A 56,854-nucleotide genomic window follows, 5' to 3' on the forward strand; every position below is an offset into this window, starting at 1 on the left:
GGTGACGAAATCGGCGAACGACGCGTCGGTAACGCTCGCCGAATATCTCGCCGGTTCGGAAAGCGACTTTGCGGAGATGATGACGCGCACCGCGCACAAGCTGGGTATGACGAAGACCACCTACCGGAATGCCAACGGTCTTCCGAACAGTGGGCAGCGCACTACGGCGCGCGATCAGGCCAAGCTCGGCATCGCGCTGCGAGAGCACTTCCCGCAATATTACAAGTACTTCTCGACCCGGTCCTACAACTTCCGGGGCCGTCGCCTCGGAAATCACAACCGCGTCCTCGGCCGCATGGACGGTGTCGACGGTATCAAGACCGGCTACATCAACGCCTCGGGCTTCAACCTCGTCACCTCGATCAAGCGGGACGGCAAGAGCCTCGTCGCGGTCGTCATGGGCGGGCGCTCGGGCCGCTCGCGTGACAACCACATGGTCGACCTCCTCCAGCGGACCCTGCCCAAAGCAAGCCGCCGAGACGAAGGTGCACTGATCGCGGCCCGGCCGAACACTGAAGCAGGCCGCTACGCTGTCGCGGTGGGTGGGCTGCCGACGACCGGCCCGATGCCCGACATGCGCCCGGTCCGTGTTCTCTCGGCCGACGAGCGGATCGCGCTTGCCTACGAAACCTCCGTCGGCGAGATGGGCGCCCTGCCCCAGCCGACCACCCGTCCCGTCCGGGGTCGTCAGGCGCTCGCCAATGCACTTATCGGCGAGAGCCGTACGCAGAACCTCATGATCCCGGCAGCCAGTGCAGCCAACGCCCTCGCAGCTCCGATCCCAAGCAACCGGAATATCGACCCGACCTATACCGGCTCGATCGGTTCGCGAGCGGCGGCAAGCAGCGTTGCTACGTCCTCGGCCTGGGTGGTTCAGATCGCGGCTTCTCCAGACGTCGCGACGGCGAACAAGCTTCTCGGCGACGCCAAGCGCAAGGTCGGCTCGCCGCTTGCGTCGGCTCAGCCGTTCACCGAGCCGGTCAGCAAGGGCACGCAGACACTGCACCGCGCTCGGTTCGCCGGCTTCGATACCAAGGATGCTGCGTGGGATGCCTGCGCCGCGCTGAAACGAGCGGATTTCGCCTGCTACGCAGTCGCCCGCTGAGGATCAGCACCGAACCAAGCGAAAGCGTCGGACCGACGGCCCCGCGCTTTCATTCCCAACCGCCCCGGTTCCTGTTTTCGGAAGGGATTACTTTCATGTCGCTCGAACAAACCAGTGCCGTCGCCGGCCATTCCCGCACCGGCAATATCCAGCCGATCAACGAGCTTCGGGACATGCGGTCGCTACGCTCCCGCCTCAATCCGAAGGAACTCGTCGATCTTCTGCTGTCCCATGGCGCTCGTGCATGGCGTGCGTCGCAGCCGGTCTCGCGCTCTCGCCTCAAGGTCGCGGGCATCCACGGACGCGCCGCAGTACGCATCTCGTTCGGCCGACCGGTCTGACATCCATTCAATCGGGAGCGCATTTCAGCTTCTGACCGAAACAGTGACGGGCGCCTCCGATGGGCGCCCGTTTCCACTTTCAGCGTCCGGGCGCATCAGAGCGCCCGCCACTCAAAGAATGCCGAGATCGTTGAGTTCGTCCCGCATTTCGGATGGGAGGCCGTCGTCTTCGGAGCCGAAGGCAATATCCGGGGGCGCTTCCTCACTCTTCAGGTAGCGCCAGCCCTGGAACGGGCGTTTGGGATGCCGCTCGGTCCTGACCAGCACGGGATCGAGGATGAAACGGCATCGGCTTATTCCGGCATCGTCCGTGAAGGGTTCGATGTCGAGCAACAGCTGCCGCGCCAGGATCTGGCCCTTGATCACCCAATAGACCGAGCCTCCATCCAGAAGCTCGCTCTTGCGCTTGGGAACCATGCGCGTCTGGTGCCAGGTATGGTCCGTCCCGGCGCTCTGCATGCGCCGCGCGACGAAGTCTTCGAGACTTTCGACCGATTCCGACCCGACGCTCAGTTTCAGAAGATTGAGCGTCATTGAAAAACCCACAGCCTTTCGGTGCGGGTTCCTAGCTTCGGATGATGAGAAGTCTTGTCTCTTCCTTCGGAGCGGCTCGAGGCTTTGGCAGCCGTGACTGGCGCGCTCCCGGTCTTTCGTTCAGCCAGCGGCAACAGCCACGGCGACAGGCTCACCGCCTGCGAAGAGAAAACCGAATGCAAGAATCGCTGAGAACAGGGCAACCGTCCATACGGTCACACCCCAGCGCGAGGCACTAACGCGATCGTCCATGAGTCTAGAAACCCTAGAAATGTGAAACCCCTGACCAGCGCGCGGCGCTTCCCCTCGCCTGTCTGGTGGACCGTTAATTAGACGTTAATCCGAAGTGCTGCAAGAGCTCCGAATTTGCGAGTCATGAGAATCTAGATGCGCGACCTTACTTGATTCTTGCGTCACAGGGCTTTTGAAAATTAACCATATTTTCCAAATGGTTATCGCTAGGATCTTTTTGCATATCGGCTATGCGACAAGCGAAATCCCATATCGCTCGATAGACGTTTTCTCCTAGCCGTCACCTTCCTGCATCGTTATGCAGGAAGCCATGTTTATCGACTGGACCGATATCGCCGCACTCGCCATCTATCTCGCGATCTGGATGGGCTACAATCGGCTGACGGACAGCACTGCGAAGACCGGCGGAAGCCTCTCCTCGCTGATGAACAATGAGCGCGCGCGCTGGATGCGCACCGCGCTCTCGCGCGATCTGAGGATGATCGACACGGCGGTCCTCGCTTCCCTGCAGCAGGGTACGGGTTTCTTCGCCTCGACCTGCATCTTCGCGATCGGCGGCTGTTTCGCGCTCCTCGGATCAGCGGAGGTGATCGCCGAAATCTCCGCCGACATCTCCATCGCCGGCACCGCGAACCGCGTTCTGGTGGAGATCAAGCTCCTCGGGCTCGTCGTGATCTTCGCCTACGGTTTCTTCAAGTTCGCCTGGTCGTATCGGCTCTTCAATTACTGCGCGATTCTGATCGGTGCGCTGCCGATGCGTGCAGACGCCGATACCGATTCGGACAGCGCCCAGAAGGCTCTGGAACGCGCCGTCTCCCTGAACGTCGTTGCAGGCCACAACTTCAATGCGGGGCTGCGCGCCATCTTTTTCGCCCTTGCCTATCTCGGCTGGTTCCTCGGTCCTTATATCCTCATCGCATCGACGATCTTCGTGGTCGCCATCATCGCCAACCGGCAATTTCGTTCGCCGGCGGTGAAGGCCCTGCGCGCCTCATATGAACAGGAGCCTCCGAAATGATCGAGGCAGAAAATGCGCAACGCCCGGCGATTGCTCGCACCATTGCCGAGCTCTGCCAGGAACGCGGGCCCGACAAGACCGCCTGCCCATCGGAGGTCGCACGCGCGCTTGCCGGTTCGAACGAAAAGGAATGGCGCAAGCTCATGCCCGCCATCCGACAGGAAGCGATCAGGCTCGCCGGGGACGGACTGATCGTCATCAAGCGGAAGGGCAAACCGGTCGATCCGCATAACTTCAAGGGAATCTATCGGCTCGGAATCGTCACGAGCGACCGGGATAAGAGTGTTTAGGAAGGACGCTCGTACGGCGTCCGCGTCTCCTCCGGTCCCGGAACCAGTCTGTCGATCCGCCCGGCGATCCAATAGGCGGCTAGCCCGAGATATTCGCGGATCGCGAAATGGACCTTTTCGAGATTGCGGGTCGTCGCGGTGGAAGGGCGCCAGACATCTGCGCCCGCAGGCGTCCGGTAGTCGACTGGATAGGGCACGACATCGAAGCCCACCGTTCTGAAACAACCCATCGCGCGCGGCATGTGATAGGCCGAAGTGATGAGCAGCCAGGTCTCGCCGGGCTGCGGATCGGCGAGAGCCTTGGCGTAGATCGCGTTTTCGAACGTATCGCGCGCCTTGGCATCGAGCTTGAGCCGGTTAGGGTCGAGGCCTAGCCCGAGATAGAACTGTTCGGCGGACTGGGTCTCCGGGATATCGTCTCGAAAAGCCGCTGCAACTCCGCCAGAGAATAGAATCTCGGCGTCTGGATAAGTCCGCGCCAGCGCCATCGAGGCAGTCGCCCGGTCGGCCGCCTCATTGAGCTCGATCACGCCGCGCGTGCGGGCGACGCGGGTATCGAAGCCGCCGCCGAGGACGATGATGCCGTCCACTTCAGCCGGCATCGGCATGGGGCGCTCGAAGCGGTTCTCTAGATAGGCCGTCATCGCAAGGCCCAACGGCGAAATGCTGACGATCGCGAGCGAGAGCGCCGCCAGAACGAAGAACGCTTTTCCGGCCTTTCGAAAACCGAACAGGAAAGAAATCCAGCCGACGAGCACCACGAGAATGATCGCGACCAGCGGCTGGAGGAGAAACCAGCCGATCTTGGCAAGATAAAAAAACATCTATTCCTATTGGTCTTCCGACCCGCCTCCCGGTTCGCGCCGGAATTTTCGCAGAAGTTCGAGATCGGCGTCAGAAACACCGAGTTCGACGGGCGTTCGCATGATGATCTCGCGGTGGGGGAACGGGATATTGATGCCCGCCTCCTTGAAGGCGTCCCATAGCGCGATCAAGACCTCACCCTTCACGTTGACGAGACCCGCCGGCGCATCCTTGATCCAAAAACGGATGATGAAGTCGATCGAGGACGAGCCGAACGCCGTCATCCAGCACACGACGCCGCGATGGGCGACGACGCGGTCGACACTCAGCGTGGCTTCCTTGGCGATCTCGATCACTTGGTGAGGGTCGGAATTGTAGGACACGCCGAACTCCACATCGACGCGCACCAGATCGTTCGAGAACGACCAGTTGATCACCTTGTTGGTGATGAAGTCCTCGTTCGGAATCAGATATTCCTTGCCATCGCGGGTGACGACGGAAACGAAACGCGCCCTCAACTCCCTGATCCAGCCGAACGTATTGTCGAGCGAGATCGTGTCACCCGGTTTGATCGAGCGATCGAGCAGGATGATGATGCCGGAGATGAAGTTCGAGACGACCTTCTGAAGACCGAAGCCGAGGCCGACACCGATGGCACCCGAAAACACGGTCAGCGCCGTCAGATCGACGCCGACGGCGGCGAGCGAGATCGCCAGCGAAAGCAGGATCAGCCCTATCTTCAGGAACTTGCCGATCAGCACGCGCAGGGTCGGGGTCAGTTCCTCCGACTTCTGGACCCTGCCGTCCAGATAGCGGCCGACGAGGCTCGCGACCCACAACGTGATGGCGAGAACCATGATCGTCTTGATGAAGACCAAGGCCGAAATCCGGCTTTCACCGACGAAGATCGCAGCCGAGTCGAGAACCAGCGCGAGCGGTTGTAACAACCCGAGAATCGAAAGCGCGGCCATTCCCCAGGCGATCCAGGTAATCGATCGCGACAGGAGGCGGTTGCGCACCAGCCGCGAGGCGACCGAGATGACAAGCAGCGCCAGCGCGAGATTGAAGACGATGGTGACGATCTGGCTGCGCGGCCCGCCCGCGCTGATATCGAGCAGCGTCGTCAGGAAGAGGAAGAGCACGAAGAAGACGAGGCGCATGCGTCGCCGGATTGCGACGACGATCCTGAGGACGCCGGGCGCGCCCTTGATCTTACGCGCCTGATCCTCGATCGGCTTGCGTGTCGCGCGGTCCGCCAGGAATGCAAGCACGTAGCAGACGAGAACCGCCGCGACCTGCGCCAGCTGCGAGGGCTGGTAGAAGAAGTCGAGCGCGTTCCGGCCCTCGTCGAGGACGTCCTGCCAGAGCTGCGCAAGCCGCTCCATTTCCATCAATCGCGATCCCAGACCGGCGCGAAGGACGGATCGATCAGGCGCCCTTCTGGCGACTGGAGGGACGAGATCGCATCGATCTCCTCAGCTGTCAGGTCGATGTCGAAGACATCCAAGTTTTCCGCGAGGCGATCGGGATTCGATGTCCGCGGGATCGCGCCGACCCTATCCTGGCTCATGTGCCAGGCGAGCACAATCTGCGCCGGCGACTTGCCATGCGCCTCGGCCGCCTGCCTGATCGGCGCCTTGTCGAGAAGATCACCACCTTGGCCAATCGGCGAATAGGCGATCATCGCCGCCGCGTTGTCCCGACAGGCCGACAGAACGCTGTTCTGGCTCAGCATCGGGTGATACTCGACCTGATTGCAGACGAGCGGATTGGTCGACATCGCGGCAGCTTCGCGAAACAACGCGTTCGGAAAATTCGCGACCCCGATGAATTTCGTCAGCCCTTCCGAGATTGTCTCGTTCAGCGCGTCGATGCTCTCCTCCAGCGCGACATCCGGATTGGGCCAATGGATGAGCAGGAGATCGACCGGCCCGATGCCGAGATCATCGGTGCTTTTTCTCGCCGATTCGAGCAGCTTTTCGCGGGTAATGTCCGTCCACCAGACCTTTGTCGTCACGAAAAGCTTCTCGCGCTCGATGCCGCTGCGGCGAATTCCCTCGCCGACATCCTTTTCGTTATCGTACATCTTCGCATCGTCGATGTGCCGATAGCCGGTCTCGATCGCCTTCGCGACGATGTTGATGCACTCCTCGCCTTTCAACGTGTAGGTGCCGAGCCCGAGCCCAGGGATGGACGCGCCGTGGGCTTCGATGATCTTCATGAAAAACTCTCATATTCAATTGCTGTTTGGCCGGGGCTTCCGGCCTCCTCGCAAAGAAGATAGGCAAAGGCCGGATCGGTCCAGAACGAGAAGCGTACGCAATGGCGGACCTGAAACGAAATGATACGGGTTCGACCGGCGAATCTGCCGCCAAGGCGCCGGCCGAACGCGGACGTATCGACACGATCGACGTCGCGCGAGCGATCGCGCTCATCGCCATGGCGGTTTATCATTTCGCCTGGGATCTCGACAATTTCGGCTATGTCACGCGCGGCATGGCGACAAGCGGCGGCTGGATCATCTTCGCCCGCTGCATCGCGTCGAGCTTTCTTTTTCTCGTCGGTTTCAGCCTGATCCTCGCCCATGCCAAAGGCATTCGCTGGCGGCCATTTCTCATAAGGCTTGCACAGATCGTCGCGAGCGCCCTGGCGATCACCGTGGTGACGATATTCGTTACGCCCGACAGCTTCGTCTTCTTCGGCATCCTGCATCACATCGCGGTGGCTTCGCTCCTAGGACTCTTCTTCATCCGGGTGCCCTGGCCGGTGACGCTCCTCCTTGGTGTTTGCGTGATCGCGCTTCCCTTGTTTTTCAGAAGCGAATTTTTCGATCCAGCCTATCTCGTCTGGATTGGTCTCAACGCGACACCACCCTTCTCGAACGACTTCGTTCCGATCTTCCCGTTTTTCGGCGTCGTTCTTCTGGGCATGGCCGCAGGCCGCCTCACCGCCGACTACCAGCTTCTTCGGTTCGTGCGTCGGATGGATCCATGGCTTGGGCCGCTCCGCCAGACCGCGGTTCTGGGTCGGCACTCCCTTGCCTTCTACCTCCTCCATCAGCCAATCCTGTTCGGCCTCGTCTTCCTCGCGACACTCGTCATACCGCCCGATCCGAACCTCTCTTTCGCCCGTGATTGCCGACAGACCTGTCTGGCCACACAGAGCGAGGCGTTCTGTGCCCGCTATTGCAGCTGCACACGGGATGCTCTCGTCGCGGACAATCTCTTGGAGCGGATGATGGGCGGGCAACTCGACGAAACGCAGCGCCAGAGCGTCGGCCGGATTGCCGAGCGCTGCTCGTTCGAATCCTTCATGGGCGACGAGCAAGCAAATTAGCGGTCAGACAAGCGCTCAATCAGGCGATGCCGTGCCGCGGCTCTCCGAGATGTCCAAGAGCCGACCCATACAGGCGGTTTCGGCAGAATCGATATCGCTCAGGAGATCGTCGATGTCGCGACGTTTTTGTTCGAGTTCGGCACGCCGTTCCCGAAGTTTGGCGATGATCGACTGCAACTGACCGGCTTCGCCTGGCGGCGCCTTATACATATCGACGATTTCGCGCAGCTCGGCGATGGAGAAGCCAAGCCGCTTCCCGCGGAGAATATTCCGCAGCAGCGTCCGGTCTGAATGTCGAAAGAGCCGCGTTCGTCCACGCCGCACCGGATGAATGAGCCCTTCATCCTCATAGAAGCGGATCGTCCGCGTGGAAACGCCGAACTCCTGCGTGAGATCGGTGATCGAGAAGAACTCGTCCATGGTGGTATCGTGCGCCTTTTCCACGCAAAAGCTTGGTCTTAGACTTACGTAAAAGTCAAACTGGCGTTTTAGTAGAAAGGCGATAAATCAGCTAACTAAACCGAGAATTTCACCCGTAGTTATCCGAGCCCGAACCACCAGGCCGCGAGGCCGAGAAAGGCAAAGAAACCAACGACATCCGTCACCGTCGTCACGAACGTGCCGGAGGCGAGCGCCGGGTCGGCCCCAAGATTATCGAGGACGAGCGGAATCAGGATGCCGGCGAGAGCAGCCGCGATCATGTTGATCACCATCGCAATCGCGATCACCTGACCGAGCCCCACATTCTGGAACCAGACTGCGGCAACCGCTCCGATCAACATAGCGAAAAGTACGCCGTTCAGCAGGCCGATGATGCTTTCGCGCCGGATGATACGACCGGCATTTCTGAGGTCGATATCACGCGAGGCGAGCGCCCGCACAGCAACCGTCATCGTCTGGGTGCCCGCATTGCCGCCCATGGAGGCAACAATCGGCATCAGCACGGCTAGTGCTACCATCTGCTGGATCGTGGCGTCGAACAGGCCGATGACCAGCGATGCGAGAATTGCCGTCGCAAGGTTCACCAAAAGCCAGGTGAAGCGCGAGCGCACGGCCGTCAGCACGGTGTCGGAAATCTCTTCGTCGCCGACACCACCAAGGCGCTTGATGTCCTCTTCGGCCTCCGCCTGAACGATGTCGATCACGTCGTCGATCGTCAGCACACCGACAAGCCGCTCCCCCTCGTCGACCACCGCCGCCGAGAGAAGGTCGTATTGCTCAATAATCTGCGCGGCCTCTTCCTGGTCCATCTCGGCCGGGATCGCGTGCCGCGTGTCGTGCATGATGTCTTCGATTTTCTCCGGGCGCTTCGCCCGCAGAATGCGGTCCAGTTCCACCGCACCGATTAGCTTCAGCATCGGATCGACGACAAAGATCTGCGCGAACGATGTCGGCAGATCGTCATCCTCACGCATGTAATCGATTGTCTGACCGACGGACCAGTAAGGAGGAACCGCGACATATTCGGTCTGCATCCGCCGACCGGCCGATTCTTCCGGATATTCGAGGGAGCGCCTCAGCCGCATCCGCTCTCGGAACGGCAATGCCGCGAGGATCTCTTTGCGATCCTCTTCCTCGATATCCTCGAGGATATAGACCGCATCGTCCGAATCGAGCTCGCCGAGGGCCGCCGCGATTTGCGGGTTCGGCATAGCCTCGACGATCGAAAGGCGGATCGCCTCATCGACCTCGGTCAGTGCCGCATAATCGAAATCCTCGCCGAGCAGGCTCACCAGACCCTGGCGCGGTTCCGCATCGAGTGTTTCGAGAATGTCGCCAAGTTCGGATTCGTGCAGTGGCTCGACGAGCGACTTTAAGGTCGCGGCATCTCCGGCCTCGACAAGCGCCTCGATCCGCTGGAGAAAGGTGCCCTCGACGAAACCGTCTTCGTCATAGATGCCGAGATCGCGCGCCTGTTCGGACCTGCGCCGGGTTTCCAGAGTTTCAGCCATGGTCCCCCTCCCTCTCCGGCCGCGCGGCCACCGCTCGACGACAGTGCAGGCTCTAGATGGATTCGTGCCTCAGGAAAAGGTTGCCTATTCCGTTGGAACGCCGCATGATCGGGTTCGCATCACGCGATCACCCCTCACCCGAGACATGCGTCACCGTGCTCGGATTTCACGTCAAAATTTTCTAGAAAAGAAAATGGTGCGGTCGAGAAGACTCGAACTTCCACGGGTTGCCCCACAGCGACCTCAACGCTGCGCGTCTACCAATTCCGCCACGACCGCACGCCGTGTCCGAAGCGCTGGCCTGCTTCGGTGAGCGGGCATGTAACAAGACTTCCTTCCGCCCGCAAGAGCAATCCGCACAGCTTTCGTCGTGAATTTCGCGGGACCATCAAATCACCTGCAGAATGGATCACGGCGCCCCCTGTCGCGCCATGTCGAGAAGGCCTATCTTGCCGGCATGACCGCGATCTCGCCAGTCCAGGCGCCAATACCGACACCCCGCCTCGCGACCTCAGCCGAAGCCTTTCCAGCGGCAGCAGGCGCGCCCCCTGTCCGCTGGACGATCATCGACGACCTCACCGATTATCCGAATGCGCTTGCGATGATGGAAAAGCGCGTCGCGGAGATTGATGCCGGCACGGCGCCGGAAACGGTCTTCCTGCTCGAGCATCCGCCGCTCTACACGGCGGGCACGAAGGCCAAAGCCGCCGACCTCGTCGATGCGACACGCTTTCCCGTTTTCGACGCGGGCCGAGGCGGTGAGTACACCTATCACGGGCCGGGCCAGCGCATCGCCTATGTTTGTCTCGATCTGAAACGGCGGCGGCAGGACATCCGCGCCTTTGTGGCAGCGCTCGAAGCCTGGATCATCGCCACGCTTGCCGAATTCCATATCAAGGGAGAACGCCGGGAGGATCGGGTCGGAGTCTGGGTCGAGCGGCCCGAGCGTCCGCCACTGCCGGATGGTTCACCGGGCGAAGACAAGATCGCCGCCATCGGTATTAGGGTGCGCAAATGGGTGACGTTCCACGGAATATCGCTCAACGTCGATCCGGATTTGACCCACTTTTCCGGCATCGTGCCCTGCGGAGTTCGCGACCATGGCGTGACGAGCCTTGCCGATCTCGGCCATCTCGTTTCCATGCCAGAAGTCGATACGCTGCTCCGCCGCCATTTCGAGGCAATCTTCGGACTGACGGAAGACACAGACTAAACCGGCTTAGAGGCTTTGTTCAGGCCGTCGCCCGGACTTCGAACGCGCCGGAGAACCGCTCTTCAATTTCGCTTGCTTCGACATTCTCGACTTTCGCAACCGTTGGGCCGGTGTGCACCTCAGTGCGAAAGGTCTCGACCTTCTCCTGGTGCCCGGAAACCATGATCTCGACAGTTCCGTCACGTCGGTTACGGCACCATCCCGAGAGCCCGTGGGCAGATGCCGTCCTCTCGGTCCAGTCGCGAAACCCGACACCTTGCACGCGCCCGTGCACGACCATTCGATATCCGACATCCGCCATGATGGCCCCTCCCGAAGCTCGCAGGAAGTCGAGAACCTAACATCGGTTCCGATCGTGTCTATGGGCAGACCGGCTCGCAGCACCGCGCGAGCGCAACCAAACATTAAGAATATTTATGGCTTTGCAGATCGCGCCCCAGCGAAATCTGCTGTAGCATGATAGCACATGCCAACGAAGGGATTTCGTTGTGATCGGCACGAGGGGTTCATCATGCGAAATGAAGAATTTCCGACTTTCCGTATTCTGCCTTCCGACTCAGAGCACAAGGCTCTCGATTGCGATGTTGCACGGCTGATTTCGCGTCTTCGCGAGGAGAATAAAGCGCTTCGCGAGTTGAACTGCGCCCTCCATCACGACATGGGCGTATCGTCCCGCTATCCTCAATCAGCGATGACTGCAGAGGGCTGAGCGTACAGTTACCGCTGACATTCAAAGCGCGCGGCCTTGCTCCTGGCGTTTTGCGGCCACAAAGCCTCCATCGTCAGGAACCTGCCTGTACGGCCCTTTTCACTTGCTGATAAGTTCACCCCGCACTGCGATATCGAAGATCGGATCGAGACGATATCGTGGATCCAATTTGTCCGCACGGGAAGCCAAGCCGTGCGCGGTCTTCTCCCACGCATGGGGATTGTTGAAGAGCTGAAACAGGCCCCGATAGGCTGCACGGGATACGCAGAGCCAGTAGATGGGCACGACTGGCAGCCATTGGAGGCAGACGCGCCGCTCCTCCGCACGAGCACCGCGAAGCGTCAGCGCGACGAAGCTGAGGAATCCGCCGCAGAAGATCGTCAGATCGAGAAGCAGGAGCGCCGATGCCGTCGTCTCCGCCCAACCGGTAGACCACTGCAGCCAGAGCGTGAACCCGATCAGGACGAAAGCAAGTGGCAGGAGCAGCGCGGCTGTAATCATGCCATGGAAGAGCAGCTGAAAGACGATGAAGCTCTTGAAGCCGAGATCGCGGATGAGGCGCGACGGATCACGCATATGCACGGCGTAGGTCTGAATCCATCCCTTCAGCCAACGCGTTCGCTGGCCCACCCAGACCGACAGGACTTCCGGCGCATCCTCCTGCGTCGGCAGTGAGATCGTCTCGATTTCATAACCGGCGCGCTTCATTCGCATTCCGAGATCGGCGTCTTCGGTTACATTATGAGAATCCCAGCCACCGACAGCCTTCAGGCAGGAAACCTTGAAATGATTGCTTGTGCCGCCCAGCGGGATCGGCAGTCGGTAGTGAGAGAGAAAAGGCAGAAAGGCCCGAAAGAGCCCGGCATATTCCATGGCGAAGATGCCCGTCAGCCAGTTCTTGCCGGCATTGCGGATGACTAGCGGAGCCTGAAGACAGGCGAGATTGTCGGGCCCGCTCCTGTAACGATCGAACGCTTCGCGCAATTGCTCCGGATGAGGGGTATCTTCCGCGTCGTAAAGGACGAGAAATTCGCCTTTCACGATGGGCAAAACGTGGTTGAGCGCCTTCGGTTTCGTCCGCGGATTTCCCGGCGGTACGAGGATCACCTGAAACTGCGGCTTGTCTTTGGTGTGCTGCTGGCAGAGCGCCACGGTTTCGAGATCGTCTTCCTCGCAAACCAGAAAGATTTCGATGCGCGATTTGGGCCAGTTCAAAGCTTCGAGCCCGGCGACAAGACTGGAGACGACCTCCCGTTCATTGTGAAGGGCGACGAGGACGGAGTAAACGGGCCTGTTTCGATCGTCGCCCGTCTGTCCGGATGGGAAAGGCTGACCGTGGCGCCCGACGGCAGCCCAAAACCTAAGGCTAATCCATGCGGTAAAACAAAGCGCCGCCGATACATGCAAAAACAGCATGACATTCCAGAAAGAGACCGTCAGCCACCAGGCCAGTGTCGCAAGTCCGAGGCTCATCGCCGCGCCTTGCCATCCGCTCACAACCGCCCTTGCAGATTGCTCGGGCATCTTTGCCGAAAGGCTTAACGTGGCGCCGCCAAAACGCTCCTTCTGGGTGCTCGCGAGTTCCTTATCCCGGAGCGCAGACAATGTCGTCACACGACACCATCTGGCCAGAACGGGGTTTTCCCTCAGCTTATGACTCAGGTTAGGAAGTTGCTCGATCGTCGGAAACACGAAAAGCTTCGGCTCGAGTGCGGCATTGCAGGTTCGCAGCGCTCCCGCAAAGGGCGTTTCCATTTCACCGTCGATCTCAATGATCTCGTCACGGTCGGCAGGGCTCTCAAACCTCAGCCCGAGTTCCATTGCCACGGCCGCTGCATAATCGACTTCGCCGATGACGCCTTCAAAGATCAGCTCTCGCGCGACGTCTGTTCCGTTTCTTTGCGAGGCGTTCCACGCTTCACGAATGGCACTGGCCGAAATGCCCAAGCGCCGAAATACGGCGCTGGCAACCGGCTCTGCCGGCGGCGGCACTTGGAGGTCGTCAAGTATCCGGCGGGACGCTTCCCGTCCCTGCTGCGCATCCCGTGGTCGTCGTCGTCGCCTATCATCCAAGTGCGGAAGAACGACCGGCTTTTCTGTTGCAGCATGAGACTCGACAACGCTTACGGAATGTACCACCGATGCCCCCACAACACCGCGACCGCAATGAGAGAACGCCGCAAACGATCGCTTGAGTTGAAGTGTGCACGGAATCAGAATGCTGAAGAATAGATTAAAACGAGAATTTATCTCGTATACGTTGCGTTTGCCGTATATTTTTCTTGTTTTTGGTGCGCTCATCTTATGGCCGAGCAGCATGCCGCGCGCCCAGGATGTCGAACTGCCGAGTTTCATCGATCAGCGCCAGCGCCTGACACGCCCCGAACTGCCCGATCTGTCCCGCCTCCGGTTCCTCACTGCTACGGATTATCCGCCTTTCAATTTCCTCGATGCCCGCGGCCGCCTCGTCGGCTTCAACGTCGATCTCACGCGGGCGATCTGCGTCGAACTCGATATCCTTCCGGTCTGCCAGATCGAAGCGCTGCCCTTTGGTGATCTTGAGGAAGCGCTGGCGGCCGGTCGCGGCGAGGCAGTCATCGCAGGGCTCGCGATCAATCCCGGAAGCCGCAACCGCTTTGCGTTCTCGCAATCCTATCTCCGGTTTCCAGCACGCTTCGTCACGCGCAAGAGCGATCCCATCGCCGTCCCGATATCCAGCAACCTCCAAGGCAAGGTAATCGGCATATCCGCAGGCAGTGCCCATGAAGCAATGTTCCGCGCTTTCTTTCCGCAAGCGGAGGCGCGAGGCTTCGATGATCGAAGCGAAGCTCTAGAGGCGGTCAAATCGGGAGAGATCGCCGGATATTTCGGCGACGGTATCAGCCTGTCCTTCTGGCTGGAAAGCGAGCGGGCTGACGGCTGCTGCGCGTTCTCGGACGGACCGTTCCTGTCGAACCAGTATCTCGGCGAAGGCCTTTCGGTCGCGGTCCGGGCTCAGGATTCCGAGCTTGCAGACGCAATCGACTATGCGCTCGTGCAGATCGTGGAAGACGGGACGTTCTCAGAGCTTCTGCTGCGTTATTTTCCCGTCAATCCGTGGTGACGATATGGATGGCGGTCGTCGGCAAGGTCAGTTGAGCCGGCGGAAACGAACGCGGGCCGAATGCTCGATAGCCCCTGACGTCAGGCGATCCATGTCGAAGGCATCGCGCAGGATTTCCAGAAGCCGAAGCTCGGCCTGTGTCGCTCGGACATCCGCCGAAATCACTTCCACCGCGAGCGCATATGCCGTTTCGTAGAGCCGCGTCGGCAGCTTCGAGATCAGGTTTTCGACGATGGCGTCGATCCCGTCGTCGGCGGACAGCATTTTGGCGTTCTGGTCCGCTATTGACGGAAGCCGCTCGCGGTCGAAGCCTTCGAAGACGGGCAGAAAGGAAATCAGTTCGTCGACTTCGCGCAACTCCTTGTCGCTGATCGCTCCATCCGCCGCAGCAGCCGCGAGCATCAACTGAATCAGAGCGTCCTGGGCGTGTCCGTCGGACATTGGTGCTTCCTTCTTTCGACCGGCATTTTTCCGTCCCCAAGCTAGGAAGCGCAGCAGATGCGCACAAGTCTGGCCGCTGAGGGTGATAGTCAGCTGCATTCGGGAATTTCAACATTTGGTTGACGTTCGCCCTGATTGCTTCCTAAACCCTGCGCAACGCGCATGATGGGTGCCGTCAAAGCGAAAGCCCTAGTAAAAGGCGCGTCCCCATCGAAAATTCAGACGAAATGGCCCCCATGAACCCGCCCGCAGCTTCAGACCTTGCCGAACTCGCACTCGAATCGAACGCCTGGCCGTTCGAAGAGGCCCGCAAGCTCCTGAAACGCTTCGAGAAAGGCGGGATGCCGGAGACGGTGCTTTTCGAGACAGGCTACGGTCCATCGGGCCTTCCTCACATAGGCACCTTCGGCGAGGTCGCGCGTACGACGATGGTCCGCAACGCATTTTCGGTCCTGACCGACGGCAAGGTGGCGACCAAGCTCATCTGCTTCTCCGATGACATGGACGGACTGCGAAAGGTGCCGGACAACATCCCCAATCGGGAGATGATGTTGAGCCATATCGGCAAGCCGCTGTCGCGCATTCCCGATCCTTTCACGAACGAGCATCCATCCTTCGCGGCCCACAACAATGCGAGGCTGCGCGCCTTTCTCGATACGTTCGGCTTCGAATACGAGTTCGCGTCCGCGACCGACTACTACGCCTCCGGCCGGTTCGACGAAACGCTCCTCAAGATGCTCGCCGTCTACGACGACGTCATGGACATCATCCTGCCCACCCTCGGGCCGGAGCGGCGCGAGACCTATTCGCCGTTCCTGCCGGTTCATCCGGTCAGCGGCATCGTGCTTCAGGTCCCGATGGTCGATCGGAATGTCGAGAAGGGAACGATCACCTATCTCGATCCGGATACCGGCGAGCGGATGGAAACGTCCGTCACCGGCGGTGCGGTCAAGTGCCAGTGGAAGGCGGACTGGGCGCTTCGCTGGGCCGCGCTCGGCGTCGACTACGAGATGGCCGGCAAGGATCTCATCGACTCCGTCAACCTCTCCTCGAAGATCTGCCGCGCTCTTGGAAGTCCGGCTCCGGAAGGCTTCAACTACGAACTCTTTCTGGACGACGGCGGCCAGAAGATATCCAAGTCGAAGGGGAACGGCCTCACCATCGACGAGTGGCTGACCTACGCCTCGCCGAAGAGCCTTTCCTTTTACATGTTCAACAAGCCGAAGGCGGCGAAGAAGCTCTATTTCGACGTCATTCCGAAGGCAGTCGACGACTATTACCAGTTCGTCTCGGCCTATCAGCGGCAGGAGCCGAAGCAGCAGCTGCAGAACCCGGTCTGGCATATTCATTCGGGCAATCCGCCGGCGGAGACCATCAAGGTGCCCTTCGCCATGCTGCTCAATCTCGTCTCGGCCTCGAATGCCTCGAATGCCGAAACCCTCTGGGGCTTCATCTCGCGCTATTATCCGGGCGTGACGCCGGCGAGCGATGCCGAGCTCGACCAGCTCGTGACCTACGCGATCCGCTACTACGACGACTTCGTCAAACCGACGAAGCAGTTCCGCGCACCGGACGAGGTCGAGCGCGATGCCTTGCAAAAGTTGGATGCAAAGCTCGCCGAACTTCCGTCGGACGTAGACGCGGCAAGGATCCAGAACGCGCTGCTCGACGTCGCGCGCCCCATCGAGCGCTATCAGGACAAGAAGAAGACCGGCCCGGATGGCGGCCCCGGTGTTTCCGGCGAATGGTTCCAGACGCTCTATCAGGTCCTGCTTGGCCAGGAAAAAGGCCCGCGTTTCGGTTCCTTCGTGGCGCTCTACGGTATCGAGGAAACGCGGGCAATGATAAAGGACGCGCTGGCCGGCAAGTTTGTCTGATGCCGGCCGGTGCTAGTCTCGCTCTGCTATCAAACAAAGACTGTCAAATCGAACTGATACCCCTCGGCTGACTGGAGTATCTCGACGACATGATCTCCGCCAAGGTGGAAGTCTTCAATAAGGACGCCTTCGTCAATGAAGCCATCCGCAATATCCTGAACTGTAGTAACGAGTAGATCACTACTGTTGCCGTAGATGCGAATATCGGCGGCCAGAGCGTTGAAGAACAGGAGGTCGGTTCCGCCGCCCTCTCCTCCCAAACCGGCAGGTCCCTGGTCTTCGGAGATCGTGTCCATTCCTTGGCCGGGCTGATACCTGTAGTTGTCGTTGCCCTGATTCCCGCGTAGCAGATCGTTTCCGGTTCCGCCTACCAAGGTGTCAGAACCGGTTCCGCCGCCGAGATTGTCGTCTCCAGAGCCCCCGTAAAGTTGGTCGTTCCCAGCCTGGCCCTGGATGAAATCATCGTCTCCTTCTCCAAAGAGAATGTCGTTTCCGTCACCGCCGTGGATATAGTCGGGAATCGAAGAGCCGTAGACGGTATCGTCTCCTTCCAACGCGTAATATGAGTGAGCCGTGCCGCCTTGAAGCGGTTGCCCCTCTAGATAGAAGACGTCGTCGCCAGATGTTCCGGTGAATTGACCCATTGGAATTTCTCCTGCGTTTTCAACGCTAAGAGAGTGAACGCCTTTGGTGCAAAATTCAATTTTAAATAGATTAAAAAAGATCATATTATCATGAGTTGCATTACCGCCAGATGCCGCGCCCGGCATTCCGGGCGCGCTTCTCCAGTTCTCCATAGGGGCCATCCGGCAGGGCCTTGGCCCATCCGTTTGAAACGATCCACCTCGCAATATCCTCGCCGGAAAGCGTGCAGGAAGAGGTGACGGTCTCGTTGCGCTCGCCGAAATCACGCGGTGCGATGCACTCGACGGAACGTCCGCGCAGATAAGCCCGTAATGCGGTGCGCGCCCGAGCGCCGCATGGCCAAGCACCGCTACCACGTCCGCAGCGTGCGTTTGCGGCGGGCGCCTCTATGCCGGATAGAACGACCGTCGCTTGGTCGATTTTCAGATGGCCAGCATCGATGGCGATCGGACGCGGCAGCAGACGACGTTTGACAGGATCGGGTTCGTTTTCCGGTGCGGCAATCTCCGAAAGCGGCTCGCGTGGCGCGACCCGACGTAGTGGCTGCAATGGATCGTCGTCGGATCGACGACCATAGACGGTTCGGGCCTTCGCCGGCGCTTTCAACTCGCTTTCGGCGTCATTGTCCGTCTCATTCTGGCTCGTCTCTGTTTCCTTGTTGTCAGGAACGTCAATCTCGGTGTCGACAGAGTTTGTTTCGTCAGGGATATCGTCCGGAACGAGCGCAAACAGGCCCGCGACGAGCACGACGAGGCCGAAGGCGATGGCGAGTGTCGAGACGGTCTGTCGCATGAAACGCGACGCCTATTGGCTCGCCCACAGAATGCGGGCCATCCAATCGATGTCTTCCACGGCGAACTGCCGGGGTGGGAAATCCGGATTGAGCGACGACAGTTCGACCGTGCGCGCGGTCTGCCGCTGCAGGATTTTTGCCATCACCTCGCCCTCGCGGGTCCTCACGACCACCCTGTCGCCGCGGCGCACAGAGGCCGTTGGCGAAACGATGATCCGGTCCCCTTCCCGGTAGAGCGGTTCCATGGACCGGCCGGAGACTTCGAGGGCGTACATCGGCTCGTCGGTGCCATCGGGAAGCGTGATCTCGTCCCAACCGTGTCCCGCCGGAAATCCAGCATCGTCGAAGAAGCCGCCGCCCCCAGCCTCAGCAAGGCCGAGAAGTGGAATCGCAATCGCCGAGTCGCGAGATCGCAGCGCCGTGTCGGCATTCTTGCCGGCCATGAGTTGCGCGAAATCGGTGAAGGACGAATTGACCGCCTCTATGATCTTCGACAGCGACTCGGTCGACGGCCATCGCGGCCGCCCGTCGGCGCTCAACCGTTTGGATTTGTTGAACGTCGTCGGATCGAGTCCGGCCTTTCGGGCAAGTCCCGAAGGGGTGAGGCCGTTCCGATTTGCCAAAGCGTCGATCGCCGACCAGACTTCTTCGTGTGAAAACATTGGGGCTCGTCACCAACGCTCCAAGAGGAAAATTATCCTCTTCCGTCTTATGCGCTCAAAAGAACGCTGTCCATAAGGTTAGCGTCGAATACGGGCAAACGCCAAGTCTTTGTCGTCTCGCAATTGTAATAAAATCGCCCCTTAGGGTAGCTCTGAAGTCGAGCGACCAATCATCGTTCAGCGTCGTAACCACCGGCAACGGCGGATAAACAAACCGCTGGAGGGTGAGATTCCCGATCGCTCCGACCGTGCATGCCCCCGATCACGTCGAACTTCCAGCACGCTATGTATTGGGACAGGCCGAAGGGAACTCCATCCCATCGGGCGCATTCAAACGATGACTCCTCCGGGCCTATGTCCCGCAGCAGAAGGGAACTATGGAAACGGGATGGTCGGACGGTTCAGCCCCTATACGAACGAGGAAACAAGACGGCGCGCGAGCGAACCGGGACGCGGCAGAGATGCCGAAGGCCCGATGGATATTCCGCTCAAAGGCTGGAAGGACATCAGTCTCAGGCTCTATTCTTCTTTCTTCGAAGACCGGGTGATGCTGATCGCGGCCGGCGCAACCTTCTACCTTCTGCTCGCGCTTTTCCCGGCCTTCGCCGTGTTCGTCTCGCTCTACGGCTTCGTGAGCGATCCAACCACGATCTCCGATCATATCGCCTTTATAGGCCAGTTCCTGCCGCAAGCGGGCACCGAGCTTCTGGAAAGTCAGCTCGACACGCTCGCAAAGCAGGACCCGGCCTCGCTCTCCGTCGGCTTCCTGACGGGCTTTCTCTTCGCGATGTGGAGCGCGAACAACGGCATCAAGACATTGTTCGAGGCGATGAACGTCGCTTATGGCGAGATCGAGCAGCGCAGCTTCATCAAGCTCAACGCCGTCGCCTTCTGCTTCACGATCGGCATGATCATCGTCGGCATCGTGCTGATTACGGCGATCGGCGTTATTCCGGCAATCATGAGCGTTGTCGGTCTCGAGACCTTCACCGAAATTTTCGTCGCGGCTCTGCGCTGGCCCATCGTTTTCCTGCTGATAGTGGCGGCAATCGCGGCGATCTACCGGTATGGACCAAGCCGCAAGCGGGCTCGTTGGAAATGGGTGATCGGCGGGGCCTTTCTGACCGCATTCGTCTGGCTCGCGGCCTCGATCAGCTTCTCCTGGTATCTCCAGAACTTCGCCAATTACAATGCGATGTATGGCTCACTGGGCGCCGTCATCGGTTTCATGATGTGGGTCTGGGTATCTTCTGTCATCTTCATTATCGGCGCCGAGGTGAACGCCGAAATGGAGCACCAGACAGCCTACGATACGACCTCTCATCCGCCGCACCCGATCGGGGAGCGCGGTGCACGCGTCGCCGATACGCTCGGCCAGAGCGGCAGGCGCGTTGCGGAGCCGACAGCCGAGAAAAAGGGCCTATTCGGTTAGCGCCGAGCGAATTCAGAGGGTCCCTGTTTCCACCGTAGCACCTGTGGCTTGCCGGGTATCGATAAAGGTTCCGTAGACGTAGCCCTCCGTCGCCTCGAAGCGAACCTTGCACCAGTCATCGCATTCGAGAACGGTCAGACGCGTTCCTTTGGAGAGAACCGTCAGGATGTCGGCGTCCATCTCCGGCGCGCTACGCATATTGACATAGGCGTTGGCGACGCCCCGCAGTCCGGAACCGGATTGCTCCTCATCAATGGGCGATACCGGGACAGCGTCACTCTCCGTATCGGTTTCCACTCCCATGTCCGGATCGGCTTTGAATACGGGTAACGGAATTGCCGTTTCATCGATGCTGTCTTCAGACACAGCCGCAGCTTCACTCCCAGCGGGCGCTTCGATCCCGGCCGCAAATTGCGAAATAAACCCCGGCCACACGGCACCGGTCCGTGCCTCCATGTCTCTTGCCCGATCGAGCAGCGACGCGACGGTCGGCTCGTTCGCCGCCGATGCAAGGCTTCCCGTCAATACATCGCGATCGATGCCTGGATCAGCAGGAACCTCGGTAATCGCAATTCGCTTCGCGCTCTCCGGCAACTTCTCAACGGTCTTCAGAGCCGGCAATAATTTCGGCGGGATTTCGGCGCCTGAAGTCTCCGGCGCATCCGTCGTTTCAGAAACAGACGCCGATGGGCTTGCGATCGTCGGCTTCTGCGAGGCGTTCGCAGTCACCGCCTCCAATGCTGGCAGCAGATCCTCTGCGCCCTCCAATGGTTCGCCAGTTCCTTCAGGAATGAGATCGGAGTGAGCGGTAGCGATCTTGAGCGCGATTGCGTCCGAAGTATCGGCATCGCGCTCTTCGTTCCTCAACTCAGCCGTCAGATAACTCCCGATGCCGAGACCGTTGGCAATGCTCTTCCAGTTCGCCGCCACTATGCCTGCTGCGCCGAACAGGATGACGAGGCTCAGCGTTCCGGCGAGAAAGCCGTAAATCGGATAACGTTGCCAGACAGGCGCAGCGCGGGAAACGTCTTCCGGCTCTTCGAAGAAAGTCCGCCCCCAGCGCTGGTAAGTGGGGCCGGATGCCCGCTTGAGCTCGTAGAGGCTTCTGCGGTTTCTCAGCCGGTCTCGGATCATTTCCTCGTTCGGGCGGTTTGTCCCGCTCGTCGTTGGTCCATTCATCCTGTCACCACCCTGCCTGCCTCGAACACTCGGACCTCGGCGCGCCTCTTCGATCGGTCCAGGCTCTTCAAACTGGCCCGATCCGGCTCGTCATCACGAGGTGAGTGAACTACTTCACCGAAATACTAAGGTTATTTGATAGTCTCGATTTGGAACAGTCTAACCGCTCCGCTCAACGAATAATCACACGATGGGGGAAGAGAAAGCCACCCTTACGAAGATGAACGGTTTAGCTTGAGGTCAGGTTTGGCGCCTCCCCAGGGGCACGAAATATCGCATGGCCAGCCTCTGCTCTTAACAAGGCCGGAGAACTAGGCCGAGCAGCTTGCGCGATCCCTGCAAACAACTTTTTGTGCGATGCCGAGCTCAGCGGGCGGCATCACAAATCCGGGAAGGCGGCACCGTTCTCAGACGGTTGCGCGCCCTCTTCTTTTTTCAAAAAGGCTCTGCGGATTCATGCGGACGGAGCATCGTTTCCGAACCGTGCGTAAAATGTCTCGTCAGCCGCCGCCATTTCCTTGAGCAGCGGCGTCGGAGCGAACCGCTCGCCGTATTTTTCTGCGAGGTCCGAGCAAAGTTCGGCGAAGGATGGTGTGCCCATTCCGTCGATATAGCTGATCGCTCCGCCGGTATAGGGCGCGTATCCAAAACCGAGGATAGAGCCGACATCGGCCTCGCGCGGATCGACAACCACACCCTCCTCCATGGTGCGGGCAGCTTCCAGGGCCATGGTCGCGAGAAAGCGGTTCTTCAGTTCGTCAAAATCCACCTGATCGGCCGGCTTCTGCGGATAGAGCGTTTTCAGCTCGGGCCAGAGATGCTTCTTGGCGGGCTTTTCCGGATAGTCGTAGAAGCCCTTCCCCGCTTTGCGCCCCAGCCGGCCGCTCGCCGTCATCGAGGTCACCAGCTTGTAGTGCTCGGGATCGATGGCGTCTTCGCCCATGTCGCGAATGGTCGCCTTCATGATCTTCTCGGAGAGATCGACGGCGACTTCGTCGTTGAGCGCCAGCGGGCCGACCGGCATACCGGCGGCCTTCGCGGCATTCTCGATCATCGCGGGCGGCACGCCCTCGACGAGCATGTCGTAGGCTTCGTTCATGTAGCGAAGCACGCAGCGATTGGCGAAGAAGCCGCGGGTATCGTTGACGACGATCGGCGTTTTCCTGATCGCCCGCACGTAGTCGAGCGCCATCGCAAGCGCGGTCTCCCCGGTCTTCTCACCAAGGATAACCTCGGTCAGCATCATTTTGTCGACCGGCGAGAAAAAGTGGATTCCAATGAAGCGTTCCGGATCGGGCGCAGCTTCGGCCAGCGTAGAGATCGGGATCGTCGAGGTATTCGACGCATAAATCGCATCCTCTCCGATAACAGCAGCGACCTTCTTCGAAACCTCGGCCTTCACATCGCGATCTTCGAAGACCGCCTCGATCACCAGCTTGGCCTCGCGCAGGGCTTCGTAATCGGGCGTCGCCGTGATGCGAGAGAGAAGGGCTTCCCCCTGTTCCGCACTGAGCCGCTTCTTTTCAACCAGTCCATCGACCAGCTTTTTCGAATAGGCCTTGCCCTTCTCCGCCGTCTCCTGATCGCGGTCGACCAACACGACATTGAGGCCGGCCTGAGCCGAGACGAAGGCGACACCCGCCCCCATGAAGCCGGCCCCGACGATCCCGACCGTCTTCAACTCCGTCGGCGGCACGTCTTTCGGACGCCGCGCCCCCTTCCCCAGCGCCTGCATCGAGACGAAGAGCGAACGGATCATCATCGCAGCTTCTCGCGTCCGGATGACCTCGGTAAAATAGCGCTGTTCGATCTTCAGTGCCGTGTCGAATGGAACGAGCAGGCCTTCGTAGACGCATTTGATGATTGCGCGGGCGCCGGGATAATTGTCGTAGGTCTCCTTCCGGTAGAGCGATGCGACTGCCGGCCAGACCTGAGCGCCTTGCGGTGAATAGACCGCGCCCGAGGGCAGCTTGTAGCCTTTCGTGTCCCACGGCTTCTCGGCCGAGAGCCCACCAAGGATCATCGCCTTTGCGGCCTCGACGAGATCGCCATCCGCCACCTCGTCGATCAGGCCCATCTTCAAGGCCTTTTCGGGACTGAGCGTTGAACCTTTTAGGAGCATCTGAAGTGCCGACTGAGTGTCGGTCATGCGCGCGACGCGTTGGGTCCCGCCCGCGCCGGGGAAGATGCCGACCTTCACCTCGGGCAGACCAAGCTTCGCCTTCGGTGCGACCACACGGCCATGGCAGGCGAGCGCGAGTTCGAAGCCGCCGCCCATGCACGTACCGTTGATCGCCGCGACTACAGGCTTGCCGCAAGTCTCGATCTTGCGCCAGAGCCAGGTCATGCGGCCCGCGCGATCGAACAGGGCCTGCATCGCGGCCTCTTCACCGCTATTGCGCTCTTCCTCATAGGCCTCGTTCATCCGCCGCAGCATGTTGAGATCCGCGCCGCCCGTAAACGACCCCGGTTTGCCGGAGGTGATGACGATGCCCTTGACCGCATCGTCCGCAGTCAGATCCTCGAACGCCACCGTGATCTCGTCGAGCACCTCTTCAGTGAAGACGTTCATCGAGCGCTCGGGCATGTCCCAGGTAAGGACAGCGACGCCGTCGGCACCGGTTTCGAGAGTGAAGTTATCGAGGTCCATGCTTGGCTCCGCTAAAGTTTCCCGGCTAATATTTTCTTGGTCTGGTCGATTACTGAGGGCACCAAAACCAGCGATCCGTTAGAGTTGTTTAAGTACTTGTTGTGCACGTTGGCGCGGATTTCAGCTCCAGAGAGACAGTCTTATGTCAACGCCTGCATGCCTCGGTTGCCAAACTGGAAAACCGCTCGATTTTCAATTTTCTATGGCGTTTCAGCCGATTGTCGACACGAAAGCGAACCGCGTCTGGGGCTACGAGGCTCTTATTCGCGGCATGCAGGGCGAAGGGGCGTATTCGATTCTGAGCCGCGTTTCGGCAGAACAGAAATACAAGTTCGATCAGGCGTGCCGCACCAAGGCGATCGAACTCGCGGCTCGCCTGTTCGGGTATCCCTATCTGCGCCTTTCCATCAACTTTCTGCCGAACGCGGTCTATGAGCCCGCCGCATGCCTCCGAGCCACGCTTTCGGCGGCGAAAAAGCATCGCTTCCCTGTCAACGCAGTCATGTTCGAGTTTACGGAAGCAGAAGAGATGACCGATATCGGTCATCTTCAGCGGATTATCGCCGAATATCGTCGGCAAGGCTTTGTAACGGCCATCGACGACTTCGGAGCCGGCTATGCTGGTCTGGGTCTCCTCGCGGATTTTCAGCCCGACCTGATCAAGATCGATATGAAGCTTGTCCGCGGGGTGGATCAGTGCTCGGCCCGGCGCGCTATTCTGGCCGCCATTCTCTACGTTGCCAGAGAACTCGACATCATGGTTCTGGCCGAAGGTATCGAGACCGCGGCGGAATTCGCCGCGCTCAAAGCCGCTGGTGTCACGCTCTTCCAGGGATATTATTTCGCCAAACCAGCCTTTGAGACCCTGCCACCGATCAACATTCGCCTCACCGAAGGCGCGGAGATGGATTCGGTGCGCAGCGTTGCCTGACCCGATAAGAGGACCGGAATTCAAAATCAGGCGCATTGCTCCGCATCAGACCCGTTCGATGATCGTCGCCGTTCCCATGCCGGCGCCGATGCACAGCGTAACCAGCGCAGTCTGTTTGTCCTGACGTTCCAGCTCGTCGAGCACCGTGCCGAGGATCATCGCTCCGGTCGCACCCAGCGGATGGCCCATCGCGATCGCACCGCCATTCACGTTCAGAATGTCCGGGTCGATGTCGAAGGCCTGGGCATAGCGCAGCACGACAGCCGCAAAGGCCTCGTTCAGCTCGAAAAGGTCAATGTCGCCAAGGGTCATACCCTTGCGTGCGAGCAGCTTTTCGGTAACGTCGACCGGGCCGGTCAACATCAATGCGGGGTCGGAGCCGATATTGGTGAAGGCCCTGATCCTGGCCCGCGGCCGAATGCCAAGCATGTCTTTGGCAGCTTCCGAACCAATGAGAACGCCGGCTGCGCCGTCGACGATGCCGGAAGAATTGCCGGCATGGTGGACATGGTTCACGGCTTCGACCTCCGGATGGGCCTGAAGTGCAACCGCATCGTAGCCGCCCATCTCGCCGGGCATAGCAAACGACGCATTGAGGCTGCCGAGCGACTGCATGTCTGTCGAAGGCCGCATATGCTCGTCGCGATCGAGAATGGTCAGGCCGTTCTGGTCCTTGATGGGAATGACCGATTTGGCGAACCGCCCCTCCTCCCACGCCTTGCCGGCGCGCTTCTGGCTCTGAACCGCATAAGCGTCGCAATCGTCGCGCGAGAAGCCGTATTTTGTCGCGATCAGGTCGGCCGATACACCCTGTGGCATGAAGTAGGAGGGGATGCCGACCGACGGGTCCATGAACCAGGCACCACCGGACATGCCCATGCCAACGCGCGACATCGATTCAACGCCACCTGCGATGACGAGGTCGTCGGCACCGTGGGCCACCTTGGCAGCCGCGATGTTCACGGCATCAAGGCCGGAGGCGCAGAATCGCGAAATCTGCATTCCGGGCGCTGAGAACGCGTACCCGGCCTCGAAGGCGGATGCCTTCGGGATGACGGCCCCCGCCTCACCCACCGGATCGACGCAGCCGAAGATGATGTCGTCCACCTTGCCGGTATCGATTCCGTTTCGGTCACGAAGCGCCTCCAGCACTCGCGCACCGAGACGGACGGCGGGCACCTCATGGAGCGAGCCGTCTTTCTTGCCGCGTCCGCGCGGCGTTCGCACGTGGTCGAAAATATAGGAATGGCTCATGAACTGGTCTCTCGTCTCTGTGCGATCGTGGAACGACCGGAGATCCCGATCGGCTCCATGCCGGACTCACCGACAACAAAAAGCGGCTTCGCTTACCGCGAAACCGCTGGATGTTATGCGCTCATTTAATTGTCTGGTCTCGAAGAAACCACTGCTGATCAACTGTCGAGATTTTCGAGCCTCTCGCGGACGACCTTCATGGTCAAATCCATCGCGGCGATGGACTCTTCGATCTCGCGCTTCTGCTCCTGCAGAATGACCTGCTGTTCGGTGAAACGCTCAAGCGCCAGTTCGAGCTGCTTCCGCTTACCATCCGGCTGGTGGTAGAGATCGATCAGCTGTCTGGCTTCGGTGAGCGAGAAGCCGAGAACCTTGGCCAGAAGAACGAGACGCAGGCGCGCGCGATCCTTGCGACTATAGAGACGGGTCGTACCGCGCCGTTCCGGGCTCAGGAGACCGCGGTCTTCGTAGAAGCGAAGAGTCCGAAGCGTGACACCGAATTCCCGCGCTAGATCACCGATCCGGTAGACATCCCGATCGGCGCCTTCATGCTCTTCGATTCCAAGCAGAAAGTTGACATCGGCGCCCGACTCGTCCTCGAGCGGCTGTTGGGTCTTCTGAGCTAGTGCCATTACCATTTCCGTAGGGTGTTGTAGAGCTCACAGAGTGATTTAGTTCATCCGTGATCTTCAGTCGCGCATATCGTTACGGGACGTGGAAAAACAAGACGCTGGTTTGTCTCGTGACGTCATTTCAAGGTTTTTTGACGGCGTACACACAGCGTCGTCGGACAAGCCTCGCACCGGCCCTGGATCGTAGCCTGTAGAGAGGCGCGGCAGCATTTACGGGTCGTTAACCCTGTTGAGTGAAAGTCGGCCAGCACTTCGAACGCGTTGATGCGGGCGTTTTTGCGTGACGTCAGCACAGACCGACCGGGATAGCGATATGGCTGAACTCATGAGTTACGATACCGGCGGCCGGCAGCGCGGCAAGGGGCACGCCGCCCTCGCCGACCTCAGCCGTACCCTGGAAGCGCTTGAAGATCGGCTCGATCGGGTTACCCGGACGCGAAACGCAACCACGTCTCATTCCCGCCCCTCCCAGATTCAGGACCTTGTCGGCCGCACGCAACGGCGCCCCGCCCAGAGCCGGCCCTCCGGCAGGCGGCCCGAACTCGCCGATGCCGTATCCCAGATTGTGATGCGTCAGAAGCTGCTCGACGAGCAGCCGAGCGGTGGTTACCAGCCGAAGGCGCGTGTGTCTGACAGACCCTCGAAGAAGAGCAAGCAACACGACAGGGGCGACATTTACGGCAACGGCGCGCGATCCACCGGCCACGGTCCGAAGCGCGACGAAGGTTCGGTCAACGATCTCAAATCCGAACTTCAGCGGTTGCGCGACGAACTCACCCGCAATCTTTCCTCCGACGTCTCGGAGCAGGTCGAAGACATGCGCGAAGCGCTTGCCGATCTGCAAAGCGCGATCGCCCAGAACGCCCGGCCCTCAATCGTGCGCAACGAAATTTCCCGCCTGCACGACCGGCTCGACCAGATGGGCCGCAGCGGAATCAACCCCGGAATCGTCGACGACATGCGCGCACAGCTCGACGATATCGACAGCTTTCTCGAGCGGCGCCAGGGTATCCAGCAACAGCAGCGCTTTCTCGGTGCCCGGGCCGGATATGAGGAGCCTTTCCGAGAGGCCGACGAGCGAGCAGAACTGAAGGCCGAAATCGAGCGCCTGCGCGACTCGCTCTCATCACTTGCGAGCGAAGATCATCTCAGGGCCGTCGAACAGCGCTGGTCCGATTTCGAGAAGCGGTTCGTCGAAGAGGTCGGAAGCCGCGACCGGACGAGCGAGCTGACCGATCGTATGATGGCAGAGATGGCCAAGCTGCGCGATCAGATGCGCACCTTCGCCTCCGAGCATTCGGTCCAGGCCTCTGAGGCGCTGTGGAATGGCGTCGAAGCCCGTTTCACGCCGCGCGCCGAGACCGAGGCCACGATCGCCAAGATCGGCGACCGCATCGCGCAGCTGGAAGAGTCCCTCACAGCCCTTCCGGATACTCTGCCCTTCGATGGTCTCGATCGCCGGATCGAAGCCCTCTCGGACGTCATCGGGACAATCTCCGAGCAGGTCGCTTCCGACGAGCGCGGAGCAGAGCGCTTCGCCAATATCGATGCGCGGCTCGACGAGATTACCCATGCGATCGCAACCCTCGCCACCACTCCGCCGGCGATCGACCTCGCGCCGATCGAGCGGATCGAGGCCCGGATGCACGCACTCGCAGAACGAGTGGACGACATCGCCTCCGACGGCACGGTCTCGATGCTGGCTGAAAAGCTCGCCGGACTTGCCGAGCGCTTCGATACCATGGGCGATAGCGAACCGAACGATGAACTCGCCGGACAGATCGGCCGCCTCAACGAGCGCCTCAACGATCTGACCGAACAGAACAGTATCTCCCACAAGGACATGGCCGCGATCGAGGACCGCCTTGCCTCGCTTGCCGAGCGGATCGAGACCCAGCTCGCCCAGCCGTACGATGACGGAGAGGCAATCGCCAATCTCGAAAGTCAGGTCGGCCGTCTCACCGATTTCCTGAATTCGGACAATTTCAGCGTTCCCGCCGAGATGGAACGCCGCCTCGGCGAACTCGAACGCAAGGTGGATGAGAACGCCGAGCAGATCTTCTTCGCCGCAAAGAGCGCGGCGGACGAAGCCGTTCGCCAGATGCTCGCCCAGGGCGATTTCAATCAGAGCGAACACGTCAAGCGGCTGAGCGAAGAGCTCGACCGTCTTCAAAGTCTCTCGCACGACAACAATGTCCGCTCGACGGATTTCTACGAAGCCGTCAATTCGGCTCTTAGCCGTCTCGTCGATCGAATCGATGCGATCGAGCGCGATTTCGATCGGTCGGAGCCGCGCAGACAGCAGCCCGCTTCCAAGCCGGACGATACCGGATACGCCGCACGCGCGACCTACGTACCGCCGGCTTCCGCCGAAGTGACGGAAGAGAGCGATTGGGGGCCGAAAAACGACCGGAACGACGAGTTCGACGCACGCGAAGTGGAAACTCCGGGCGGCCTCAGGGCGCTTCTATCGCGCAAATTCAAGAAGCACGACGAGCAAAAGCCGCAGCCCGAAGCAGTCGGTCCGCGCTGGAGCGACGACAACGACGACATCGACGAAGACGAACTCACCGGACCTGATGCCGCCGATTCCCGTGAGGCACCACAACTCGATGCCGCAGACGCACTTGAAAGCCACGAGGCCAACCGCCCGCTCGCCATAGGGTCCGGCGGACCCGACATCGCCGCCCTGCTGGAGCGCGTGCGCAACCAGAAGGCCGAAGCCAAGTCGACCACGACCGACGAGCACGCGAAAGCCGATTTCATTGCAGCCGCGCGCCGCGCCGCCATGGCCGCCGCCGAGGAAGCTGAAGGCTTCAGCGAGGATCGCAACGAAGACACACGGATGAGCGGTGTTTCGGATTCGATATCACGCCGCCGCAAGCCGATCATGCTGGCCGCCAGCGCTGCTCTTCTGGCCTTGCTCGCACTTCCCGTCGGCAAGATCATTGCGGAGAAGGCCAATCTCTTCTCCTCGGGCGACGCCGTTGTCGCCAAGGCGGCAAAAGAGGAAGCGAGTTTCACCGTCACCGAAAATACGCCGGCCACACCCGCGAAAAAGCCCGCTGCGGAGACGAAAGCTGCTCAGACGGAAAGCAACCCACCGGTCATCGGCATTTCGCAGGAGCCTAAGCAGCAGGTCGCCAACAGCACGCCAGCTGCGCGGAAACCGATGCCGGAAGTGGCGGAAGCGAAGCCTGCCGTCAGCCCGGCTGCCTTCAAACCCAAAGCAGAAATTGCTCAGGTCGGCCCGACGATCGCCGGGAGCAAGAACGTCGAATTCGGCGATCAGGTCGCGGCTCTTCCGGAGGGAATCGGTTCCGATCCGCTTCTGGATGCGGCGAAGTCCGGCGATGCGAAAGCCCTTTTCGAACTCGGCCTGCGGCTGATGGAAGGCCGCATCGTCAGCTCCGATCCGGCCAAGGCAGCCGAATGGTTCGAGCGCTCCGCACAGCTCGATTTCGCGCCGGCGCAATACAGCCTCGGCACGCTCTACGAAAAGGGCAATGGCGTCGAGCGAGACACCATCAAGGCGCGTGACTGGTATCTGAAAGCCGCCAACAACGGCAATATCCGCGCCATGCACAACCTCGCCGTCCTCTTCGCCACCGGCGTCGACGGCAAGTCGGAGCCGGATCTTGCGGCCGACTGGTTCGTTCGGGCTGCCAATCACGGCATGACCGACAGCCAGTACAATCTCGGAATTCTCTTCGCACGCGGCGCAGGCGTCGATCAGGATCTGACGGAATCCTACAAATGGTTCGCGATCGTTGGTGAGAGCGGCGACAAGGATGCAGAGCAAAAGCGCGACGAGGTCGCCGAGTCGCTGACGCCGGAAGAGCTGGAACGCGCAAAGACGGCGGTCGCAAGCTTCGAGGTGAAGGAACGTTCCGAAGCAGCCAATACCGTCGAGATTCCTAAAGAATGGGCAGCAACCCCTCCCGAGCCGACGACGACCGCCTCGATCGACATGAATCGCGCGATCCGCAACATCCAGGCGATCCTCGGCAAGCTCGGCTACGATGCCGGACCGCCGGACGGCCTCATTGGCGAGCGCACGACCAACGCAATCAAGGACTTCCAGAAGGATGCCGGTCTCGCGGCCACTGGCGAGATAGACGAGGCGCTCATCCGCGCTCTGCTCGACCGCAAGGACGCCTGACAACGAGGCTTCGCTGCGCTGCAACACTTTGGCGCGAGGAGATTTGACAATGCCGAGGGCTTCGCGCGATGACGTGCGGAGCCCTCGTTTTTCCGGCTGCGGCCTATGTGAGCCAGTATCACCCGTGTTCCTTCACCTGCCGATTGCGGAGATTTCGGTCAACCTGCTCGTCATCGTCGGCATGGGGATGGCCGTCGGTTTCCTCTCGGGGCTGTTCGGCGTCGGAGGTGGCTTTCTGATCACGCCACTCCTGATCTTCTACAACATTCCGCCTGCCATCGCCGTCGCCACTGGCGCCAACCAGGTTGTCGCATCCTCCTTTTCCGGCGCACTCGCGCACTACAAGCGAGGAACGGTCGATCTAAAGCTCGGAACAATGCTCCTTCTGGGCGGTGCGCTGGGATCATTGGTCGGAGTCTGGCTATTCGGCCTCCTGCGATCTATCGGGCAGCTCGATCTCGCGGTGTCGCTTCTCTATGTCGTCTTCCTCGGCGGCATCGGCGGACTGATGCTCAACGAGAGTGTTCGCTCGATGCTGAAAAACCGTCGCGGCGGATCGGGTGCGAGCGACCTCCGTCGCCCCGGCCAGCACAGCTGGATACTCGGCCTTCCCCTCAAGATGCGCTTTCCGAGTTCGCGGCTCTACATCTCGATCATACCCGTCATCGGTCTCGGCTTCTTCATCGGCATCCTCGCCGCGATCATGGGCGTCGGGGGCGGCTTCGTCATGGTGCCGGCGATGATTTACCTGCTGCGCGTTCCGACCAACGTCGTCATCGGAACCTCGCTCTATCAGATCATGTTCACTGCCGCCGTGACGACCGTGCTTCAGGCCGCCACCAATCAGACGATCGACATCGTCCTTGCCTTCCTGTTGATGATCGGCGGTGTGGTCGGTGCCCAATTCGGCGCAGAAGCAGGCCGCAAGCTGCGCGGCGATCAATTGCGCGCACTTCTCGCTCTCCTCGTCCTGGCGGTTGGCGTGCGTCTTGGCGTCGAACTCGTCCTGACGCCCGACTCGTTCTATTCCCTTGCCTCGCCGACGGGAAAGATCGAATGAGGCGGCGTCTTACAATCGCTAGAACCGCACTCGCGGCTCTCACATTGTTGATGATAGGGACTGTGCCCGGCGGCCAGGCAAATGCGCAGCAGGCCGTCGAAGAGCCCCCGGAGAGCTTTGATATCGGGCTCTCGTCGTCTACGATCGGGATCACATCGGATTTCAACGGCGAAGATCTGACCATCTTTGGCGCGCTCGATAATGCCGATGCCCGTGTTCGCCGCCAGCAGCGCTACGATATTGTCATCGCGCTCTTCGGTCCGCGCGAACCTATCGTGGTTCGGGAAAAGAGCCGTTTCTTCGGCATCTGGATCAACCGCGAGTCCGCAACCATTTCCGCGGCGCCCGCGACCTATTCTCTGGCATCCACTCGGCCGTTGCGCGACATCACATCCCAGAGGACGCGCGAGCGGCTGAACCTCGGCATCGCGACACTGCGGCTGGACGGAACGATGCCGAAGCTAGGCGAGGAGCGGCCGCAATATCGTCCCAAGCAGCGGTTCGAGGAGGCGCTGCGCCGGATCAAGACGGAACGCAGTCTTTACTCGGAATCAATCGGCGGCGTTCAGTTCCTCGGTCCGAGCCTGTTTCGCGCCGATCTTCGCCTTCCTCCCGATCTGCCTGTCGGTCAGCACACGGCCCGCGCCTATCTCTTTCGCGAGGGCAAGGTCATCAAACAGACCTCGCGGACCCTGAATGTGGTCAAGGTGGGATTTCAGGCTCAGATAGACGTCTTTGCTTCGAACCACGGGCTGATCTTCGGTTTTTTCGCCGTTTTCGTGGCCATCATCACGGGCTGGCTTGGGCGACTCATGTTCAAACGCGACTGACCCTGCGCGACCATTCGCCGCCAACCAGACGCAAAGCTCTTCGTTAAGCGCACTCCGAATTTTGATCGCGCGAGATTGGATCACCTCGCGATTGTCATTATCTTGACTGGCACCGTTGTTATGGTGGAGTTCGAGCCAAGCTCGGACCACCGAATTGAGGCAGCACCCATGGTTCAGCGTAACGCGTCGAAGCTTACCGCGGTTCGCGACGTCGATCCGATCTGGAACAGCCTGCGCGAGGAAGCGGAGGCGATGGCCAAGATCGAGCCGACCCTCGCCGGCTTCGTCTATGCCACGATCCTCAACCAGAACTCATTCGAGGCCGCGCTCGCCCATCGCATCGCCCAGCGGATGGACCACGGCGACGTTCCCGCCTACATGATCACCCAGGCCTTCGAGCAGATGTTCGACGATGATCGTGAATTGTCGGAGATCATCCGAACGGACATTCAGGCCGTGCTCGACCGCGATGCAGCATGCGACCGCTACATCGAGCCGCTGCTTTACTTCAAAGGCTTCCACGCGCTGCAGACCCATCGTCTGGCGAACTGGCTCTGGAAGAAGGATCGGCGCGATTTCGCTCTGTTCCTCCAGTCCCGGTCGTCCTCGGTGTTCCAGTGCGACATCAATCCATGCGCTAAGTTCGGAAGAGGCATTTTCCTCGACCATTCGACCGGGATCGTCGTCGGAGAGACTGCGGTCGTCGCCGACGACGTGTCCATTCTACAGGAAGTCACCCTGGGCGGCACCGGCAAGGAGGATGGCGACCGCCATCCGAAGGTTGGCAAAGGCGTGCTGATCGGCGCCGGCGCGAAGATTCTTGGGAATATCAAAATTGGCGATTGCTCGAAGATCGCTGCCGGATCGGTCGTTCTCAAGGATGTGCCGCAATATTCAACCGTCGCGGGCGTTCCGGCTCGCGTCGTCGCCGTCCGCAAGGGCTGCGAGCCGCCAGCCCGCGTCATGGATCAGGGAATTGAACGGTGATCATTTGAGGCCGGTCTTTTCGAAGCGGTTAGATTCAGCTTCCCTGCTTTGGGCCCTTGCAGCCGCTTTTTTCTTGGCAGGTATTGTGGTTCCGAACGGCTCGTACGCTGCGTCCAGTCTTGGCCCTTTCAGCATTCCGTCCAACTCGATGGCTCCAACCATTGTGGTGGGGGACCTAGTCTACACCGATCCGACGTTTTCGCGGGAGCCCTTCGCGGACTACGATCAGAAGTCCGCGAAGAATTACCGGCCAAAGCGCGGTGATATCGTCTACTTCGAGCCGGAGGGTAGCGATGTCGGCTATCTGAAGCGTGTCGTCGGTATGCCCGGCGATAAAGTGGAAGTCCGCGAAGGCCGTGTCTTCCTCGACGGCGCAGAACTCCAAATCGAGGAAAAACTGGGGAAAGAACCGGACCAGCTGGGCGAGCCCGTAACGCGCTATTTTGAAACGCTGCCAAATGGTGTGAGCTACGACATCTACAACATCAGGGACGATGCGCCGGGCGATAGCTTCTCCGCCACGACAGTCCCAGATGACAGCTATTTCGTTCTCGGAGACAACCGCGACAACTCGATGGACAGCCGCTTCCGCGAGATCGGCTTCGTGCCGCGAAAGTCGATCATCGGCAAGATTTGGAAGCTGAATTGAGAGGCTGACGAACAGCCTCCCAAACATGCGCGCTCAGGCAGCCTGACCGCGCACGTCCTCAAGCTGTTTCGGCAAAGCATAGGCCCACTGGGTAATCGATCCGGCGCCGAGCAGGATGACCATGTCGCCCTCCTCCGCGATCTGATTGATCAGCACAGGCAGTTCGTCCGGCCCATCAATGAGCCGCGCATCGCGATGCCCGCCGAGCTTGATCCGCTCGACCAGCATTTCGGAGTTGGCGAACTCGATCGGCTCCTCGCCCGCTGCATAGACCGGGGCGAGGATCACCGTATCGGCATCGTTGAAGCAGGAGGCAAAGTCAGGGAACAGCGCCTGAAGCCGCGTGTAGCGATGGGGCTGGACGACGGCGATGACGCGCCCGTGCGCAGATGCGCGCGCCGCCGCCAGCACCGAACGGATTTCCACCGGGTGATGGCCATAATCGTCGTAGATCGCGATGCCGTCGACGACGCCCGTCAGCGTAAAGCGGCGCTTGACGCCGCCGAATGTGGCGAGCCCTTTCTGGATCTGCTCCGGCGTCAGGCCAAGCCGGTCAGCAACGGCAATTGCCGCAGTCGCGTTCGAAACGTTGTGCTTGCCCGGCATGGGCAGGGTTAGCTCACCGAGATGGGTTTCGGTGTCCTTCACCCGATCCCGCACGGTGACCGAGAAATGGGACTTGCCCGGCTCGAACGAGACGTTCTCAAACCGCACGTCGGCCTGCGGGTTTTCGCCATAGGTGATGACCCGGCGATCCTCGATCTCCGAGACCACACTTTGCACCACCGGATGATCGATGCACATCACGGCAAACCCGTAGAACGGCACGTTCTCGACGAAGGATCGGAATGCCTCTTTCACCTTTTCGAAGGTGCCGTAATGGTCGAGATGCTCCGGATCGATATTCGTGACGACAGCGATATCGGCCGGTAGCTTCAGGAAGGTGCCGTCGGATTCGTCGGCCTCGACCACCATCCAGTCGCCCTCGCCCATGCGGGCATTCGTGCCGTAGGCGTTGATGATGCCACCGTTCACCACCGTCGGGTCGAGACCGCCGGCATCGAGCAGCGTCGCGACCATGGATGTCGTCGTGGTCTTGCCGTGCGTGCCGCCAATGGCGATCGCCTGTCGGAAGCGCATGAGCTCGGCCAGCATCTCAGCACGCCGGACGATCGGCAGCAGGCGCTCTCGCGCCGCCGAAAGCTCCGGATTCGTACGTTTGATCGCTGTCGAAACGACGACGACTTCGGCATCGCCGAGATTATCGGCGCGATGGCCGATGGACACCTTCACGCCCTTCTCGCGAAGCCGCGTGACATTGGCGTTCTCGGCCTGATCGGATCCCTGCACGGTGTAGCCGAGATTGACGAGCACTTCGGCGATGCCACTCATGCCGATGCCGCCGATCCCGATGAAATGGACCGGGCCAATATTGGGCGGCATCTTCATGAGGACGTCTCCTGTTCGGTTCTTGCCGGCACAAGCCGGGCTTTCAACGACTTGGCCTCTCGGCACGCGCTCTCAAGCGTCGGCCCGACAAATCGTTGCTGTCTGCTATGGGTTTGTTCAAACGTCTCGCGGCATAGACTCAACCAGATCGGCGAGCAAGTTGGCCGCATCGGCAACACCTGTCCGCTTCGCCGCGGCCGCCATCTCTGCGGCCCGATCCGGATTGTCGGCAAGTTGAACAATGATGTTCGAGAGGTTTTCCGGCGTGAGGTCTGCCTGTCGCACGACCATCGCACCGTCCTCGGCCTCAAGCCGCGCCGCGTTCGCTGCCTGATCGTGATCAAGGGCATAAGGGTAAGGTACGAGGACGGCGGGTCGGCCGATCACCGCGATCTCCGAGACCGTCGACGCTCCCGAGCGGCTGATGACCATATGCGCATCGCCAATCCGAGCCGCCATGTCGGTGAAGAACGTCGAAACCTCAGCTTCGACGCCGGCTGCCTGATAGAATGCCTCCACCTGTCCGGCATCGTTTTCGCGTGCCTGCTGCGTGATCTTCAGCCGCTTCTTCAAAGCCTCCGGAAGGCGCTCCACCGCCTTTGGCAGCATCTCCGAGAAGAACTGCGCGCCCTGGCTTCCACCAAAGACGACGAGGCGGAATGGCCCATCCGGACGCGGGCGCTCGTAGGGCTTTTCCGACGCCTTCAGCACCGGCTGGCGCACCGGATTTCCAGTTACGACCATCTTCTTCGCGATGCGTTCATCGACCCCGGCCTGCGGAATGCCGGCTGCAATCCTGTCGACGCGATTGGCGAGGAACTTATTCGCGCGCCCCATCACCGCATTCTGCTCGTGGATCGCGGTCGGCCGACCTGCGCGGATAGCGGCCATGAGCGGCGGCACCGTGGGGTATCCACCGAAGCCGACCACTACGTCGGGCCGAATGCGGCGCACCAGAGCGCTGGCCTCCCGAAACCCCTTCCAGAGAGACCAGAGCGTCTTCGCCATGGCGACAGGGTTCTTCGAAGCGAAGGTCGCGGAACGAATGGTGTGAACCGCTTCGCTAGGGAAATTCTGCGTAAAGCGCCCTGCCCGATCGTCTGTCGCGAGATGAACCGTATGGCCCCGCGCAATCAGTTCGTGCGCAAGTGCTTCGGCCGGAAAGAGGTGTCCGCCTGTGCCCCCGGCGGAAAGAAGTATCGTGCTCATGCAGCTCCCGCTATCGGGCGATCGTGTCGGCTTTGCGATGGACAGAGCCGGTCGGCGGGGCAGGATGGTAGATGACGGTGGAGAAAGACCTAACGGCTCTCGCGATTACGCTCGCGGGCGGCACGGGCATGGGCCTGCGCCGTAATCTTCTTGGCGTCGTTGAGAACCCACCAGGCGATCAGAAGCGCGCTGACCGGGGTGATGAGTACAGCGATGGCGATCTGCAGAGTAGTCATCGGTCGAGTTCCTTAAGCGACCTCTTTGCCGCCCAATGTATTATGGGGCTTCCGCAAAAGCAAAGAACGGACACAGCCAACGCAATCCAGATGCGAGACGAATTGTTCATCACGATCGATGCCGGAACAGAGAACCCACCGATCAACATAAGGCCGATCGCAATCCCGTTCAGATAAGCCGCCTGCAGCTTGATCTGCTCGCGCTCGCTCTCGGTTTTTGCCGCAGGAGCATTCTCGTCAGCGCCCAACGGATCGCCTCCGGCGCTCATCCCCGTCACATCCCGTGAACGAGCGCGGTCCTTTCCATCAGTCGGTCGGTATATGAGCGGTTTTCCGGCCGCCGCCGCGTGAGCGCCAGAACGAAGCCGGCGCTGATCGAAATCGCGATCATCGACGAGCCGCCGTAGGAGATGAACGGCAGCGTCATGCCCTTGGCGGGAAGGAGCTGCAGGTTCACCGCCATGTTGATGATCGACTGCAAGCCGAACACGAAGACGAGCCCGGAAATCGACAACCTTACGAACGGATCGCGCTGGGCGAGCGCCACCGACAGCCCGCGCATCACGATGAAGGAGAAGAGGAGCGCCAGGATCATGCAGGTGATGATGCCAAACTCTTCGGCAATCACCGCAAAGGCAAAGTCCGTATGGCTGTCCGGCAGCAAGCGCTTGACGGTGCCCTCGCCCGGCCCCTGGCCGAACCAGCCGCCGTTGAGGACTGCCTCACGCGCCGTATCCGTCTGGTAGGTGTCGCCTTCGCCGGTCAGGAAGCGGTCGATACGGCTCGCGACATGGTCGAACACCTCGTAGGCGAAGAACGCACCGGTGAGACCGATCGCGGCAAGCACGGCGATCCAGAGCCAGGGCATGCCGGCCATGAAGAAGAGCCCGCCCCAGGTCGCCGCAACGAGCATCGTCTGGCCGAGATCGGGCTGAGCGACGAGCAGAGCGACGGTGATCAACAGCAGCACGAGGGCGCAGAGATTGCCGGGAATTTCCGTGCGCCGCGCGTTTTCCGCGAAGAAGAAGGCGCAGACGACGACGAAGGCCGGCTTCATGAATTCCGAGGGCTGGATATTGATCGGCCCGAAATCGAGCCAGCGCCGCGCGCCCTTGATCTCACTTCCGATGAAGAGCGTGAGCACCATGAACAGCAGCGAGACCGCAAGGATGATGATCGCGGCCCGGCGCACCCCGCGCGGTGTCAGAAGCGAGGCTCCGAAAAGCACGAGGGCCGACGGGATCAGAAAGAACAGATGGCGCTGGACAAAGTGGAATGGCTGAAGGCCGATCCGCTCGGCGACCGGCGGGCTCGCGGCAAAGGAGAGGACAGCGCCGCCGACGAGCAGGATCAGAAACGCGCCAAGCAACCAATGATCAAGACCGCGCCACCAATCCGATATTTTGATGATCTTGCTGCCAGACTCGCTCATCGACCCGCCTCGACTTCGATTCCGCTCAAGGACCGCACCGAATCACGGAATGCGTCCCCTCGAACCTCAAAATTACGATACTGATCGAAGCTGGCGCAGGCCGGGGATAACAGCACCGCAGACGGTTTTTCGTCGTCTGCGCTGTCTCGTGCGGCGCTTGCGACGGCGTTGTCGAGGGTCGCGGAGATTTCGTAGGTCACGTCCTCGCCGAGAGTTGCCGCGAATGCCGGCGCCGCCTCGCCGATGAGATAGGCTTTGACGATCTTCGGGTAGAAACGCGAGAGTTCCGCAATCCCACCTTCCTTGGGCAATCCACCCGCGATCCAGTAGATGCGCTCGAAGGAGGCGAGCGCAGTCGCGGCTGCATCCGCATTGGTCGCCTTGGAATCGTTGATGAACAGCGTCTTCCCGATCCTGCCGACCTCTTCCATACGATGAGCAAGGCCGGGAAAGCTTTTCAAACCGTTAATGATTTCGTCTTCGCCGAGACCGCACAGTGTGAGCGCTGCGACGGCCGCAGCCGCGTTCTGGCCATTGTGCCGTCCGCGCAGAGAGCTGATGCCCGCGAGATCGAACCGTGCTTCCGAATAGCTTGCCATCTGCCGCACAACGACGCTGCCGACATAACCAACGCCGTTAGACACGTCCCCCTGACCACTGATGCGCACAACGGACCGCCCAGCCGCCTCAAGCCGATCTGCGATCGCACGGCACCAGCTATCGTCGATGCCGACGACCGCGCGGTCGGAACCGGCAACAAGCCGTTCCTTGACGGATGCGTAGTTTTCGATCGTGCCATGCCGATCGAGATGGTCGGCCGTCAGGTTGAGAAGCAGCCCCACGCTCGGCTTCAGCCCCGGCGCGAGATCGATCTGATAGGAGGAACACTCCACGACATAGTGCCGCTCGGGCGATGGTTCCTGAAGGGTCAGCACAGGAACACCGATATTGCCGCCAAGCTGCGTGTCGCGCCCTGCTTCTTTCAGGCAATGGGCAATCAGCGCCGTCGTCGTCGATTTGCCGTTTGTGCCCGTGATCGCAACGAAGGGTGCATCCGGCGCCTTGATTCCGCGCTCACGCCCAAAGATCTCGACATCGCCGATAATCGGCACGGCAGCTGTATTGGCAAGATCGACCGTCCAGTGAGGCCGAGGATGGGTCAGCGGTACGCCCGGCGCGAGGACGAACGCGGCAAGGCCGTTCCATTCGATCTCATGCAGATTCTGCGTCGGAATGCCATTCGCCGCAGCTTTTTCAACGCTTGCCGGATTGTCGTCGAAGGCGATGAGATCGGCTCCGCCCTCCATCAGCGCCGCGGCCGTTGCGAGGCCTGAGCCTCCCAGCCCGAAAAGAGCGACACGCTGTCCGGCAAACGAGTCGATCTTCATGGCGTCAGCGCAGCTTGAGAGTCGAAAGACCGACGAAGGCGAGCATGAAGGCGATGATCCAGAACCGGATCACGACCTGGCTCTCGGTCCAGCCGAGCTTCTCGAAATGGTGGTGGATCGGCGCCATCAGGAACACGCGCTTTCCGGTCATCTTGAACCAGCCGACCTGAATGATCACCGATAGAGCCTCGATGACGAAGAGACCGCCGATGATGGCGAGAACGATCTCGTGTTTGGTCGCGACGGCCACTGCGCCCGTCATGCCGCCGAGCGCAAGCGAACCCGTATCGCCCATGAAGATCGCAGCAGGTGGCGCGTTAAACCACAGGAATCCCAGTCCCGCGCCGATCACCGCCCCGCAGACGGGCGCAAGTTCACCGGTTCCGGCAACATAGTGAATCTGAAGATAGTTGGCGAAGTTCACATTGCCTGAGAGATAGGCGATCAATCCGAGCGCCGCGACCGCGATCATGATCGGTACGATCGCCAAGCCGTCGAGGCCGTCGGTGAGGTTTACCGCATTGCCCGCGCCGACGATGACGAAGGCGGCGAAACCGATATAGAACCAGCCGAGGTTGAACAGCAGTTCCTTCACGAACGGAAAGGCCAGAGACGTCGCGAACGGGCCCTCGGTGCGCAGTACGATGAGAAGCACCGCCGTCGCCGCGATCAGAAATTCGAGCGCGAGGCGCGATTTTCCGGAGAAGCCCTTATCGCTCTGCTTCGTCACCTTGAGATAGTCGTCGTAGAAGCCAATCGCGCCGAAGCCGACCGTGACGAGCAGCACCGTCCACACATAGATATTGGTGAGATCCGCCCAGAACAGCGTCGAAACGAGCACGCCTGATAGGATCATCAGGCCGCCCATGGTGGGCGTACCGGCCTTCTTGAAATGCGTCTGCGGGCCGTCCGCGCGGATCGGCTGGCCCTTGCCCTGGCGCAGGCGCAGAGCCGAGATGATGGCTGGTCCGAACAAAAAGACGCTGATGAAGCCGAAAATCATCGCCGCGCCGGTGCGAAAGGTGATGTACCGGAAGACGTTGAAGATCGCGATCTGGTCGGCGAACTGTCCGAGATAGGCGATCATTGAGATTGGGTCTCCGGTGCGAGATCGGTCGCCGGTTTCTCTTCCGACACGGCACGCGTTTCGCCCGCCATGCCGTTGGCGTCAAGCTGGGGCTTGGGCGGATAGCGTTCTGTAAGCCCAGCCACCACCTTTTCGAGGCCGATGCTGCGCGAGGCCTTCACCATGATCGCATCGCCCGCCCGCATGTCCGCCAGCAGCTGCTCTTGGGCCTCGGCGGGGTTTTCATGCGTCGTGCATTCGATCTCTTCGCCGGCAAGCGCCTCGGCGAGCGATTTGATTTCGTCGCCTACCAACAGAACGCGTGCGATGCCGGCGCCCTTCAAAGGCTCGGCGAGTTCGGCGTGCAGGGTAGCGCTATGGCCGCCGAGTTCCTTCATGTCGCCAAGAACAGCGATGCGCCGACCGTTCTCGCCAAGCTTGGCATTGCCGAGCGTCTCGATCGCCGCGCGCATGGAGGCTGGATTAGCGTTGTAACTGTCGTCGAAGAGCGTGATTTCACCGCCCGCAGGCATCGGCAGCTGGAAGCGCTCGCCACGCCCCTTCATCGCGCGCCATTCGCCGAGTGCGTCCGCGACAGCCGAAACGTCCGCACCCGCCGCATGGGCGGCACCGAGGACGCAAAGCGTATTCTGCGCGAAATGCTTACCAGGCATCGAAAGCCGAACATAGACCTCCTGGCCTGCAATATCGGCGATCAAAGCGGCCCCTTCAGCGTCCGGGTCGTATTCGGTCATCCGGAAATCGGCACCCTCACTCTCGCCGAAGGTGAGGACGTTCGTGACGCCCGCGGCCCTTGCCGCAGCGGCGAGCCGCATGCACTTGTCGTCGTCCGCATTGACGATCGCCGCGCCGCCCGGCACGACGCCCTCGAATATCTCCGCCTTGGCATCGGCGATCTCGTCGAGGTCGCGGAAATGGCCGAGATGGGCCGCCGCGATCAGCGTGACGATCGCCGCATGCGGGCGCACCAACTTTACCAACGGCCTGATTTCGCCGGGATGGTTCATGCCGATCTCAAAGATCGCAAAACGGCTATCGGCTGGCATGCGCGCAAGGCTGAGCGGCACGCCCCAGTGATTGTTGAACGAGGCGACGCTGGCATGGACCGAGCCGCAGGCCGATAGACCCTGCCGAAGCGCTTCCTTGGTCGTCGTCTTGCCGACACTTCCCGTCACCGCGACGATCTTGGCCTTCGAGCGCGCCCGCGCCGCCTCTGCCAGCCGCCCGAGCGCGGCCAGCACGTCGTCGACGACGAGCATGGGCGCCTGCAGCCGACCAAGGGCCGGCAGGCGCTTTTCCGATACGATGTGGAGCGCTGCGCCGGCGCGGTGCGCGCTCGTCAGGAAATCATGGCCGTCAAAGCGGTCCCCAGCGATCGCGAAGAAGGCTTCACCTTCTTTCAGCGTGCGGCTGTCGATGGAAATACCGGTAATTCCGGCCGGCAGCCCCATGCCCACCGGTCTTGCACGCATGGCTTCGATGAGGACACCGGTTTCCCAGAGAAAATCGGTCACGCCTTCGTCTCCGTGATCGCTAGTCGCACTTCTTCATGGTCGCTGAAGGGATGGTTCACCCCGGCAATCATCTGGCCCGTCTCGTGGCCCTTACCCGCGACGATGACGGTGTCGCCGGTGCGCGCATCGCCGACTGCCGCGCGGATCGCCTCACGCCTGTCGCCGATTTCCCGCGCCGCGCCCGCAGCCGCCATGATTTCGGACCGGATCACCGCCGGGTCCTCGCTGCGCGGATTGTCGTCGGTGACGACGACGACGTCCGCGAGCCTGTTCGCGATCTCGCCCATCATCGGCCGCTTGGCCTTGTCCCGGTCACCGCCGCAGCCCATCACCAAGATCACACGGCCGGTGGTGAAGGGCCGGACCGCACGCAGCACATGCTCCAGCGCTTCGGGCTTGTGGGCATAATCGACGAAAACCGGCACGCCGTCCGCCGTTGTACCCGCCTTTTCCAGGCGTCCGGACGCCCCTTTCAGGGTCTCCAGTGCTTCGAGAGCGGCTTTCACTGGCGTGCCCGTCACAATCGCAAGTCCGGCGGCGACGAGAGCGTTCGACATCTGGAACTCGCCAGCGAGCGGCAAAACGACCCGCTGGATGCCATCGGGCGTCTTCACCTCGGCAACCTGGCGCTCGCGCTCATGCTCCAGCCGCTTGAGAGCAAGCAACGAGCCGTTTCGCCCAACGGTGCGGACATCGCAGCCGATGCCCGTCGCGACTTCGATCGCGCGGCCGGACCACTGGTCGTCCGTATTGATCACCGCCGGCGCACCCTTAGGCAGAAGGCGCGTAAAGAGACCCATCTTGGCCGCGAAATAGCTTTCGAGATCCGGATGATAGTCGAGATGATCGTGCCCGAGATTGGTGAAACCACCAGCGGCAAGGCGCACGCCGTCGAGCCGGTATTGATCGATGCCGTGGCTGGAAGCCTCCATCGAGGCGTGTGTCACGCCCTCGCCTTCGAGACTGGCAAGAAGCTCGGCGAGCGCCACCGGGTCCGGCGTCGTCAGCGTCCCGTAATCGTTGCGGCTCGGGGAGACGACACCTGTCGTGCCGATCGAAGCCGCCTTCAGGCCAGAAGCCGACCAGATCTGGCGCAGGAAGGATGCGATCGAGGTCTTGCCCGCGGTGCCGGTCACCGCGACCATCGTCTCCGGCTGCTTGTCATGGAAACGCGCGGCCATCCTTGCGACGGCAAGTCTGGGGTTATCCGCGCGAAGGACGGGAAGGTCTGTTTCTACCTTCGCATCCGTACCCGTGAGAATCGCCGCTGCACCGTTTGCCCTCGCATCAGCGACAAAGCGTGTGCCATCCGCCTTGGAGCCGGAAACGGCTATGAAGAGATAGCCTTGCTTCACCGCACGGGAGTCCAGCGTAAGGCCGCTAATCCCGATCCCGTCGGACCCCTCCGGCGCTTGGGCGATACCGTCTGCGAGCTGTGCGAGATTCATGCGTATTCAGTTCCGGTTTGCGAAGCTCGCCGGCCGGCGTCGTCGCACACCCACCGAACTTTATTGGTCCAACATTCGCGTTGCGCGAACCGGAATTCCAAACTCACGCGGCGGGAATAGGGCGAGAGACACATCCCGCCCCGTGTAGATGTCAGTAGGAAACCAGCAGTGTCTCGCCGGTATCACCCAGATCAGGCTTCACCTTCAGGAGCGCAGCTGCGCGGCGGATAACGTTGCCGACCGTCGGTGCGGCGTTCATACCGGCCGTTGCGTAGTATTTGCCGGGTTCCGGCTGCGGCTCGTCGATGAAGACGAGAACCACGTAACGCGGATCGTCCATCGGGAATGCGGAAAGGAAGGCATTGAACTTCTTGGTGTTCGAATAGCGACCGTTCACCACCTTGTTCGCCGTGCCCGTCTTGCCTCCCACCCCGTAACCGTCGATTTCGGCATAATTGCCCGAGCCGCGCTCATCCTTGACGTTGAGGCGGAAGAGATGGCGCATATCGTCGCTCGTCTTCGAAGAGACGACCCGTTTGCCGATAGCCTGTGCCTCATCTTCGCCGCGCGGCATGAACGTCGGCGGAATATAGATACCGCCATTGACGAGCGCCGCTGCCGCGACTGCCGTCTGGAGCGGCGTGGTCGAGACGCCGTGTCCGTAGGAAATCGTGATCGAATTGACCTGCTTCCACTCCTTGGGCTGGGTCGGCGTCGCGACCTCCGGCAGTTCGGTGTCGAGCTTGGACAGAAGCCCCATCCGCGTCAGGAATTCCTGGTGCCCCTCGATGCCTACCACCTCGGCTTCTTTCGCCGAGCCGATATTGGACGAGTAGATGAAGACTTCTTCGGTGGTCAGCACGCGCTTCTTGCCGTGAAAGTCCGAGATGCGAAATCCACCGATATGGATCGGCTTGGAAGCATCGAAGCGCGATTGGAGATTGACCTTGCCCGAGTCCAGCGCCATCGCGCTGGTGAAGGTCTTGAAGGTCGAGCCCATCTCGAAGAGGCCAGCCGAAGTCCGGTTCATCCGGTCCTTTTCGAGCGCCTGTTTCGGCTGGTTCGGATCGTAGTCGGGCAATGAGGTCATGGCGATGACCTCGCCGGTCTTGACGTCCAGCACGACACCGCCGGCCGCGATCGAACGATAGCGCTTCATCGCTGCAGCAAGCTCGTCGCGCAGAATATGCTGAACCCGAAGATCGATGGACAGAGCCACCGGTTCCATCTCGGCATTGATCGCAAGACCGGAATTCTGAAGCGCCAGATAGCCCTGATCGTCCAGATATTTCTCCATGCCGGCAATGCCCTGATTGTCGACGTTGACATGACCGGTCACGAAGCCCGCGGTCGAACCGCCGGGATAGAAGCGTTTCTTTTCGGTGCGAAAGCCGATGCCCGGCACGCCGAGATCGAGGATCGCCTGCTGCTGGCTCGGCGTCAGCTCGCGGCGCAACCAGAGAAAGCCGGCATCGCTCGACAGGTTGTTGTAGAGCCACTTGGGATCGAGATCGGGCAGTACCGAGAGCAGGAGTTCGCTGGCCTCATTGGCATCGACGATCTTCTTCGGCTCCGCGAAGAGCGAGGCGACCTTGATATCCGTCGCCAGAACCTGACCGTTGCGATCGATAAGGTCGGGGCGCGAAGCCATGATCTGGTCAGCGGCCCGAAAGGCCGTGATCCGCTCGTTGGGCACCGTCCCCCAGGTCACCAGCCGCGCACCAATCGCCACATAGACGCAGACGAAGAGCATGATCGCGATGACGAAGCGGCTCTTGTGGCCCGGCACGGCGCCGAGCCGATCGAATCGCTTCCGAGGCATCGGTGGTGTCTGCTGCTTTCGCGCAACGAGATCGGGAAGAAGAAAGCGCGCGTTGGGCATCAGCGGCGAGCCCGGTCATTCGAGGCGACGAGTTCGGCCTCGGTTTCTTCGACCGCCGGCTCCTTCGGTTCAGGCGGTGCCGGCAGCTGATGCTCGGCGACGATCTGGTCAGGGCGGACCTCTACGAGCTTCAGCTCTTCGGCATAGGTCTCGCTCAGGGTCTGTAAGCGGTTCGGCTGGTTCAAGAGCGTCCAGTCAGCGGAGAGGATGGCGATCGTCTCCTTCTCAGAGGCGATCTTGCGCTCCACCTTGCGGATCTCGGTCTCGACCAGATCGGCGTCATGCTTGACGTGAAACGTCCAGGAAGCGGCGCCGATGAGCGCAACGATCGAAAGAATGTCCAGGGTTCTCATCATGATTGGGTCAAATCCTCGACAGGTCTGCAAGATCGGGCAATGAAGCGAAGGCGAGCTCGTCGCCGCCGCGCGGCGAGGCGTCGAGCCTGATGCCTGAGCGAAGCTTGGCGGAACGGGCGCGCGGGTTCTCAGCAGCTTCCCGCTCGCTGGCCGCGACTGCCTTGTTGCGCGCCGAAAAGGTCGGCTTTAACGGCACGACATCAGGCAAGTGGCGCGAGCCGCCCTGGCTGCCCGCGCGGTCCAGGAAGAAGCGCTTGACGATGCGGTCCTCGAGCGAGTGAAACGAGACGACGACGAGCCGCCCGCCAGGCTTCAGCAGGGTTTCCGCCGCCCTCAACGCGCGGGCGAGCTCGCCCAGCTCGTCGTTGACGAAGATGCGCAGCGCCTGAAAACAACGGGTCGCCGGATCGATCTTGTCCTTCTTGCCACGCCCCACCGCCTTGCCGACGACGCCTGCAAGATCGAGGGTCCGCGCAAACGGCTTTTCCTCGCGCCGCGCAACGATGGCGCGCGCAGCACGCCCCGCATGGCGTTCGTCGCCGAGAAAATTGAAAATGCGCGCAAGATCGCCGACGGAGAGCGTGTTCACCACATCCGCCGCCGTTGGCCCATGATTTCCCATGCGCATATCGAGCGGCCCGTCCTTCTGGAAGGAAAAGCCACGCTCTGCCTCGTCGATCTGCATGGAGGAGACGCCGATGTCGAGAACGATCCCGTCGATCGCGCCCGCATGGCCCGAAAGCAGCGAGCCCATCTCGCCGAACCGTCCGGCAATGGGCGTCAGCCGGCCGCCCGATGCTTCCGCAAGAGCCTTCGCCGTCTCGATCGCCGTTGGATCGCGATCGATGGCGATCACGTCGGCGCCTTCGGCAAGGATCGACCGCGTATAGCCGCCGGCTCCGAAAGTCCCGTCGACGATCGTCTCGCCGGCTTTCGGCGCCAGCGCCGCTATTACTTCGGCGAGAAGGACGGGAACGTGAGGGGTCGGTCCGCCAATGGTCGAGCTTTGGGGCTCACCATGACCCGTCATCGTTCCGTCGTTCCCGCCGACCCCGTACCGGCAGTCCTGGGCTTGGACTGCCGCTCGCGCAGCGCCGTGAGCTTCTCCTCGAAGTCCTCCGGCCGCCACAGCTGAAACATCTTGCCGACACCGACGAAGGTTGCCCTGTCGGTGATCCCGGTGTGGTCGCGAATGAGATCGTTGATCACGATGCGCCCCTCCGAGTCGGTCTTGAGGTAGGTTCCATCGCCATAGGCAAGGATCGCAAGTTCCTGGTATTCCTGCGAAAACGGATCCAGCGTCTCCATCTTCGATTCGAAATGGCTCATCAGCTCCGGCCCGCCGACATTCATCACCGGCAGGTAGAGATCGCGCATCGAGAAGAGGTCGCGAATTCCGCGAGAAGCGAGAACCTGACGATAGGCCGCGGGCACCGAGATACGCCCCTTGGAGTCGACGCTGTGGGTGTAGTGGGAAAGGAACCGGTCCATCACGCCGGACCGCTCGTTGTCCCCGCGGTCCGGCGCTCATATCTGCCCCCTCTGACTTCGCCCAGACGCAAGACACAGCCTCTCCAGCGATGCGCGCGACTCCGCCGCACCGGCTTGGACGCAGCACGATTTCTGCGTCTTCGGAATGCTCGAAAACGGGTCCCAATGACCCTTCGGAAGATGGCTTAGGGGATATCATGGGCCCCCATGGGCGTCAATGGAGAGAGGTAGATCAGGCCGGCTTCGCGCAGGCTTCCCTCAAGATGCCGGAAGAACAGTTAAATCGCCGTTAAGATTGATAGAATCCTACTCGGACCACAAAATCCCAGATGTGGACCACCACCTCGTGCTTGAGCCGATAACGCCCGTTAAAACTGCACCTGAGACCGATTGTCGGTACAAACCTTAGCTAGCGAATAAACTTTCGTTATATTGTCGGATTCCGAACAGTCTCAGTTGGCATCCGTGTTTGCCTGCGGAGGCAAGAACGGACGCTCAGACGATAGACTTCACCCGCAAGGGGACGGTTTGTTCAATGGATCAGAACGAGTGTCAGCCGGCCTGTAAGCCGGGTTCTGTTCGCAAAGGTTCTCAAAGAGAGCCCACGCGTGGCGACCATTCCTCTGGGACGTTCCTTGCGAAACGCCTCAAGCAACCCACCCGGACGGCTGTCCCGGAGAGGATGGACGACTTTCGCCATCCGCGCCGTCCCTATTCGGTCTTGCTCCCGGCGGGGCTTGCCATGCCGCCTTCGTTACCGAAGACGCGGTGGGCTCTTACCCCACCGTTTCACCCTTACCCCGCCAACAGTCCGGTCAGTGCTTGTCCCATGGTATCCCATCGGCCTCGACCGTACTGCAGGCGGGGCGGTCTGTTTTCTGTGGCGCTATCCCTGAGGTTCCCCTCGCCGGACGTTATCCGGCACCGTTTCTCCGTGGAGCCCGGACTTTCCTCCCCCGCCGCCTTTCGGCATATGACGGGAGCGGCCGCCCGGCCGGCTGACGACACGGCATGTGCCGTCTGTCGGTTCCCATGTCAAACGAATAGGAGCAAGCCGACCGCTCACCCGATGGCGGCGGCCTTTTCGGCAAACGGCGAGCGTTCCAGCGCTCCGATCAGCCGGTGAAGGGTCTCGATCGTCGAGATGTCCGCGATGCCATCGACCCTGGCCGGTCGAAAATGTCTTTGAAACGCGATGGTCGCGAGCCGTGTCACCTCGCCGAAGACACCGTCGATGGGCACGCCATATCCATAAGCTGCCAGCATCGCCTGAAAGGCCGAGACAGGCTCGCCCTGATCTCCCGGACCGAAGAATCGCCCGCCCCTGAGCGGCGCTGGCTCGACCCGGTGCCCGATGTCTTCGCGATGAAGCCTCTCCCACGGAAAATGCTCGCCGGGATCTTCCTTCCGATCCGGCGCGATGTCCGAATGGGCAAGAACGAATTCGGGCAGGATGGCATTGCGCGCGACGATATCCCGGCAGAGATCGACGACGACCTCGATCTGCTCGTCAGGATAGGACGGAAGCCCGCCGGCATGCCCGCCATTGACGATCTCGATCCCGATGGAGGAAGAATTGATGTCGTCATGCCCCCGCCAGCTACCCTCGCCCGCATGCCAGGCCCGCTCGGCCTCCGCGACAAGCTGCACGACCCGCCCATTCTCGTGGACGAGATAATGGGCGGAGACTTGGCTCTCGGTGTTGCAAAGCCAGTCGAGCGCCTGATCCCCCGTCCCCATGCCTGTGTAGTGGAGCAGGAGGATCTTCGGGCCGCATCCGCCCTTGCGCGCGTTGAAATTTGGCGAAGGCCTGAGCTCCTCCACGAGATGGCTGTCAGGTGTCACGCGGCGTTCTTTCCGGCAATCTGCTCATAGGCCGTGTTGATGGCTTTCATCCGTTCGGAGGCGATGAAGAGGAATTCCTCGGGAACACCCCGCGCCTGCAACTGATCGGGATGGTTTTCGCGCACGAGCGACAGATAGCGCTTCCGGGTTTCCTGCTTGGTGCTGTCCGGATCGATGCCCAGAACCGCATAGGGATCGTTGGGGCCCTCCACATGCCGCAGCTTCATCCGCTCGAAGCTCTTTTCGGAAAGTCCGAAAATCCGCGCGACATCGGCCAGGAATTCCAGTTCCCGCTCGTGGATCAGCCCGTCCGCCTTCGCGATGTGAAACAACCCGTCGAGCACGTCCGTCATCAGCGGGCATTCGTCCGATCCGCCGGAACAGAACTCGCGCAACCGCCGGGCGTAGTGCTCGTAGCCCGCCGTATCCTGCTTGGCGATGTCGTAGAGCCGAAAGACGTTGCGGGTCTCTTCCGGCGGGATTTCGAGGATCTCCTGAAAGGCCTCGACCTCCTCCATCGTCACGATACCGTCCGCCTTCGCCATCTTGGCCGAAAGCGCGATGATCGCGACAGAAAATGCGACGCGCTGGCGGGTCTCCACGTCACCGCCCCACGCGGTGCGCAGAGCCTCCATGATGGCATCGATTGTCGTCCGCCCGCTCGCGCCCAATGCCTGCAATAGCTCGCTCAGCCGAGAAAAGATGCTCATAGCGCGGTCGGCCCCTCTCGTCCGTTCGGTCGGGAATTGGTCACGCGTCCCAGGCTTTCAACATATAGATTCATACCCGAGCCCGATACTCAATTCCTTCGCGCGTTACGGTGTGTCCTTCGTGTTGCACCCCGAGAGATTCGACAGTCTCGCGCCAGCCGTATGCGAGACACCGCATCGATTGCAATAATTTCGCCTTGTTCCGAACGACGCTGAACGCTGGGGAAGAATTTTTGGGGGAAGCCATGCGCGCGACGATGCCATCGCCGACACGAGCCAGCGGCTCGACGGGACACCGAAAGCCGAGAACGCTGGGAGCCGCGCTGATCGGCTGCGCCCTGGCGCTCGGCCTTTCTGCCTGCAGTTCCTCGACGCCGCTCAGCACCGAGTCGCTCGGTCTGGGCTATCCCGGTATCCAGCTCAGTGAATTCAAAGGCGAAAAGCCGTCCGACTATCCGGTCCACGGCATCGATGTCTCGAAATATCAGGGCAATATCGACTGGAACGCCGTACGCAGCGGCGGCATCGAATTCGCCTATCTGAAGGCGACCGAGGGCGGCGACCGGGTGGACGACCGCTTCCATGAAAATTGGCGCGAAGCCAAGAGCGCGGGCGTCCCGCGTGGCGCCTATCATTTCTGGTACCATTGCCGGCCGGGCGTCGAACAGGCCGACTGGTTCATCCGCAACGTGCCGAAGGATCGAAGCGCCCTGCCGCCGGTCATCGACGTCGAATGGACACCCTTTTCGCCCACCTGCACCAAGCGCCCGCCGCGCGAAGACCTGATCCGCGAAGTGATGGCGATGGCGAACAAACTTGAGGCCCATTACGGCCAGCGTCCCGTCCTCTACATCCCGATTGACGTCCACCGCGATCGCTGGGTCGACGCGACGAACAGCCACGAGATCTGGGCGCGCGCCGTCGCCGATCATCCGGACAATGTCTACGAGCGCCGCAAATTCCGCTTCTGGCAGTACACCGAGAGCGGATCGGTTCCGGGCATCCGAGGCGGCGTCGACAAGAACGCCTTCGCCGGCACGCGTGCAGACTGGGAGCGTTGGAAACGTCACCACACCGGCGCGTGATCCTTGCAGGGCGACGAAACACCCAACAGGCGGACGACAAACAAAGGCGCGGCGGACGATCCGGTCCCCGCCCCTTTCGCTTTCACGAAGATAGACGCTCTCACTCCGCCGCCAGTCTGCCATCCGGCTTGTTTTCCGGCCCGCTCGCCTTGGACGCAGCCTTTGCGCGCTTGGCTTCCCGTTTCACATGGCGCCGCCGATTGAACGCACGCCTCATGGCGCGCCACCGCACGCGGATCGCGAGCCCCGCATCTTCGACATTTTCCACCTGGTCCTCATAAAGCTCGGCAAACGCCTGCTTGAATTCGGCGTAGCCGAACCGCGCCTCACCTTCGAGCAACCGCGTGAGCGCCATCCAGGCCGGCGATACCAGCAGCGAAACCGCTGTCACGGCCAGTGCCAGCCGGTAGACGTCCGCGCCTATCGCCTGCGAGGCGAAGGCGGCTGCCGCGAGAACGAAAGAGAACTCGCCGATCTGTGCCATGGAGAGGCCGGCTTCCATCGCCGTCTTGTGGGAAAGGCCAGCAAGGCGGATCAGCGCGATGTTCCAGGCCGTCTTGGCGATGATGACGAAGATGCTGGCAACGAGCACGAGCACCCATTCGCGCATGATGTACTGGATGTCGATCAGAAGACCGATCGAGAGGAAGAACACGACCAGGAGGATCGCCTGAATCGGCTCCACCACATGGATGATCGGCGAGCGCAAAGTGGAAGCGCCAACGACGAGTCCCGCGATAAAGGCGCCATAGGCAGGCGACAGGCCGACGAAGCCCGAAATCGCCGCCGCGCCGAAGCAAAAGGCGAGCGCTCCGAGCGCGAGCATCTCGACGTTCTTTTCCACCGCACCGGCAAAGCCTGGTTTCAGCTTCGGCCGGCTGCCGAGATACCAGAGCAGCCAGACAAGCACCGCAACCGATATGGAAATCTTGACCGTCAGACCGATCCAGCCGGCGCCATCCAAGCCCTCCCCGCCAAGGGATGTCGCGATGATCAGCATCGGAACGACGGCGAGGTCCTGCGCAATGAGCACGGCAACGGCGATCCGTCCCGGTTCGGAGCGCAGTTCCCCGATATCCTCCAGCATTTTCATGGCGACGACAGTGGAAGACAATGCGATGATGAAGCCGAGGATGATCGCCTCGGAGAGCGTCGCCTCTGAAATGATCATCAGGCCGAACGAGATCGCCATCGCGGCGAGAAGCTGACCGCCCGCAATCAACACCGCTGGCTTCAGCGAGGCGACGAAGGCCTTCAGCGAAAGCTCCATGCCGATGAAGAACAGAAGCATCAGCACGCCCATTTCGGCGAGCATGGTGATGTTCTCGTTCGAGGTGGAAATGAAACCGAGGCCGGAAGGCCCGAGCAGTGCGCCCGCCAGAATAAACCCGACCAGCGGCGGCTGCTTGAGCCGCATCAGAAGCATGCCGACCGACACCGCCATCACGATGACGAAGGCTATCTCCGTCAGTCCCGTCGCGTGGGCTTGCTCCGCTGCATGTTCCATTCTGTCGAGTGTCTCCTTCCGTACCGATTCGCCAAGCATCGCTGCTTCACTCGACCAAAGAAAGACATCGGAGGGATTTCCGCGGAATAGCCGGTCATCGCGCCTGCCCTGCCCTCGCATCGCAAGAGCGGATCTCGGAGCGAGCCAAGCATAACCGCTTGGAGAAGCAGCAGAACATTCCCATATCGAACCTCGATCACAGTTTTGCGAGGCAAGCACGCGACATGACACCGGCCGACGACATCTACGATCCCGATCGCATTCGCCGATTGAAAAGGCTCGGCAAGGTGGCGCGCCTCATGGATACAGCGATCCGGATCCCGGGCACTGGCATTCGGTTCGGCGGCGACTCCATCGTCGGCCTCATTCCCGGCATCGGCGATGCGGGCGCCGCCGTCATCTCCCTCTGGATGGTCAACGAAGCCCGACGCCTCGGAATGCCGAGGTCCAAGATCGCGCGCATGCTGGCCAATGTCGGCATCGATGCCGGAGTCGGCACGATCCCGTTAGTCGGCGATGTCTTCGACGTCTTTTTCAAGGCAAACAAGCGCAACTTCGACATGATTGCCGATCATTTCGGCGAGCATCATTTCGCCGAAGACGTCGGAATGGGCCGGCCGATCAAGGACGTGACGCCGCCACGCGAGCGCCGCCGCTGAGGGCTCTGGACGGGCTGTCGCGCGCCCGTCATCTTCGGCTGAGAGAGTTCGAAGCCGAATGCGCGCCGGAAACTGATCGTCATCAGCAAGCGCGCCATCCTCTCAAAGCGGAGCGTGCGTGACCGACCGGGCCGACCCCAGAAGCGATGAGGCGCACAGCTATCGGGAGATTGTCTCGGCTTTCCTGAAACTCGGCCTCACCGCATTCGGTGGGCCGATTGCCCATATCGGCTATTTCCGCGAGGAGTTCGTCGCCCGCCGGAAATGGCTGACCGATACTGCCTTCGCTGATCTTCTCGCGCTCTGCCAGTTTCTGCCGGGACCTGCCTCGAGCCAGGTCGGCTTCGCGATTGGGCTCGCGCGCGGCGGCTTCCTTGGCGCCCTTCTCGCCTGGACCGCCTTCACCCTCCCCTCGGCCATGGCGCTGATGATCTTCGCCCTTGGTGCCGGAATGGTGGCGGATGGGATCGGCGCCGAGATCATCGGTGGCCTCAAGATCGCAGCCGTGGCCGTCGTCGCTCACGCTCTTCTGGGCATGGCGAAAACTCTGACGCCCGATCCGAAACGCGCATCCATTGCCGTGCTCGCGATCGCCGTGCTCGCTCTCCTGCCGGATGCGGCAGGCCAGGTCACGGCGATCCTCTTTGGCGGCATTGCAGGCCTCATCATCCTAACGAGCGACACACAAGGCGGAGCCGGCCTTCCACCCATCCGTATCGCAAAGCCGGTCTCGCTCGCCGCCTTCGGATTCTTCGCAGCACTTCTGCTCGCAACACCGTTTGCCGCCGGCCTGACCCCGCTCGCCGATTTCCTTGCCGGGATCTATCGCGCCGGCGCCCTCGTCTTCGGCGGCGGCCATGTCGTTCTCCCGCTCCTCAGTGCCGAGACCGTCGCACCGGGCTATGTGACAGAAGACACCTTCCTTGCGGGCTATGGCGCGGCCCAGGCCGTTCCCGGCCCGCTTTTCACCTTCGCCGCCTATCTCGGGACACAGGCCGGCGGCATTCTCTGGGGCGCCCTCGCGCTGGTCGTGCTCTTCCTGCCGGGCATGCTGCTGCTGATCGGCATTCTTCCGTTCTGGAACACGATCTCGGCTTCGCCGCGAATGCGCTCGGCCCTTGCCGGCGCCAATGCGTCCGTTGTCGGAATTCTCGCGGCAGCCCTCTACGATCCAGTCTTCACGAGCGCCATTCTCGGCCTGCCGAGCTTCGCGCTCGCCGCCCTCTGCTTCGTGCTTCTCAATCTCTGGAAAGCCCCGCCCGTGCTGATCGTCGCGATCGCTGCAATCGGCGGACCGATCGTTCTCTGAGTGTTTCTACCAACGCCGGGTCTTTGCGAAATAGCGCTCAGCTTCAGCCCCGAACGCCTTTCGCAGCCCCGCCTCTTCGTCACGAATGAAACGCGCGGTGATCACGAACGGAAAGCCGAGTGCGATCAGCACCGAACTCAGCGCCCCAAGCCAGAGCGCGACACCAAAGAGCACCAGCACCATGCCGGTATAGATAGGATTGCGGTTGATCCGGAACGGCCCCTCGACGATCAGCGCAGTCGGCGTATCGCCCGGCTCGATCGCCGTCTTCTTTCGTCCGAACCAGATCGCTGCCCAGATAGCGATGCCGAAACCAGCCACTGCGAATATCGCGCCCAGTGCCGCCGTCACTGGGGCCCCGAAATTGACGATCGGCAGAACGCTGGCCGCAACCCACTCGGCGACGAAGAAACCGGTCGCCCAGATCGGCGGAAGATCGGGAAACTTATCGCGTATTGCCATGTCGACTTACCCCTTGCCGGCGCCACCCCTGTTAAGGCTGGCACAGTTTCGCCCGAACGCAATCGCCCATCGACTTCGCAGAATCTTCTCGGCACTGCTATATCCCGGCCAGTAGACCATTTCGCGGGGCTCGGCCAACAGGCATGACCGAAACGCAATCGAGCGCCGTTCCCGGCGCGTTCTTCGATATCCACACCCATGGCTTCGTACGCGCAGCGGTGGCAACACCCATGGTTCGCAATGCCGATCCTGCCTACAACGCGAGGGCCATCCTCGCACAGGCCCGCGAAGCTTCCGAGGCCGGCGCAGATCTCGTCGTCTATCCCGAGCTCTGTCTCTCCGGCTACGCCAACGACGATCTGCACCTTCAGACCGCTCTCATCGAAAGAACCAGAACGGAAATCGCTGCGCTCACCGAAGCAAGTCGTGATCTGGCACCTCTCCTTCTCGTCGGCGCGGTGCTGGAGAGAAACGGCAGCCTCTACAACACAGCTGTCGCCATCCATCGCGGCACGATCCTCGGCGTCGTCCCGAAAATCTATCTGCCGAACTATCGGGAATATTACGAGAAGCGCTGGTTCGCCTCGGGCGCCGGCACCGAAGGCCAGACCATCCGTCTCGCGGGGAACGACGTTCCCTTTGGCACCGACCTCCTCTTCGGTGCCGATAACATGCCGGGCTTCACCGCCCATATCGAGATCTGCGAGGACTACTGGAGCCCCTCCCCGCCCTCGATAGACGGTGCGCTCGCCGGCGGCACGATCCTCTGCAATCTCTCTGCGTCCAACATTACCATCGGCAAGAGCCGGGACCGCGATCTCCTCTCGGCCTCGCAATCGATGCGCTGCGTGGCGGCCTACATTTATTCCGCGGCCGGCCACGGAGAGAGCACGACCGACGTCGCCTGGGACGGTCAGGGCGGCATCTACGAACTCGGCGACCTG

Annotated in this window: 52 protein-coding genes, 1 tRNA gene and 1 other RNA gene (2 of these 54 only partly in view); 19 read left to right on the forward strand and 35 right to left on the reverse strand. The window is 61.1% G+C overall.

Annotated elements, in window-relative coordinates; all coding sequences use genetic code 11:
- Positions 1-1,105, forward strand: partial view of a D-alanyl-D-alanine carboxypeptidase gene (locus ABRA89_RS08745; RefSeq protein WP_463671270.1) — the 3' portion only. Its footprint begins 272 nt before the window's first position; the window shows 1,105 of its 1,377 coding nt (coding positions 273-1,377); the start codon falls outside the window, past its left edge; the stop codon is at positions 1,103-1,105.
- Positions 1,106-1,200: 95 nt separating this feature from the next.
- Complete coding sequence (locus ABRA89_RS08750; RefSeq protein ID WP_349941078.1) at positions 1,201-1,446, forward strand: hypothetical protein; 246 nt, start codon at positions 1,201-1,203, stop codon at positions 1,444-1,446.
- Positions 1,447-1,557: 111 nt separating this feature from the next.
- Here the strand turns inward: ABRA89_RS08750 and ABRA89_RS08755 are convergent, their stop codons facing one another.
- A complete protein-coding gene (locus ABRA89_RS08755; protein ID WP_349941079.1) occupies positions 1,558-1,980 on the reverse strand; it encodes a DUF1489 family protein in 423 nt (140 codons plus the stop codon).
- 562 nt (positions 1,981-2,542) lie between these two features.
- Between ABRA89_RS08755 and ABRA89_RS08760 the strand changes: the two genes are divergently transcribed.
- Positions 2,543-3,250 carry a DUF599 domain-containing protein gene (locus ABRA89_RS08760; protein WP_349941080.1) on the forward strand — a complete coding sequence of 236 codons (708 nt, stop codon included), beginning with the start codon at positions 2,543-2,545 and terminating at the stop codon, positions 3,248-3,250.
- Positions 3,247-3,540, forward strand: a complete 294-nt coding sequence (locus ABRA89_RS08765; RefSeq protein ID WP_349941081.1) for a DUF3253 domain-containing protein — start codon at positions 3,247-3,249, stop codon at positions 3,538-3,540. The genes ABRA89_RS08760 and ABRA89_RS08765 overlap by 4 nt, the downstream gene beginning before the upstream one ends.
- On the opposite strand, the gene ABRA89_RS08770 is transcribed toward ABRA89_RS08765, so the two are convergent.
- The 3 genes from ABRA89_RS08770 to ABRA89_RS08780 are packed head-to-tail and all read right to left on the reverse strand — an operon-like array spanning position 3,537 to position 6,565.
- Entirely contained in the window at positions 3,537-4,364 is an 828-nt protein-coding gene (locus tag ABRA89_RS08770; protein ID WP_349941082.1) for a YdcF family protein, read from the reverse strand. The genes ABRA89_RS08765 and ABRA89_RS08770 overlap by 4 nt on opposite strands.
- Before the next feature lie 6 nt (positions 4,365-4,370).
- Complete coding sequence (locus ABRA89_RS08775; protein WP_349941083.1) at positions 4,371-5,735, reverse strand: mechanosensitive ion channel family protein; 1,365 nt, start codon at positions 5,733-5,735, stop codon at positions 4,371-4,373.
- A complete protein-coding gene (locus tag ABRA89_RS08780) occupies positions 5,735-6,565 on the reverse strand; it encodes an aldo/keto reductase (RefSeq protein ID WP_349941084.1) in 831 nt (276 codons plus the stop codon). The genes ABRA89_RS08775 and ABRA89_RS08780 overlap by 1 nt, the downstream gene beginning before the upstream one ends.
- Before the next feature lie 101 nt (positions 6,566-6,666).
- Here ABRA89_RS08780 and ABRA89_RS08785 point away from each other — a divergent pair, with 101 nt between their 5' ends.
- Complete coding sequence (locus tag ABRA89_RS08785; protein WP_349941085.1) at positions 6,667-7,680, forward strand: heparan-alpha-glucosaminide N-acetyltransferase; 1,014 nt, start codon at positions 6,667-6,669, stop codon at positions 7,678-7,680.
- 15 nt (positions 7,681-7,695) lie between these two features.
- On the opposite strand, the gene ABRA89_RS08790 is transcribed toward ABRA89_RS08785, so the two are convergent.
- From ABRA89_RS08790 to ABRA89_RS08800, 3 genes are all read right to left on the reverse strand, one after another.
- The gene (locus tag ABRA89_RS08790) at positions 7,696-8,100 is read right to left on the reverse strand and encodes a MerR family transcriptional regulator (protein WP_349941086.1); all 405 of its coding nucleotides are present in this window, start codon (positions 8,098-8,100) and stop codon (positions 7,696-7,698) included.
- A 119-nt stretch (positions 8,101-8,219) separates the two neighbouring features.
- Positions 8,220-9,632: a magnesium transporter gene (gene mgtE / locus ABRA89_RS08795; RefSeq protein ID WP_349941087.1), complete on the reverse strand. Its 1,413-nt coding sequence runs from the start codon at positions 9,630-9,632 to the stop codon at positions 8,220-8,222.
- A gap of 194 nt (positions 9,633-9,826) precedes the next feature.
- Positions 9,827-9,911 (reverse strand) — tRNA-Leu (locus ABRA89_RS08800).
- A gap of 178 nt (positions 9,912-10,089) precedes the next feature.
- Between ABRA89_RS08800 and lipB the strand changes: the two genes are divergently transcribed.
- On the forward strand, positions 10,090-10,845 hold the full coding sequence (gene lipB, locus ABRA89_RS08805; protein WP_349941088.1) for a lipoyl(octanoyl) transferase LipB: 756 nt from the start codon (positions 10,090-10,092) through the stop codon (positions 10,843-10,845).
- Between the two features lie 19 nt (positions 10,846-10,864).
- Here the strand turns inward: lipB and ABRA89_RS08810 are convergent, their stop codons facing one another.
- Both ABRA89_RS08810 and ABRA89_RS08815 read right to left on the reverse strand, forming a co-directional pair.
- On the reverse strand, positions 10,865-11,146 hold the full coding sequence (locus tag ABRA89_RS08810) for an acylphosphatase (protein ID WP_349941089.1): 282 nt from the start codon (positions 11,144-11,146) through the stop codon (positions 10,865-10,867).
- Between the two features lie 507 nt (positions 11,147-11,653).
- Positions 11,654-13,909, reverse strand: a complete 2,256-nt coding sequence (locus tag ABRA89_RS08815; protein WP_349941090.1) for a glycosyltransferase family 2 protein — start codon at positions 13,907-13,909, stop codon at positions 11,654-11,656.
- Between ABRA89_RS08815 and ABRA89_RS08820 the strand changes: the two genes are divergently transcribed.
- The gene (locus tag ABRA89_RS08820) at positions 13,872-14,657 is read left to right on the forward strand and encodes a transporter substrate-binding domain-containing protein (RefSeq protein ID WP_349941091.1); all 786 of its coding nucleotides are present in this window, start codon (positions 13,872-13,874) and stop codon (positions 14,655-14,657) included. The genes ABRA89_RS08815 and ABRA89_RS08820 overlap by 38 nt on opposite strands.
- Before the next feature lie 27 nt (positions 14,658-14,684).
- Here ABRA89_RS08820 and ABRA89_RS08825 read toward each other — a convergent pair whose 3' ends face one another.
- Positions 14,685-15,098: a tellurite resistance TerB family protein gene (locus ABRA89_RS08825; RefSeq protein WP_349941092.1), complete on the reverse strand. Its 414-nt coding sequence runs from the start codon at positions 15,096-15,098 to the stop codon at positions 14,685-14,687.
- A 236-nt stretch (positions 15,099-15,334) separates the two neighbouring features.
- Here ABRA89_RS08825 and ABRA89_RS08830 point away from each other — a divergent pair, with 236 nt between their 5' ends.
- Positions 15,335-16,975, forward strand: a complete 1,641-nt coding sequence (locus ABRA89_RS08830; protein WP_349941093.1) for a lysine--tRNA ligase — start codon at positions 15,335-15,337, stop codon at positions 16,973-16,975.
- 29 nt (positions 16,976-17,004) lie between these two features.
- On the opposite strand, the gene ABRA89_RS08835 is transcribed toward ABRA89_RS08830, so the two are convergent.
- From ABRA89_RS08835 to ABRA89_RS08845, 3 genes are read right to left on the reverse strand one after another with little or no spacing between them, the layout of a single operon-like run.
- Positions 17,005-17,745, reverse strand: a complete 741-nt coding sequence (locus ABRA89_RS08835) for a calcium-binding protein (protein ID WP_349941094.1) — start codon at positions 17,743-17,745, stop codon at positions 17,005-17,007.
- A complete protein-coding gene (locus ABRA89_RS08840; RefSeq protein ID WP_349941095.1) occupies positions 17,720-18,412 on the reverse strand; it encodes a thermonuclease family protein in 693 nt (230 codons plus the stop codon). The genes ABRA89_RS08835 and ABRA89_RS08840 overlap by 26 nt, the downstream gene beginning before the upstream one ends.
- Before the next feature lie 12 nt (positions 18,413-18,424).
- Positions 18,425-19,075, reverse strand: a complete 651-nt coding sequence (locus ABRA89_RS08845; protein ID WP_349941096.1) for a S24 family peptidase — start codon at positions 19,073-19,075, stop codon at positions 18,425-18,427.
- A gap of 388 nt (positions 19,076-19,463) precedes the next feature.
- Here ABRA89_RS08845 and ABRA89_RS08850 point away from each other — a divergent pair, with 388 nt between their 5' ends.
- Positions 19,464-20,507: a YihY/virulence factor BrkB family protein gene (locus ABRA89_RS08850; RefSeq protein ID WP_349941097.1), complete on the forward strand. Its 1,044-nt coding sequence runs from the start codon at positions 19,464-19,466 to the stop codon at positions 20,505-20,507.
- Between the two features lie 12 nt (positions 20,508-20,519).
- Here ABRA89_RS08850 and ABRA89_RS08855 read toward each other — a convergent pair whose 3' ends face one another.
- Positions 20,520-21,686: an SH3 domain-containing protein gene (locus ABRA89_RS08855; RefSeq protein ID WP_349941098.1), complete on the reverse strand. Its 1,167-nt coding sequence runs from the start codon at positions 21,684-21,686 to the stop codon at positions 20,520-20,522.
- Positions 21,687-22,140: 454 nt separating this feature from the next.
- Positions 22,141-24,336: a 3-hydroxyacyl-CoA dehydrogenase NAD-binding domain-containing protein gene (locus tag ABRA89_RS08860; protein ID WP_349941099.1), complete on the reverse strand. Its 2,196-nt coding sequence runs from the start codon at positions 24,334-24,336 to the stop codon at positions 22,141-22,143.
- A 142-nt stretch (positions 24,337-24,478) separates the two neighbouring features.
- Here ABRA89_RS08860 and ABRA89_RS08865 point away from each other — a divergent pair, with 142 nt between their 5' ends.
- Positions 24,479-25,267, forward strand: coding sequence for an EAL domain-containing protein (locus tag ABRA89_RS08865; RefSeq protein WP_349941100.1), 789 nt, complete (start codon positions 24,479-24,481; stop codon positions 25,265-25,267).
- Between the two features lie 45 nt (positions 25,268-25,312).
- Here the strand turns inward: ABRA89_RS08865 and ABRA89_RS08870 are convergent, their stop codons facing one another.
- Both ABRA89_RS08870 and ABRA89_RS08875 read right to left on the reverse strand, forming a co-directional pair.
- Positions 25,313-26,521, reverse strand: coding sequence for an acetyl-CoA C-acetyltransferase (locus ABRA89_RS08870; protein WP_349941101.1), 1,209 nt, complete (start codon positions 26,519-26,521; stop codon positions 25,313-25,315).
- Positions 26,522-26,679: 158 nt separating this feature from the next.
- On the reverse strand, positions 26,680-27,153 hold the full coding sequence (locus tag ABRA89_RS08875) for a MerR family transcriptional regulator (RefSeq protein WP_349941102.1): 474 nt from the start codon (positions 27,151-27,153) through the stop codon (positions 26,680-26,682).
- Between the two features lie 313 nt (positions 27,154-27,466).
- Between ABRA89_RS08875 and ABRA89_RS08880 the strand changes: the two genes are divergently transcribed.
- The 5 genes from ABRA89_RS08880 to lepB all read left to right on the forward strand — a co-directional run bounded on the left by ABRA89_RS08880 (position 27,467) and on the right by lepB (position 34,841).
- Positions 27,467-31,315: a peptidoglycan-binding protein gene (locus ABRA89_RS08880; RefSeq protein ID WP_349941103.1), complete on the forward strand. Its 3,849-nt coding sequence runs from the start codon at positions 27,467-27,469 to the stop codon at positions 31,313-31,315.
- Between the two features lie 124 nt (positions 31,316-31,439).
- Complete coding sequence (locus tag ABRA89_RS08885) at positions 31,440-32,375, forward strand: sulfite exporter TauE/SafE family protein (RefSeq protein ID WP_349941104.1); 936 nt, start codon at positions 31,440-31,442, stop codon at positions 32,373-32,375.
- Positions 32,372-33,205 (forward strand): TIGR02186 family protein, encoded by an 834-nt coding sequence (locus tag ABRA89_RS08890; protein WP_349941105.1) that lies wholly within the window; start codon positions 32,372-32,374, stop codon positions 33,203-33,205. Before ABRA89_RS08885 ends, ABRA89_RS08890 begins: the two co-directional genes overlap by 4 nt.
- A gap of 168 nt (positions 33,206-33,373) precedes the next feature.
- Positions 33,374-34,192 carry a serine O-acetyltransferase gene (gene cysE, locus ABRA89_RS08895; protein WP_349941106.1) on the forward strand — a complete coding sequence of 273 codons (819 nt, stop codon included), beginning with the start codon at positions 33,374-33,376 and terminating at the stop codon, positions 34,190-34,192.
- Positions 34,182-34,841 (forward strand): signal peptidase I, encoded by a 660-nt coding sequence (gene lepB, locus ABRA89_RS08900; protein ID WP_349941107.1) that lies wholly within the window; start codon positions 34,182-34,184, stop codon positions 34,839-34,841. The genes cysE and lepB overlap by 11 nt, the downstream gene beginning before the upstream one ends.
- A 33-nt stretch (positions 34,842-34,874) precedes the next feature.
- Here the strand turns inward: lepB and murC are convergent, their stop codons facing one another.
- From murC to ABRA89_RS08980, 16 genes are all read right to left on the reverse strand, one after another.
- On the reverse strand, positions 34,875-36,290 hold the full coding sequence (gene murC / locus ABRA89_RS08905) for a UDP-N-acetylmuramate--L-alanine ligase (protein ID WP_349941108.1): 1,416 nt from the start codon (positions 36,288-36,290) through the stop codon (positions 34,875-34,877).
- A 117-nt stretch (positions 36,291-36,407) separates the two neighbouring features.
- On the reverse strand, positions 36,408-37,499 hold the full coding sequence (gene murG, locus ABRA89_RS08910; protein WP_349941109.1) for an undecaprenyldiphospho-muramoylpentapeptide beta-N-acetylglucosaminyltransferase: 1,092 nt from the start codon (positions 37,497-37,499) through the stop codon (positions 36,408-36,410).
- An 89-nt stretch (positions 37,500-37,588) separates the two neighbouring features.
- Positions 37,589-37,735 (reverse strand): hypothetical protein, encoded by a 147-nt coding sequence (locus ABRA89_RS08915; protein ID WP_349941110.1) that lies wholly within the window; start codon positions 37,733-37,735, stop codon positions 37,589-37,591.
- On the reverse strand, positions 37,732-38,004 hold the full coding sequence (locus ABRA89_RS08920) for a hypothetical protein (RefSeq protein ID WP_349941111.1): 273 nt from the start codon (positions 38,002-38,004) through the stop codon (positions 37,732-37,734). Before ABRA89_RS08920 ends, ABRA89_RS08915 begins: the two co-directional genes overlap by 4 nt.
- A 5-nt stretch (positions 38,005-38,009) precedes the next feature.
- Complete coding sequence (gene ftsW, locus ABRA89_RS08925) at positions 38,010-39,167, reverse strand: putative lipid II flippase FtsW (RefSeq protein WP_349941112.1); 1,158 nt, start codon at positions 39,165-39,167, stop codon at positions 38,010-38,012.
- Positions 39,164-40,555 carry a UDP-N-acetylmuramoyl-L-alanine--D-glutamate ligase gene (gene murD, locus ABRA89_RS08930; RefSeq protein WP_349941113.1) on the reverse strand — a complete coding sequence of 464 codons (1,392 nt, stop codon included), beginning with the start codon at positions 40,553-40,555 and terminating at the stop codon, positions 39,164-39,166. Before murD ends, ftsW begins: the two co-directional genes overlap by 4 nt.
- A gap of 4 nt (positions 40,556-40,559) precedes the next feature.
- Positions 40,560-41,642 (reverse strand): phospho-N-acetylmuramoyl-pentapeptide-transferase, encoded by a 1,083-nt coding sequence (gene mraY, locus ABRA89_RS08935; protein WP_349941114.1) that lies wholly within the window; start codon positions 41,640-41,642, stop codon positions 40,560-40,562.
- Complete coding sequence (locus ABRA89_RS08940) at positions 41,639-43,156, reverse strand: UDP-N-acetylmuramoylalanyl-D-glutamyl-2,6-diaminopimelate--D-alanyl-D-alanine ligase (protein ID WP_349941115.1); 1,518 nt, start codon at positions 43,154-43,156, stop codon at positions 41,639-41,641. The genes mraY and ABRA89_RS08940 overlap by 4 nt, the downstream gene beginning before the upstream one ends.
- Entirely contained in the window at positions 43,153-44,604 is a 1,452-nt protein-coding gene (locus ABRA89_RS08945) for a UDP-N-acetylmuramoyl-L-alanyl-D-glutamate--2,6-diaminopimelate ligase (protein WP_349941116.1), read from the reverse strand. The genes ABRA89_RS08940 and ABRA89_RS08945 overlap by 4 nt, the downstream gene beginning before the upstream one ends.
- Before the next feature lie 151 nt (positions 44,605-44,755).
- Positions 44,756-46,426 (reverse strand): peptidoglycan D,D-transpeptidase FtsI family protein, encoded by a 1,671-nt coding sequence (locus ABRA89_RS08950; RefSeq protein WP_349941117.1) that lies wholly within the window; start codon positions 46,424-46,426, stop codon positions 44,756-44,758.
- 59 nt (positions 46,427-46,485) lie between these two features.
- The gene (ftsL, locus tag ABRA89_RS08955; protein WP_349941118.1) at positions 46,486-46,842 is read right to left on the reverse strand and encodes a cell division protein FtsL; all 357 of its coding nucleotides are present in this window, start codon (positions 46,840-46,842) and stop codon (positions 46,486-46,488) included.
- A 7-nt stretch (positions 46,843-46,849) separates the two neighbouring features.
- Positions 46,850-47,872 carry a 16S rRNA (cytosine(1402)-N(4))-methyltransferase RsmH gene (rsmH, locus tag ABRA89_RS08960; protein ID WP_349941119.1) on the reverse strand — a complete coding sequence of 341 codons (1,023 nt, stop codon included), beginning with the start codon at positions 47,870-47,872 and terminating at the stop codon, positions 46,850-46,852.
- On the reverse strand, positions 47,869-48,333 hold the full coding sequence (mraZ, locus tag ABRA89_RS08965) for a division/cell wall cluster transcriptional repressor MraZ (protein ID WP_349941120.1): 465 nt from the start codon (positions 48,331-48,333) through the stop codon (positions 47,869-47,871). Before mraZ ends, rsmH begins: the two co-directional genes overlap by 4 nt.
- 548 nt (positions 48,334-48,881) lie before the next feature.
- An RNA gene (gene rnpB, locus ABRA89_RS08970) (RNase P RNA component class A) lies at positions 48,882-49,335 on the reverse strand.
- Positions 49,336-49,395: 60 nt separating this feature from the next.
- On the reverse strand, positions 49,396-50,178 hold the full coding sequence (locus tag ABRA89_RS08975; protein WP_349941121.1) for an N-acetylmuramoyl-L-alanine amidase: 783 nt from the start codon (positions 50,176-50,178) through the stop codon (positions 49,396-49,398).
- Complete coding sequence (locus tag ABRA89_RS08980) at positions 50,175-50,888, reverse strand: DnaJ family molecular chaperone (RefSeq protein WP_349941122.1); 714 nt, start codon at positions 50,886-50,888, stop codon at positions 50,175-50,177. The genes ABRA89_RS08975 and ABRA89_RS08980 overlap by 4 nt, the downstream gene beginning before the upstream one ends.
- Positions 50,889-51,133: 245 nt before the next feature.
- Here ABRA89_RS08980 and ABRA89_RS08985 point away from each other — a divergent pair, with 245 nt between their 5' ends.
- Positions 51,134-51,973 (forward strand): glycoside hydrolase family 25 protein, encoded by an 840-nt coding sequence (locus ABRA89_RS08985; protein ID WP_349941123.1) that lies wholly within the window; start codon positions 51,134-51,136, stop codon positions 51,971-51,973.
- Between the two features lie 100 nt (positions 51,974-52,073).
- Here ABRA89_RS08985 and ABRA89_RS08990 read toward each other — a convergent pair whose 3' ends face one another.
- On the reverse strand, positions 52,074-53,480 hold the full coding sequence (locus tag ABRA89_RS08990) for a cation:proton antiporter (RefSeq protein WP_349941124.1): 1,407 nt from the start codon (positions 53,478-53,480) through the stop codon (positions 52,074-52,076).
- A 224-nt stretch (positions 53,481-53,704) separates the two neighbouring features.
- Between ABRA89_RS08990 and ABRA89_RS08995 the strand changes: the two genes are divergently transcribed.
- Positions 53,705-54,139 (forward strand): DUF4112 domain-containing protein, encoded by a 435-nt coding sequence (locus ABRA89_RS08995; protein WP_349941125.1) that lies wholly within the window; start codon positions 53,705-53,707, stop codon positions 54,137-54,139.
- Between the two features lie 118 nt (positions 54,140-54,257).
- Positions 54,258-55,448: a chromate efflux transporter gene (gene chrA, locus ABRA89_RS09000; RefSeq protein WP_349941126.1), complete on the forward strand. Its 1,191-nt coding sequence runs from the start codon at positions 54,258-54,260 to the stop codon at positions 55,446-55,448.
- 6 nt (positions 55,449-55,454) lie between these two features.
- Here the strand turns inward: chrA and ABRA89_RS09005 are convergent, their stop codons facing one another.
- The gene (locus tag ABRA89_RS09005) at positions 55,455-55,910 is read right to left on the reverse strand and encodes a methyltransferase family protein (protein ID WP_349941127.1); all 456 of its coding nucleotides are present in this window, start codon (positions 55,908-55,910) and stop codon (positions 55,455-55,457) included.
- Between the two features lie 143 nt (positions 55,911-56,053).
- Between ABRA89_RS09005 and ABRA89_RS09010 the strand changes: the two genes are divergently transcribed.
- A protein-coding gene (locus ABRA89_RS09010; RefSeq protein WP_349941128.1) for an NAD(+) synthase crosses the window boundary here: on the forward strand, positions 56,054-56,854 show its beginning. 1,278 nt of this gene lie beyond the right edge of the window; the window shows 801 of its 2,079 coding nt (coding positions 1-801); the start codon lies at positions 56,054-56,056; the stop codon falls past the right edge of the window.

This window comes from Fulvimarina thalattae (assembly GCF_040239565.1).
Classification (GTDB): Bacteria; Pseudomonadota; Alphaproteobacteria; order Rhizobiales; family Rhizobiaceae; genus Fulvimarina.

Coding starts and splice junctions, on each gene's coding strand:
- ABRA89_RS08950 (WP_349941117.1), bottom strand. CDS start 46,426: ATGCCTCGGAAGCGATTCGATCGGCTCGGCGCCGTGCCGGGCCACAAG.
- ABRA89_RS08945 (WP_349941116.1), bottom strand. CDS start 44,604: ATGAATCTCGCACAGCTCGCAGACGGTATCGCCCAAGCGCCGGAGGGG.
- ABRA89_RS08825 (WP_349941092.1), bottom strand. CDS start 15,098: ATGTCCGACGGACACGCCCAGGACGCTCTGATTCAGTTGATGCTCGCG.
- ABRA89_RS08775 (WP_349941083.1), bottom strand. CDS start 5,735: ATGGAAATGGAGCGGCTTGCGCAGCTCTGGCAGGACGTCCTCGACGAG.
- ABRA89_RS08850 (WP_349941097.1), top strand. CDS start 19,464: ATGGTCGGACGGTTCAGCCCCTATACGAACGAGGAAACAAGACGGCGC.
- lipB (WP_349941088.1), top strand. CDS start 10,090: ATGACCGCGATCTCGCCAGTCCAGGCGCCAATACCGACACCCCGCCTC.
- ABRA89_RS08915 (WP_349941110.1), bottom strand. CDS start 37,735: ATGACTACTCTGCAGATCGCCATCGCTGTACTCATCACCCCGGTCAGC.
- ABRA89_RS08880 (WP_349941103.1), top strand. CDS start 27,467: ATGGCTGAACTCATGAGTTACGATACCGGCGGCCGGCAGCGCGGCAAG.
- ABRA89_RS08820 (WP_349941091.1), top strand. CDS start 13,872: ATGCCGCGCGCCCAGGATGTCGAACTGCCGAGTTTCATCGATCAGCGC.
- ABRA89_RS08840 (WP_349941095.1), bottom strand. CDS start 18,412: ATGCGACAGACCGTCTCGACACTCGCCATCGCCTTCGGCCTCGTCGTG.
- ABRA89_RS08770 (WP_349941082.1), bottom strand. CDS start 4,364: ATGTTTTTTTATCTTGCCAAGATCGGCTGGTTTCTCCTCCAGCCGCTG.
- ABRA89_RS08810 (WP_349941089.1), bottom strand. CDS start 11,146: ATGGCGGATGTCGGATATCGAATGGTCGTGCACGGGCGCGTGCAAGGT.
- ABRA89_RS08870 (WP_349941101.1), bottom strand. CDS start 26,521: ATGAGCCATTCCTATATTTTCGACCACGTGCGAACGCCGCGCGGACGC.
- ABRA89_RS08860 (WP_349941099.1), bottom strand. CDS start 24,336: ATGGACCTCGATAACTTCACTCTCGAAACCGGTGCCGACGGCGTCGCT.
- ABRA89_RS08755 (WP_349941079.1), bottom strand. CDS start 1,980: ATGACGCTCAATCTTCTGAAACTGAGCGTCGGGTCGGAATCGGTCGAA.
- ABRA89_RS08995 (WP_349941125.1), top strand. CDS start 53,705: ATGACACCGGCCGACGACATCTACGATCCCGATCGCATTCGCCGATTG.
- ftsL (WP_349941118.1), bottom strand. CDS start 46,842: ATGATGAGAACCCTGGACATTCTTTCGATCGTTGCGCTCATCGGCGCC.
- mraY (WP_349941114.1), bottom strand. CDS start 41,642: ATGATCGCCTATCTCGGACAGTTCGCCGACCAGATCGCGATCTTCAAC.
- ABRA89_RS08790 (WP_349941086.1), bottom strand. CDS start 8,100: ATGGACGAGTTCTTCTCGATCACCGATCTCACGCAGGAGTTCGGCGTT.
- ABRA89_RS08760 (WP_349941080.1), top strand. CDS start 2,543: ATGTTTATCGACTGGACCGATATCGCCGCACTCGCCATCTATCTCGCG.
- ABRA89_RS08780 (WP_349941084.1), bottom strand. CDS start 6,565: ATGAAGATCATCGAAGCCCACGGCGCGTCCATCCCTGGGCTCGGGCTC.
- ABRA89_RS08875 (WP_349941102.1), bottom strand. CDS start 27,153: ATGGCACTAGCTCAGAAGACCCAACAGCCGCTCGAGGACGAGTCGGGC.
- mgtE (WP_349941087.1), bottom strand. CDS start 9,632: ATGGCTGAAACTCTGGAAACCCGGCGCAGGTCCGAACAGGCGCGCGAT.
- rsmH (WP_349941119.1), bottom strand. CDS start 47,872: ATGACGGGTCATGGTGAGCCCCAAAGCTCGACCATTGGCGGACCGACC.
- ABRA89_RS08855 (WP_349941098.1), bottom strand. CDS start 21,686: ATGAATGGACCAACGACGAGCGGGACAAACCGCCCGAACGAGGAAATG.
- mraZ (WP_349941120.1), bottom strand. CDS start 48,333: ATGGACCGGTTCCTTTCCCACTACACCCACAGCGTCGACTCCAAGGGG.
- ftsW (WP_349941112.1), bottom strand. CDS start 39,167: ATGAGCGAGTCTGGCAGCAAGATCATCAAAATATCGGATTGGTGGCGC.
- ABRA89_RS08830 (WP_349941093.1), top strand. CDS start 15,335: ATGAACCCGCCCGCAGCTTCAGACCTTGCCGAACTCGCACTCGAATCG.
- ABRA89_RS08765 (WP_349941081.1), top strand. CDS start 3,247: ATGATCGAGGCAGAAAATGCGCAACGCCCGGCGATTGCTCGCACCATT.
- ABRA89_RS08785 (WP_349941085.1), top strand. CDS start 6,667: ATGGCGGACCTGAAACGAAATGATACGGGTTCGACCGGCGAATCTGCC.
- ABRA89_RS08835 (WP_349941094.1), bottom strand. CDS start 17,745: ATGCCGGGCGCGGCATCTGGCGGTAATGCAACTCATGATAATATGATC.
- ABRA89_RS09005 (WP_349941127.1), bottom strand. CDS start 55,910: ATGGCAATACGCGATAAGTTTCCCGATCTTCCGCCGATCTGGGCGACC.
- cysE (WP_349941106.1), top strand. CDS start 33,374: ATGGTTCAGCGTAACGCGTCGAAGCTTACCGCGGTTCGCGACGTCGAT.
- ABRA89_RS08815 (WP_349941090.1), bottom strand. CDS start 13,909: ATGAAACTCGGCAGTTCGACATCCTGGGCGCGCGGCATGCTGCTCGGC.
- ABRA89_RS08865 (WP_349941100.1), top strand. CDS start 24,479: ATGTCAACGCCTGCATGCCTCGGTTGCCAAACTGGAAAACCGCTCGAT.
- ABRA89_RS08980 (WP_349941122.1), bottom strand. CDS start 50,888: ATGAGCATCTTTTCTCGGCTGAGCGAGCTATTGCAGGCATTGGGCGCG.
- murG (WP_349941109.1), bottom strand. CDS start 37,499: ATGAGCACGATACTTCTTTCCGCCGGGGGCACAGGCGGACACCTCTTT.
- ABRA89_RS08985 (WP_349941123.1), top strand. CDS start 51,134: ATGCGCGCGACGATGCCATCGCCGACACGAGCCAGCGGCTCGACGGGA.
- ABRA89_RS08750 (WP_349941078.1), top strand. CDS start 1,201: ATGTCGCTCGAACAAACCAGTGCCGTCGCCGGCCATTCCCGCACCGGC.
- ABRA89_RS08920 (WP_349941111.1), bottom strand. CDS start 38,004: ATGAGCGCCGGAGGCGATCCGTTGGGCGCTGACGAGAATGCTCCTGCG.
- murD (WP_349941113.1), bottom strand. CDS start 40,555: ATGAAGATCGACTCGTTTGCCGGACAGCGTGTCGCTCTTTTCGGGCTG.
- ABRA89_RS08890 (WP_349941105.1), top strand. CDS start 32,372: ATGAGGCGGCGTCTTACAATCGCTAGAACCGCACTCGCGGCTCTCACA.
- ABRA89_RS08990 (WP_349941124.1), bottom strand. CDS start 53,480: ATGGAACATGCAGCGGAGCAAGCCCACGCGACGGGACTGACGGAGATA.
- ABRA89_RS08845 (WP_349941096.1), bottom strand. CDS start 19,075: ATGTTTTCACACGAAGAAGTCTGGTCGGCGATCGACGCTTTGGCAAAT.
- murC (WP_349941108.1), bottom strand. CDS start 36,290: ATGAAGATGCCGCCCAATATTGGCCCGGTCCATTTCATCGGGATCGGC.